The sequence below is a fragment of the Endozoicomonas numazuensis genome (assembly GCF_000722635.1).
Lineage (GTDB): Bacteria > Pseudomonadota > Gammaproteobacteria > Pseudomonadales > Endozoicomonadaceae > Endozoicomonas_A > Endozoicomonas_A numazuensis.
On the sequence record NZ_JOKH01000005.1, the window covers coordinates 56,976 to 114,146 of the forward strand.

The 57,171-nt window shown below is 47.0% G+C and carries 55 protein-coding genes and 1 pseudogene (2 of these 56 running past the window's edge); 26 read left to right on the forward strand and 30 right to left on the reverse strand.

Annotated elements, in window-relative coordinates:
• The 8 genes from flgG to flgN form a co-directional block, all read left to right on the forward strand.
• Positions 1–640: the 3' portion of a flagellar basal-body rod protein FlgG gene (flgG, locus tag GZ78_RS19205; protein WP_034839794.1), read on the forward strand. 146 nt of this gene lie to the left of the window's left edge; only the last 640 of its 786 coding nucleotides appear in the window; the start codon falls outside the window, past its left edge; the stop codon is at positions 638–640.
• 2 nt (positions 641–642) lie between these two features.
• The gene (locus tag GZ78_RS19210) at positions 643–1,401 is read left to right on the forward strand and encodes a flagellar basal body L-ring protein FlgH (RefSeq protein WP_034839797.1); all 759 of its coding nucleotides are present in this window, start codon (positions 643–645) and stop codon (positions 1,399–1,401) included.
• Positions 1,402–1,409: 8 nt separating this feature from the next.
• Positions 1,410–2,492: a flagellar basal body P-ring protein FlgI gene (locus tag GZ78_RS19215; protein ID WP_034840443.1), complete on the forward strand. Its 1,083-nt coding sequence runs from the start codon at positions 1,410–1,412 to the stop codon at positions 2,490–2,492.
• An 18-nt stretch (positions 2,493–2,510) separates the two neighbouring features.
• Positions 2,511–2,828, forward strand: coding sequence for a rod-binding protein (locus GZ78_RS19220; protein ID WP_051786355.1), 318 nt, complete (start codon positions 2,511–2,513; stop codon positions 2,826–2,828).
• 118 nt (positions 2,829–2,946) lie between these two features.
• A complete protein-coding gene (gene flgK / locus GZ78_RS19225; RefSeq protein ID WP_034839799.1) occupies positions 2,947–4,896 on the forward strand; it encodes a flagellar hook-associated protein FlgK in 1,950 nt (649 codons plus the stop codon).
• 65 nt (positions 4,897–4,961) lie between these two features.
• Positions 4,962–6,113, forward strand: a complete 1,152-nt coding sequence (gene flgL, locus GZ78_RS19230; protein ID WP_034839802.1) for a flagellar hook-associated protein FlgL — start codon at positions 4,962–4,964, stop codon at positions 6,111–6,113.
• Between the two features lie 137 nt (positions 6,114–6,250).
• Complete coding sequence (flgM, locus tag GZ78_RS19235) at positions 6,251–6,604, forward strand: flagellar biosynthesis anti-sigma factor FlgM (protein WP_034839803.1); 354 nt, start codon at positions 6,251–6,253, stop codon at positions 6,602–6,604.
• Positions 6,605–6,680: 76 nt separating this feature from the next.
• A complete protein-coding gene (flgN, locus tag GZ78_RS19240) occupies positions 6,681–7,157 on the forward strand; it encodes a flagellar protein FlgN (RefSeq protein WP_034839805.1) in 477 nt (158 codons plus the stop codon).
• Positions 7,158–7,204: 47 nt separating this feature from the next.
• On the opposite strand, the gene GZ78_RS19245 is transcribed toward flgN, so the two are convergent.
• The 10 genes from GZ78_RS19245 to GZ78_RS19290 all read right to left on the reverse strand — a co-directional run bounded on the left by GZ78_RS19245 (position 7,205) and on the right by GZ78_RS19290 (position 19,719).
• Entirely contained in the window at positions 7,205–11,032 is a 3,828-nt protein-coding gene (locus GZ78_RS19245; RefSeq protein ID WP_034839807.1) for a hypothetical protein, read from the reverse strand.
• Positions 11,033–11,035: 3 nt separating this feature from the next.
• A complete protein-coding gene (locus tag GZ78_RS19250; protein ID WP_034839809.1) occupies positions 11,036–11,467 on the reverse strand; it encodes a flagellar FliJ family protein in 432 nt (143 codons plus the stop codon).
• Positions 11,464–12,861 carry a flagellar protein export ATPase FliI gene (gene fliI / locus GZ78_RS19255; protein ID WP_330217625.1) on the reverse strand — a complete coding sequence of 466 codons (1,398 nt, stop codon included), beginning with the start codon at positions 12,859–12,861 and terminating at the stop codon, positions 11,464–11,466. Before fliI ends, GZ78_RS19250 begins: the two co-directional genes overlap by 4 nt.
• Positions 12,858–13,634, reverse strand: coding sequence for a FliH/SctL family protein (locus GZ78_RS19260; protein ID WP_034839812.1), 777 nt, complete (start codon positions 13,632–13,634; stop codon positions 12,858–12,860). The genes fliI and GZ78_RS19260 overlap by 4 nt, the downstream gene beginning before the upstream one ends.
• A gap of 21 nt (positions 13,635–13,655) precedes the next feature.
• On the reverse strand, positions 13,656–14,663 hold the full coding sequence (fliG, locus tag GZ78_RS19265) for a flagellar motor switch protein FliG (protein ID WP_034839815.1): 1,008 nt from the start codon (positions 14,661–14,663) through the stop codon (positions 13,656–13,658).
• A 1-nt stretch (position 14,664) separates the two neighbouring features.
• On the reverse strand, positions 14,665–16,326 hold the full coding sequence (fliF, locus tag GZ78_RS19270) for a flagellar basal-body MS-ring/collar protein FliF (RefSeq protein ID WP_051786356.1): 1,662 nt from the start codon (positions 16,324–16,326) through the stop codon (positions 14,665–14,667).
• A gap of 47 nt (positions 16,327–16,373) precedes the next feature.
• A complete protein-coding gene (fliE, locus tag GZ78_RS19275; protein WP_034840452.1) occupies positions 16,374–16,700 on the reverse strand; it encodes a flagellar hook-basal body complex protein FliE in 327 nt (108 codons plus the stop codon).
• A gap of 104 nt (positions 16,701–16,804) precedes the next feature.
• Positions 16,805–18,181 (reverse strand): sigma-54-dependent transcriptional regulator, encoded by a 1,377-nt coding sequence (locus GZ78_RS19280; RefSeq protein WP_034839817.1) that lies wholly within the window; start codon positions 18,179–18,181, stop codon positions 16,805–16,807.
• 184 nt (positions 18,182–18,365) lie between these two features.
• The gene (locus tag GZ78_RS19285; RefSeq protein WP_034839820.1) at positions 18,366–19,238 is read right to left on the reverse strand and encodes an OmpA family protein; all 873 of its coding nucleotides are present in this window, start codon (positions 19,236–19,238) and stop codon (positions 18,366–18,368) included.
• A gap of 70 nt (positions 19,239–19,308) precedes the next feature.
• A complete protein-coding gene (locus tag GZ78_RS19290; protein WP_034839822.1) occupies positions 19,309–19,719 on the reverse strand; it encodes a PhnA protein in 411 nt (136 codons plus the stop codon).
• Between the two features lie 193 nt (positions 19,720–19,912).
• Between GZ78_RS19290 and GZ78_RS19295 the strand changes: the two genes are divergently transcribed.
• On the forward strand, positions 19,913–20,572 hold the full coding sequence (locus GZ78_RS19295; protein WP_034839824.1) for an N-acetylmuramoyl-L-alanine amidase: 660 nt from the start codon (positions 19,913–19,915) through the stop codon (positions 20,570–20,572).
• Here the strand turns inward: GZ78_RS19295 and GZ78_RS19300 are convergent.
• Both GZ78_RS19300 and GZ78_RS19305 read right to left on the reverse strand, forming a co-directional pair.
• A complete protein-coding gene (locus GZ78_RS19300) occupies positions 20,554–21,375 on the reverse strand; it encodes a phytanoyl-CoA dioxygenase family protein (protein ID WP_034839827.1) in 822 nt (273 codons plus the stop codon). The genes GZ78_RS19295 and GZ78_RS19300 overlap by 19 nt on opposite strands.
• A gap of 167 nt (positions 21,376–21,542) precedes the next feature.
• On the reverse strand, positions 21,543–21,863 hold the full coding sequence (locus GZ78_RS19305) for a hypothetical protein (protein WP_152558838.1): 321 nt from the start codon (positions 21,861–21,863) through the stop codon (positions 21,543–21,545).
• A 305-nt stretch (positions 21,864–22,168) separates the two neighbouring features.
• Between GZ78_RS19305 and GZ78_RS19310 the strand changes: the two genes are divergently transcribed.
• Positions 22,169–22,633, forward strand: a complete 465-nt coding sequence (locus GZ78_RS19310; protein WP_034839832.1) for a GNAT family N-acetyltransferase — start codon at positions 22,169–22,171, stop codon at positions 22,631–22,633.
• Positions 22,634–22,664: 31 nt separating this feature from the next.
• On the opposite strand, the gene GZ78_RS19315 is transcribed toward GZ78_RS19310, so the two are convergent.
• From GZ78_RS19315 to GZ78_RS19325, 3 genes are read right to left on the reverse strand one after another with little or no spacing between them, the layout of a single operon-like run.
• Entirely contained in the window at positions 22,665–23,516 is an 852-nt protein-coding gene (locus tag GZ78_RS19315; RefSeq protein WP_034839835.1) for a hypothetical protein, read from the reverse strand.
• A 2-nt stretch (positions 23,517–23,518) separates the two neighbouring features.
• Positions 23,519–24,418, reverse strand: coding sequence for a hypothetical protein (locus GZ78_RS19320; protein ID WP_034839836.1), 900 nt, complete (start codon positions 24,416–24,418; stop codon positions 23,519–23,521).
• Positions 24,405–24,698, reverse strand: a complete 294-nt coding sequence (locus GZ78_RS19325; protein WP_034839838.1) for a hypothetical protein — start codon at positions 24,696–24,698, stop codon at positions 24,405–24,407. The genes GZ78_RS19320 and GZ78_RS19325 overlap by 14 nt, the downstream gene beginning before the upstream one ends.
• Before the next feature lie 215 nt (positions 24,699–24,913).
• Between GZ78_RS19325 and GZ78_RS19330 the strand changes: the two genes are divergently transcribed.
• The 3 genes from GZ78_RS19330 to GZ78_RS19340 all read left to right on the forward strand — a co-directional run bounded on the left by GZ78_RS19330 (position 24,914) and on the right by GZ78_RS19340 (position 28,169).
• Positions 24,914–26,107, forward strand: a complete 1,194-nt coding sequence (locus GZ78_RS19330; RefSeq protein ID WP_034839839.1) for a class I SAM-dependent rRNA methyltransferase — start codon at positions 24,914–24,916, stop codon at positions 26,105–26,107.
• 247 nt (positions 26,108–26,354) lie between these two features.
• Positions 26,355–27,260: a TauD/TfdA family dioxygenase gene (locus GZ78_RS28470; RefSeq protein WP_081869946.1), complete on the forward strand. Its 906-nt coding sequence runs from the start codon at positions 26,355–26,357 to the stop codon at positions 27,258–27,260.
• Between the two features lie 3 nt (positions 27,261–27,263).
• Entirely contained in the window at positions 27,264–28,169 is a 906-nt protein-coding gene (locus tag GZ78_RS19340; protein WP_034839841.1) for an AEC family transporter, read from the forward strand.
• A gap of 31 nt (positions 28,170–28,200) precedes the next feature.
• On the opposite strand, the gene GZ78_RS19345 is transcribed toward GZ78_RS19340, so the two are convergent.
• The 3 genes from GZ78_RS19345 to GZ78_RS19355 form a co-directional block, all read right to left on the reverse strand.
• A complete protein-coding gene (locus GZ78_RS19345; RefSeq protein WP_051786358.1) occupies positions 28,201–29,334 on the reverse strand; it encodes an aminotransferase class V-fold PLP-dependent enzyme in 1,134 nt (377 codons plus the stop codon).
• A complete protein-coding gene (locus tag GZ78_RS19350) occupies positions 29,318–30,076 on the reverse strand; it encodes a tryptophan 2,3-dioxygenase family protein (protein WP_034839843.1) in 759 nt (252 codons plus the stop codon). Before GZ78_RS19350 ends, GZ78_RS19345 begins: the two co-directional genes overlap by 17 nt.
• Before the next feature lie 143 nt (positions 30,077–30,219).
• Complete coding sequence (locus GZ78_RS19355; protein ID WP_034840458.1) at positions 30,220–30,876, reverse strand: histidinol-phosphatase; 657 nt, start codon at positions 30,874–30,876, stop codon at positions 30,220–30,222.
• Between the two features lie 324 nt (positions 30,877–31,200).
• Between GZ78_RS19355 and rppH the strand changes: the two genes are divergently transcribed.
• Positions 31,201–31,695, forward strand: a complete 495-nt coding sequence (gene rppH, locus GZ78_RS19360; protein WP_034839845.1) for an RNA pyrophosphohydrolase — start codon at positions 31,201–31,203, stop codon at positions 31,693–31,695.
• A 334-nt stretch (positions 31,696–32,029) separates the two neighbouring features.
• The gene (gene ptsP, locus GZ78_RS19370; protein ID WP_034839848.1) at positions 32,030–34,303 is read left to right on the forward strand and encodes a phosphoenolpyruvate--protein phosphotransferase; all 2,274 of its coding nucleotides are present in this window, start codon (positions 32,030–32,032) and stop codon (positions 34,301–34,303) included.
• Between the two features lie 2 nt (positions 34,304–34,305).
• On the opposite strand, the gene GZ78_RS27710 is transcribed toward ptsP, so the two are convergent.
• Positions 34,306–34,917, reverse strand: coding sequence for a TetR/AcrR family transcriptional regulator (locus GZ78_RS27710; RefSeq protein WP_051786359.1), 612 nt, complete (start codon positions 34,915–34,917; stop codon positions 34,306–34,308).
• A gap of 171 nt (positions 34,918–35,088) precedes the next feature.
• Between GZ78_RS27710 and GZ78_RS19380 the strand changes: the two genes are divergently transcribed.
• The 3 genes from GZ78_RS19380 to GZ78_RS19390 all read left to right on the forward strand — a co-directional run bounded on the left by GZ78_RS19380 (position 35,089) and on the right by GZ78_RS19390 (position 38,341).
• A complete protein-coding gene (locus GZ78_RS19380) occupies positions 35,089–36,354 on the forward strand; it encodes a sulfotransferase family protein (protein ID WP_034839851.1) in 1,266 nt (421 codons plus the stop codon).
• Between the two features lie 161 nt (positions 36,355–36,515).
• The gene (locus GZ78_RS19385) at positions 36,516–37,814 is read left to right on the forward strand and encodes an alkyl sulfatase dimerization domain-containing protein (RefSeq protein ID WP_051786360.1); all 1,299 of its coding nucleotides are present in this window, start codon (positions 36,516–36,518) and stop codon (positions 37,812–37,814) included.
• The gene (locus GZ78_RS19390) at positions 37,811–38,341 is read left to right on the forward strand and encodes an alcohol dehydrogenase catalytic domain-containing protein (protein WP_051786361.1); all 531 of its coding nucleotides are present in this window, start codon (positions 37,811–37,813) and stop codon (positions 38,339–38,341) included. The genes GZ78_RS19385 and GZ78_RS19390 overlap by 4 nt, the downstream gene beginning before the upstream one ends.
• A 51-nt stretch (positions 38,342–38,392) precedes the next feature.
• Here the strand turns inward: GZ78_RS19390 and tnpA are convergent, their stop codons facing one another.
• Positions 38,393–38,797 (reverse strand): IS200/IS605 family transposase, encoded by a 405-nt coding sequence (tnpA, locus tag GZ78_RS19395; RefSeq protein WP_034839854.1) that lies wholly within the window; start codon positions 38,795–38,797, stop codon positions 38,393–38,395.
• A gap of 69 nt (positions 38,798–38,866) precedes the next feature.
• Here tnpA and GZ78_RS19400 point away from each other — a divergent pair, with 69 nt between their 5' ends.
• A complete protein-coding gene (locus tag GZ78_RS19400) occupies positions 38,867–40,138 on the forward strand; it encodes an RNA-guided endonuclease InsQ/TnpB family protein (RefSeq protein ID WP_034839856.1) in 1,272 nt (423 codons plus the stop codon).
• A gap of 47 nt (positions 40,139–40,185) precedes the next feature.
• On the opposite strand, the gene GZ78_RS19405 is transcribed toward GZ78_RS19400, so the two are convergent.
• Complete coding sequence (locus tag GZ78_RS19405; protein ID WP_051785764.1) at positions 40,186–41,820, reverse strand: IS1182 family transposase; 1,635 nt, start codon at positions 41,818–41,820, stop codon at positions 40,186–40,188.
• Here GZ78_RS19405 and GZ78_RS19410 point away from each other — a divergent pair.
• Together GZ78_RS19410 and GZ78_RS19415 are read left to right on the forward strand one after the other, a co-directional pair.
• Positions 41,819–42,403 carry a zinc-binding dehydrogenase gene (locus tag GZ78_RS19410; protein WP_034839860.1) on the forward strand — a complete coding sequence of 195 codons (585 nt, stop codon included), beginning with the start codon at positions 41,819–41,821 and terminating at the stop codon, positions 42,401–42,403. The genes GZ78_RS19405 and GZ78_RS19410 overlap by 2 nt on opposite strands.
• A 24-nt stretch (positions 42,404–42,427) precedes the next feature.
• Positions 42,428–43,183 carry an SDR family NAD(P)-dependent oxidoreductase gene (locus tag GZ78_RS19415; RefSeq protein WP_034839863.1) on the forward strand — a complete coding sequence of 252 codons (756 nt, stop codon included), beginning with the start codon at positions 42,428–42,430 and terminating at the stop codon, positions 43,181–43,183.
• Positions 43,184–43,301: 118 nt separating this feature from the next.
• Here the strand turns inward: GZ78_RS19415 and GZ78_RS19420 are convergent, their stop codons facing one another.
• The 4 genes from GZ78_RS19420 to GZ78_RS19435 form a co-directional block, all read right to left on the reverse strand.
• On the reverse strand, positions 43,302–43,961 hold the full coding sequence (locus tag GZ78_RS19420; RefSeq protein WP_201772764.1) for a hypothetical protein: 660 nt from the start codon (positions 43,959–43,961) through the stop codon (positions 43,302–43,304).
• Positions 43,962–44,188: 227 nt separating this feature from the next.
• The gene (locus GZ78_RS19425; RefSeq protein ID WP_034839869.1) at positions 44,189–45,025 is read right to left on the reverse strand and encodes a substrate-binding domain-containing protein; all 837 of its coding nucleotides are present in this window, start codon (positions 45,023–45,025) and stop codon (positions 44,189–44,191) included.
• Positions 45,026–45,065: 40 nt separating this feature from the next.
• The gene (locus tag GZ78_RS19430) at positions 45,066–45,875 is read right to left on the reverse strand and encodes an anti-sigma factor family protein (RefSeq protein WP_034839872.1); all 810 of its coding nucleotides are present in this window, start codon (positions 45,873–45,875) and stop codon (positions 45,066–45,068) included.
• The gene (locus tag GZ78_RS19435) at positions 45,872–46,444 is read right to left on the reverse strand and encodes an RNA polymerase sigma factor (protein ID WP_051786362.1); all 573 of its coding nucleotides are present in this window, start codon (positions 46,442–46,444) and stop codon (positions 45,872–45,874) included. Before GZ78_RS19435 ends, GZ78_RS19430 begins: the two co-directional genes overlap by 4 nt.
• Here GZ78_RS19435 and GZ78_RS29575 point away from each other — a divergent pair.
• Positions 46,443–46,589, forward strand: coding sequence for a hypothetical protein (locus GZ78_RS29575; protein ID WP_161787435.1), 147 nt, complete (start codon positions 46,443–46,445; stop codon positions 46,587–46,589). The genes GZ78_RS19435 and GZ78_RS29575 overlap by 2 nt on opposite strands.
• A gap of 247 nt (positions 46,590–46,836) precedes the next feature.
• Here the strand turns inward: GZ78_RS29575 and GZ78_RS19440 are convergent, their stop codons facing one another.
• Both GZ78_RS19440 and GZ78_RS19445 read right to left on the reverse strand, forming a co-directional pair.
• Entirely contained in the window at positions 46,837–47,274 is a 438-nt protein-coding gene (locus GZ78_RS19440) for a hypothetical protein (RefSeq protein ID WP_034839875.1), read from the reverse strand.
• Positions 47,275–47,542: 268 nt separating this feature from the next.
• Positions 47,543–48,355 carry an NRDE family protein gene (locus GZ78_RS19445; protein WP_051786363.1) on the reverse strand — a complete coding sequence of 271 codons (813 nt, stop codon included), beginning with the start codon at positions 48,353–48,355 and terminating at the stop codon, positions 47,543–47,545.
• Between the two features lie 544 nt (positions 48,356–48,899).
• On the opposite strand from GZ78_RS19445, the gene GZ78_RS19450 reads away from it, so the two are divergent.
• Both GZ78_RS19450 and GZ78_RS19455 read left to right on the forward strand, forming a co-directional pair.
• Positions 48,900–49,700, forward strand: a complete 801-nt coding sequence (locus tag GZ78_RS19450) for a carbon-nitrogen hydrolase family protein (RefSeq protein ID WP_034840473.1) — start codon at positions 48,900–48,902, stop codon at positions 49,698–49,700.
• A gap of 52 nt (positions 49,701–49,752) precedes the next feature.
• Entirely contained in the window at positions 49,753–51,384 is a 1,632-nt protein-coding gene (locus tag GZ78_RS19455) for a hypothetical protein (RefSeq protein WP_034839877.1), read from the forward strand.
• A gap of 236 nt (positions 51,385–51,620) precedes the next feature.
• Here the strand turns inward: GZ78_RS19455 and GZ78_RS27715 are convergent, their stop codons facing one another.
• Complete coding sequence (locus GZ78_RS27715) at positions 51,621–51,926, reverse strand: transposase (protein WP_051786364.1); 306 nt, start codon at positions 51,924–51,926, stop codon at positions 51,621–51,623.
• A 205-nt stretch (positions 51,927–52,131) separates the two neighbouring features.
• Positions 52,132–52,236: pseudogene (locus GZ78_RS31040) on the reverse strand (hypothetical protein); the annotation flags it as partial.
• A gap of 360 nt (positions 52,237–52,596) precedes the next feature.
• On the opposite strand from GZ78_RS31040, the gene GZ78_RS19465 reads away from it, so the two are divergent.
• Positions 52,597–53,955: a hypothetical protein gene (locus tag GZ78_RS19465; RefSeq protein WP_152558840.1), complete on the forward strand. Its 1,359-nt coding sequence runs from the start codon at positions 52,597–52,599 to the stop codon at positions 53,953–53,955.
• Between the two features lie 600 nt (positions 53,956–54,555).
• Here GZ78_RS19465 and ppk1 read toward each other — a convergent pair.
• A complete protein-coding gene (ppk1, locus tag GZ78_RS19470; RefSeq protein ID WP_034839883.1) occupies positions 54,556–56,730 on the reverse strand; it encodes a polyphosphate kinase 1 in 2,175 nt (724 codons plus the stop codon).
• A gap of 230 nt (positions 56,731–56,960) precedes the next feature.
• Here ppk1 and GZ78_RS19475 point away from each other — a divergent pair, with 230 nt between their 5' ends.
• A protein-coding gene (locus tag GZ78_RS19475; RefSeq protein WP_152558841.1) for a hypothetical protein crosses the window boundary here: on the forward strand, positions 56,961–57,171 show its 5' portion. Its footprint extends 380 nt past the window's final position; the window shows 211 of its 591 coding nt (coding positions 1–211); its start codon is at positions 56,961–56,963; the stop codon falls past the right edge of the window.

Below are 57,171 nucleotides of genomic sequence, written 5' to 3' on the forward strand. Positions count from 1 at the left end.
GCGTCAACCAGGCGCGTTGTCTGACCAGCAAAATGAATTGCCTTCAGGCCTTCAGTTGGGCAGTGGTGTAAGAATTACCGGTACCCAAAAAATCTTCACTCCGGGCAGTTATCAGACAACCAATCAATCTCTGGACATGGCAATAGTGGGCAATGGTTTCTTCAGAGTCCTGATGCCAGACGGCTCTCCCGCTTACACCCGCAACGGGCAGTTTCACCTTAATACTCAGGGCACCATGGTCACCGCAGCAGGGTTGCCTCTCGAACCTGAAATTACTGTGCCTAACGGAGCCCAGAATCTCACTATAAGCCGTGATGGCATTGTTATGGTGACCTTACCCGGGGAGGTGGATCCGACTGAAATAGGTCAGGTCAATCTGGTTTCCTTTGTCAACCCGGCAGGCCTGGCCAGTCGAGGTGGCAATCTTTATGTTCAGACGGCTTCAAGTGGTGAAGAAGTAGAAGCGGCTCCCGGGAGTGAAGGATTGGGGGAAGTGAAACAATTTACGCTGGAATCATCCAATGTCAGTGTCGTGGAAGAGCTGGTTAACATGATATCTGTACAGAGAGCCTACGAGATGAACTCCAAGGCTATCTCAGCGGCTGACGAAATGATGTCTTATGCCAATCAGGTACTCTGATCATGATTAGACGGGCGCAAACGATCTCTCTTTCTCTCTGGGCACTGATCACTCTGCTGCTTCTACAAGGCTGTACAGGTCTGCCCAACAAAGACCAGAAGTATGAGCGTATTCCTCCTGTCCAACCTGCTGCGATTAAACCGGTTGCTGTCGTTCCAGCTCCAGTTCCAGTTCCTGATATGGCTCCGGTGGCTGAGAGCATCAATGGCAGTTTGTATCGGGCTAATTACCCAGCGCAGATATTTTCTGACCGAAGGGCATACAGGGTAGGGGATATTCTGACCATCAATATTGCTGGCGATAACTTTGATATCAAGAAGGATTCCAATACCACTCTCGATAAAAACGGCAGCATAGCGTTCAACGACCCGACCATTTTTGGAAAAACCGGCGCCAGTATTCTGGGTTCCGGGCGATCACTGGCTTTCAATGCAGCTCCTACACGACAGTCCTATGGCAACACCAATCTGAAAAGAGCTTCCAAGCTGACTGAAGGTCAGATTGCTGTGCAGGTTGTTCAGGTTTTGCCAAACGGTGCTTTGCGTGTTCAGGGTGAAAAGTGGTTACAGCTGAATAACGAGGCTGAGTTTGTCCGTGTCAGTGGCATGCTCCGTCCAGAAGATATCAGTACCAATAACGAAGTCGCTTCTACCAAGTTAGCTCAGGCTCGAATTACCTACTCTGGCGTGGGCAGTGATGCTGATGTGCATGAACCAGGTTGGGGCACCAAGATTATTAATAGCCCATGGTTCCCATTCTAGGAGGGAGTATGAAAAACATTCTACCGATACTCCTGTTGCTTTCATCCTGGCATGCCAATGCCGAGCGTTTACTGGATCTTGTTGATATTCAGGGCGTTCGCAGTAATCAATTGATTGGTTATGGACTGGTAGTTGGACTGGATGGAACAGGCGACAGTGGAAGCACTGAGTTTACCAATCAATCACTGGTCAATATGTTACGTGAGTTTGGTATCACATTGAGTAAAGAGCCCTCTGTGGACAATGTTGCGGCTGTTTCTGTTCATGCAGAATTACCCGCTTTCGTTCGTCCTGGTCAGAAAATTAATGTGACAGTGTCCTCTATTGGGGATGCGAAGAGTATCAGGGGAGGAGCTTTATTGATGACCTCTCTGAAGGGTATTGATGGTGAAGTTTATGCTATAGCCCAGGGTAACGTTCTGGTTGGAGGTGCTTCAGCCAGTGGTGCCAGTGGCTCCAGAGTCACTATCAACAGCACCAGCGCCGGCATTATTCCCAATGGCGCCATCGTCGAAAGAACCGTTGCTTCAGGCTTCAATCACGGACCGATTGTTCTGAATCTGCGTGAACGCAGTTTTTCAACAGCCCGAACCATAGCCTCCACTATTAACAAGGTGATTGGGCCGAAGGTAGCCAGCGCGGTCAATGGTTCAACTGTTGAAGTTCAGGCCCCCAGCGACAGTGATCAGCGTGTTACTTATATGGCGATGCTGGAAGACATGCAGGTTGAACCGTCAGCTCCCCCCGCAAGAGTTATTTTTAATTCCAGAACCGGAACTGTTGTGATGGGGCAGAATATTCGTGTGCTGCCTGCAGCAGTGAGTCATGGCAGCCTGGTAGTGACTGTCAGGGAGTCGACCGAAGTGAGTCAGCCCAACCCGTTTGGACAGGGCACGACGACGGCAGTGGATAAAAGCGATGTACAGATTGAAGAGCAGAAGGGACGGACCTTCATCATGCCCGATAGCGTTTCCTTGCAGGAAATTGTCACCGCCATTAATAGTGTGGGTGCGACTCCTACCGACCTTATGTCCATCCTGCAGGCATTAAAAGCTGCCGGGGCACTCAGGGCTGAACTGATTGTCATATAACCGCCACAGGAGAAGTGAATGAATATCTCAGGGATGCCATCGGATGCCTTGCTGCAACAGGGCAAGTTGAATCAGATAAAAAGTCAGGGTGATACCCCGGAAGCGATAAGAGAAGCAGCAGAAGCCTTTGAATCTGTTTTCGTGCATATGCTTCTGAAAACTATGAGAGAGGCCAATGAAGCCTTCAGTGATGAAAATCTACTGGGTGGCCAGAATGAAAAACAGTTCCAGTCTATGTTGGATACCCAGTTCGCTTCCGAGCTGGGCAGTAGTGGTGGAATAGGGTTGGCTGATGTCATGATCAGGCAGTTGAGCCGTGGCACTGAGGGCCGATAACCTTTCGAGAACGAATGCCTATAGCGAAAGAAAAACACTTTGTTTCATCCTTAAAGAAAAATAGAGTCAAACAAAATGTTTTTCGAGGGAATAGGATCAGAACACAAGGGATAGTCTTATGAGCCTGCTGGAAATTGGCAAGTCGGGCATAATCGCCTCACAGGCCGCACTGAACGTCACCAGTAATAACGTGGCCAATGCCAATACGGAAGGATACAGCCGGCAGCGGGTACAAATGCTGCCAGTGGCTACTACTCTGCCAGGTTTTATCAGCCGGGGGGCTGGGGTTGTAGCTGGAGATATTACCCGCATTGCCAATGCTTTCCTGACCACCCAGGTGTGGGACAGTACCACTGTCAACAGTCAAAAAAAGATCATGAATGAGTATCTCAGTGAGCTGGACAAGCTGCTGGGGAATGAAAGCACATCGCTGGCTCAGGGTATAAATAGTTTTTTTAATGCGCTGAATGCTGCTTCTTCTGAACCCCTGTCACTGTCGGCCCGTCAACAGGTGATCAGTACAGCCCAGACTCTGGTGACCCGTTTTAATAATCTCGCGACTCAACTGGACAAACAAAATCAGCTGTTGCTGAAACAGATGGACACTTCGTCTCAGCAAGTGAACAGTCTCGCCAGCAGTATTGCAGCATTGAACGACAGCATCCGGACTGCTGCAACCGGTAACGCTCAGCCAAACAGTTTGTTGGATGAGAGGGATCAGGCTGTGACCAAACTGGCAGAGCTGGTGGGAGTGACCGTCCTTGAGCAGCCCGATGGTTCCGTGAATATCTATCTTCAGTCCGGCCAGCCTCTGGTGTTAGGGGATCAGGCGAATAAACTGGAAGTAAGAGCCAATCCGAATGACCCCAGAAAATCAGAAATTTTATTGAATACCTCCAACTCCAGCTTGTCTCTGGGCGATAACATGGGCGGCCTTATGGGAGGGTTGCAGAGTTATCAGAATGATGTACTGGGGAATATCATGAATCAGCTGGGCAGAGTGGCTCTGGCGATGAGTGATCAGATGAACAAAACTCTGGCCCAGGGCACAGATCTTGACGGCCATTCTGGCACGCCGGGTAATGACCTGTTCAACGATATTAACTGGTTATCCCAGAAAGACCGTATTGTGAAAACCACAGGCTCTGGCGATGCACTTATGGGTATGTCTGTGGCAAACAGTAGCCTGTTGCAGGACCAGCAATACCGACTGGATGTTGGGGCGGGTGGTACCTTTACCGTTTATGACGCATCGAATGCAGTAGTGACCACTGCACCCGCTGCAGGGTCAACACTGACACCGGGTGGAACCATTGCCTTCAATGGTTTGGAGATTACGCTTCACAACGGGGCTTTGCAGAATGGCGACAGTTATCGTTTGTCCTTGCCTCTGTCGGGCTCGCCGGCCGCAACACGAGCTGTTGAGCTGAACAGAGTGAGCGGAAGTACAGGGCTGGTCATGGTTGAAATCAGTGACACCAGCCAGATCACTACCAGTGATTATGACTTGAGTATCACCACAGGTACGCCTGATCAATACACGTTGATTCGTAAAAGTGATGGCCAGAGCTGGACTGGAAATGCTACCGATCTAAATACCGGAATTACCGTTGATGGTCTCAAGATTATGGTGAACAACGGTACTCTGGCCGCAGGCGATCGGTTTTTCCTGCAACCCACCCGCGAAGGTTCAGCCCATCTGCAAGTGGTCATGGAAAGTGCCAGAAGTCTGGCGTTTTCGGACAGCGGTAGTCCGGGAGATAACGGTAACCTGCAGAAAGTTCTCGAGCTTCAGAACAAAGATATTCTTCAGGGGGATTTGAGTCTTTCTGAAAGTTATACGCAAGTTGTCGGGTATGTCGGTGTGCTGACCGCTCAAGCTAAAACCGAAGCTTCAGCCAGTCTGGCTTTGCTTCAGCAAGCTGAAGCGGCCAAGGGGGCTGTCAGTGGGGTTAATCTGGACGAAGAAGCCGTGGATCTTATGAGATTTCAACAGGCATACAGTGCTAACGCCAAAGTCATTTCTATAGCCCAGAGTACATTTGATGCTCTTCTAAGAATGTTCTGAAGAAAACAGCCCTGAGCAGGCAAGTTCTGAGCAGGCTAGTCCTGAGTCAGTAAAGGAAATAATTTATGAGAATCAGTTCCCTGCAATTCAGTAATATGATGCTGCAAAACATGCAGCGCAACACCTCTGACCTGGCCATTACCTCGAACCAGCTGGGAACAGGGAAAAGCTTGTCGGTGCCATCGGATGATCCGATCAGTGCCGTTAAACTTCTGCATATTGATCAAGAACTGGCGGGAATCAGCCAATACAAGAGCAATATTAGTTCTCTGAAGCGTGGGCTCGCGGAAGAAGAAACAGCATTAAACAGTATGAATAATATTTTGCAGAGAGTCCGCGAGATCGTAGTGAGTGCGGGTAATTCAACTTATGGTGATGGTGAGCGTACAGCGCTGGCGCTGGAACTGGATGAACAGATCAAAGCGTTGAAAGGGCTGGCGAATTATCAGCAGGCTGACGGTCAGTACATTTTTTCAGGAACCGATGCTTTAACCCAGCCCATACAAAGTTCTGGCCCCGGTTATGTTTATGCAGGCAATGATCAGCAAAGGCTGATTAATATCAACAGTTCCACCACAGTGACCGCTAACGATACAGCCCGGGACCTGTTCTTCAATGTAAGCCTTGCCAGTACCACAAACAGTGGCAGTGTGAACGTCGATCGCTACACGATTTCCAACCTCGAAAACTTCGGCAATTATGCCAGTGTGACGCTGGATTATAATGGCACTGATCTGGATGTGACATACACCGATCATTCAGGCAGCGTCACTGTTGACAGCACCTCACCCTGGACACCGGGCTCCACCATTAACCTGAATGGAGCAACGATAGAGCTGGACACAGTACCTGCAGCTCCTTTCAATATCTCATTGAATCCTGAAGATACCTTCACAGAGCTAGAGCAACTCTCGGCAGCTCTCAAAGCACCCGGAGGGCCTTCAGAACTTTCCAGCTGGTTGCATGCCATCGACAACACCATGGATAAAGTGGGCAAGGTTCAAACCAGTATTGGCGGACGGATGAATGCACTGGATAACAGCAATGAGAGTCTGGAAGATCTTAAGATCATGAATGATATTTTGAAGTCTGAGCTTGAAGATCTGGACTATGTAGAGGCAATTAGCCGTCTTAATCGTCAGCAGGTTGTGCTTCAGGCAGGTCAGCAATCCTACTCCATGATCCAGGGGCTGACGTTGTTCAACTACATTCGCTGATGTTCTTCAGAAACTTATCCAAGAACAGTCATGGTTTTTGGAAAGAAACGGCCCGCTCAATGGCTCATTTGATAAAGGTCAAGAAATCGTCCCTGAAGTCGATTTTTATGTCATGAAGGTTCCATCTGGAAGCATCCATGTCGAATATCAACGGAGTAGGCAGTGGCGCGCGCTCTGGCAGTGTTAAGGGGGCAAAGAAAGCCAAAGGTTCCCAAGCTGCGGCCAAGAGTCGAAATACTCAATCAACCGATCTGGATCAACTGGAGCTGAGCACCGATGCTGTTTTGCTGAACGATCTTCAGCAGGCATTGATGGATTCTCCGGAAGTGGATGTCATCAAAGTAGAAGAGATTCGCCAGGCTATTAAAGAAGGAAGGTTGCCTCTGAACAGGGAAAAGCTGGCGGAAAAAATGTTGGAACTGCACAGCCATGAGCAGGACCCCCCGGACCCTTCTGAATCAGACCCGGACCCTTTTGAATCAGAAAAGTAGCGACAGAATCTGAACGCCCAATAAACAGCGTGCGAAGAAACAGTCATTTCGCATCAAACAGTGAGTTAAAAGACCTATGAGTGCTGCCCTTGTTCTTAATACCATCAGTGAAGCCAGCCATTTCTTTATAGAGCTGGAGCACCTGCTCAGTCAGATACATTATCAGTTGTTGTCCCGGGATATTTCCAGGTTGGAACTCAGTATCAGGGAGCAGTCCAGACTATTAAATAAGATCCGTCAGAACACCGAATTAAGGATCAAGCTGGTAGAAGAATTGGGTTTTTCCAATGATACACAAGGTATGAAACAGTTGTTATCCACTCTGCCTGAAGAAGAGATCAAAACCGGTTTGGACAGTTGGTCAAGACTGGAATCAGGCATTCGTCACTGTCAGGAGTTAAACAAACTGAACGGGCGTGTACAGACTCGTCTGGGAACGGTGACACAGCGGTTGATTGGTATGATTGATGATCATTGCTATCGACTCTCCACATACTCCTCAGAAGGTATTCCAGTGGCTGTAAAAAGCTCTCAGGTAGGGTTGAATGCCTGACCGCTTAAAGCTTGCAGGCATTCTTTCACGGTAAACTCATTTCCACTTCAAAGCAGTTCAGAGTTAAAACATTTCGCTAATAACGTTAAGGTCTCTTGTTCTTTCTCAGGATCACGAGCAGGCGCTCCGGGCGCTCTCTGTGGCAGGAGCTGGCCTCTGAGAACATTGTTGCAGGTTGCCATATCCTGATCTTGCAGGCGATTGGTTAGCGTATTTAGAAGGTCAGGAGTTGTTGTTAACGTATCCAGCGCTTCAATAAATTCCGGACTGTTAGTGATTGCCCAGCTTGCCCCAGGGTCAACTTCTATTGTCTGTTGCATCCTGTCCCAGAAACGCATCATGACGATAGGCACTTCAGGGGCAGTCTTGTCACTGAAGGTGGAGAAGCAGAATTCGAGAAGAGCTCTTCGAGATTTGGGAACATCAGGACCGCATAGCTCTGGGAAGGCCTGTTTGAATTCATACGAAGGTTGTTTGTGCTGGTGAGGTTTTTCTTTTTGCAGTCGGGACTGAAGTTGGGTCATCAGGGAGTGAAACACCTCATAGCTCTTTAAGCCATTGACCTGTGTCCAATAGATGGCATGGCCAATGGATTGCGCAGAACAATCTTTCCCCAGCATTTTGTGAATGAGCAAGGCTTTATCGGCTTCCAGCCTGGGTCCGGGTATCAGTTCCACAGGAACATCGTTTCTTTCGAAGCGGGCTCGTTCGAGCTGCATTCGCTGTTCAAAATATTCATTAACAAAGGCTGTAAGCTGATTGGCTGCGGCAAAGGTTTTGACGCCGTATTTCTGTGAATAAACCTCCATCATATCGGAGACTTCCCCAGGCCTGTATCGGACAAGAGCTCGTGCCAGAGATCTGGGACCCAATGTGGGCATCAGTTCATTCAGTGTCTTGGCCATCAACTCCGGATTGGTATCTTTAAGGTTGGGGAGTTCCTCAATACGACGCTCAAGAATATGTCGGCGAACGTAGCTATTCGAATCTTGTATCGAATGCTGATATGTCCGCAAATCCCATTGCTCAACCAGTCGAATGTTACCCTTCAGATATTTTCTGCAGTCAAATGGAACCTTGTCTCCCTGAAGAAACGCTTCCAGATTTAACCTTCCCGGGAAATGATCCAGGTCCTCCAACATATCAGACACTTTCTCGCGATCATCCTCAGTATCCTTACCGAGCAAACAGGCGTGCAGGGCTTCATTGACTCCAGGAGGGTTACCATCTGCGACTAATCCTTTCAGGCTCTCCCTGACTTCCAATAAATACTCCAGGGTTTCTTTCAGAGCCCGGAAGCGATCAACCAGAGCTGCGATTTCAGTAATATGCAGCTGATGAACCTGAGCCAGGAGAATCAGCTCCTTTGGATCAATTTTGACAATATGCTGGGCTGTTTCCAGATCAACCTGAGCAGGAAATCCAATGGAAGCATGCTGACTGTTGATGTCCTGAATGCTCATTTCCACTGGGTTGGAACTGACCAGTCTGGCAAGAAAACTCAGATCATTATCGATCATTCTGGGTACCCAGACGGTCGAACCATTTTGCCGAATCTCTTTTACATAGAGAAAGTTGCCCGGGTTCCGGTCAACGCTACCCGTAATAAAGTCCAGCAACTGACTGTTGGCCATACACTTTTGTAATTCCGGTGCCGCTGATTCCAGTGGCAGTATATCCACGGTTCTGGACTGTGTTACTTTCAGATGACCCGCTGTATGAAGCTGAAGCAGCTCCTGGTCAGAAAGTGTCTGAATATCATCAGGGATATGCTGAGGGTCAACGACATAGCCATTGATTTTATTCACTCCTCTGACAATATCCGGAACTTGATCTCTATAATCTGCTTGTCGTTCAGTGGGTAGAGGAACGGGCTTTTCGGTCACCAGCTCTTTGGCATCCTGAACAAACTCCTGACAGTAGCCGTTTTCACCCATGTGCTCCGAATACCAGGTGGGAGGTGTCAGATGAATGCCCATCAGACTGTCCAGTTCACAGAATAAGACGGCTCGGTTAGCCAGCTTGGCCTGGGCGGCCGAAAGGGGCTCGAAAGGCTGAGCTTCCATTCTCGGTTTGAGAACATACTCATTCATGTAACTGCCTTTCTCCATGGCAGAGTCGTTGAGAGTGTCCTGATCCCAGTCATCAATAATATAGAGCTTGCCTTTGATGTGTTGACCGCTATCTTCTGGAATCTCCCTCCCATTAACAGTGGCATCTATGATGATTTTCAGGTGTTCAAAGCGCTCTCTCATGAAAGCAGCCTGTTGGTCCGTCAATTGGTGAGTTATTGCTATCTGTGTAATAGCTTCAGCAGGGGTCGCCAGAATACGATCGGCTGTTTCACGGTCGATGCGTTTTGGAATACTGGTTGCAAAGTTTGCTTTGAAGAATTGTTGCTTAGCGTTAGAAGCTTCTGGTCGCCAGTCAGGCAGTCCATCTCCGTCCTCAGCTTCATAAAATTTAAATGTTCTGGGCTGGAGGGTACTGGTGGCCATCAGAAAATCCAGAAGCTGAAGGTTGGACATACTGGCCTGCATGGTTCTGGAAGAAGGTGACATCGGAACGATTCGGGGAACCAGCTTTCTGATGTGAAGCATCCCGTGCAGATGCATTTTCTCCAGCTCTTCCTGAGTGGGAGTGTACCCATCAGGAAAACGGTTACTCCATGCAATCAGAACTTGAGATCCATCTTCTTTCCGTAGTGGGACCAACTCACCCTCAATGTGTAGACGAGCTTGTTCTTCTTTTGAAGGCGCTTGCTCCACTGGAAATTCATGAGATACCTGCAGCTCAAGCTCATGACCCGCTCTTTCATTGTTGTAGATTTCCAGTAATTTGGGTCTGAGGCGAGCCTGAGCATCGTCCGAAACATACTCAGATTCCTGCTCGAACATGTTGTAACTGTCTACGGCGAGCTCCTCGGTAAGAACATCGGTTTCCTCTCCGGGAGTCCATCGGGTTCTGGGAGTGACATTCGTGCCTAAAACACCATCCAGCGCGTGGAAGGCTGCCACCTCTTTGGACGTTTTGAGATCCTGCCACTGTCGTTCTTCAAAACCGGAGTTAGGCTCGGTAATAATGGGTTTAATATCGCCCTGAGTTTCCAGTAATCCGAATCTGTCTGCGGCAGCCGATTCAACTGTATGTTGATGGCTGGTAGGTTTGAATACTGCTTCAAAGCCATTTTTGTATTTGACTTTGGCAACGGTTGCAGACTGGCCGCTGGCATAATTTTCTCTTGAAAAAAACTCATCTTCAGTGGTGTAGATCGTGCCTTTTTCAGGGGCTTCCAAGCCCATGATATACCAGGTTTCATCTTTCAGTTTCTTGAGCTCTTCTCGAAAGGTATCCAGTCGGGTCTGATCCAGATCAGTAAACGTCATCCAGCCACGTTGTTTGCTTTCCAGGGAGAAAACGACGCTTTTACAGTGTCTTGAAAGAGAAGACAGCATACGTAACTTCTCCGAGATAGAAATATTGTCTTTTTTGCAGGCTGCCCTGTAGTCATCCACTTCATTCAGGTAAGTCTTATACTCTCTGGGTTCTGTCAACCAGGAGATGAACGTGCCAAAGAAGTAGTGGGTATACCAGGATCGGTCATCACATTTTTCTGCAATAACGACTCTTTCTGACAGTGACCTTTCAGGAATGGGTCTTCGGTTTTCTATCAGTACTTCATTTTCTATGAAGGGTTGGCTTTTAGTGCCTTCGTGGACCCACACAGAATAACCTTTGAAAGTGCCTTCTTTCCTTGGAGTAAATACGACTTCGTCCCCCAAACTCATAGATTGAAGTGATGTTAAAGGTGATTCTTCGGTGTTCAGCGACGCGAATGGAGAGCCTTCCTGGCTGCCAGGAAATAGTGAGTCCATGTTTTAGTCCGTTTTTTCAGTGTGCCGGTTGGCCTGCCATTCATCCAGCGCTTTGGCTTCGGCCTGATTGGTTTTCCTTTGTTCTTTTTTTACCTGACGATCCAGCAGTTTTTCAAGAGACTTCAGTTTTTTCTTTTCAGCTATGAGCTTCTCGGTCAGGTTTTTCCATTTCTCTTCTACTTGTTTCACCTGAACGTTTTGTTTGTCTGACATATCCTGAACAAGTTGTTGGAAATTTTTACGTCCTGCCAGATTGACGCTCTTCATAGTGGTGCCTTCTGCACAGTTATAGTCCGATTGCACCTGTTGCAGATAGTCCAGTTGTTGTTGCTGTTTTTGAAACTCATTTCTGGCCTGCATCGCTTGGCTCAAGGCCTTGTCGTACCTTAATTGTTGCATCTGCAGCCAACGGGTCAGTAATTTAACCGAAGTCATGGTGCTTGCCCTTCAGTGGCCCCGGGAGGTATTGCAGGCCAGATTTGAAGTAGCTGGTTGATGCAGGTGTCCAAAGGAATCTGCTCATACATTCCTTGTTGCAGATAGCGATGGATGTCTGGATAGGAGTCTATGGCACGATCCAATTCCTGATCGGTTCCCCTTTGATAAGCACCCACCGCCATCAGATCTCTGGACTGGCTATAACGGGAATACAGGGACTTCAATAATCGTGCAGAAGACTGTTGTTGTTCAGAGACCACATTTGGCATGGTTCGACTGATTGAGGCCTCAATATCGACAGCAGGATAGAGACCGCTGTCTGCAAGAGACCTTGAAAGTACAATGTGACCGTCCAGAGTGGCTCTGGATGCATCTGCGATAGGGTCTTGAAGATCATCTGCTTCCATCAGAACGGTGTAAACAGCCGTTATGGAGCCTTGGCTTTTAGATCCATTTCCAGCTCGTTCCAGCAGCTCTGAAATCTGGCTGAACACTGAGGGTGGGTAACCTCGTGTTGCCGGTGGCTCACCCACGGAAAGTGAAATCTCACGCTGAGCCTGGGCAAATCGAGTCAGGGAATCCATGAGCAAAAGAACACTCTTGCCCTGATCACGAAAATGTTCAGCCAGGCGATGGCAAACTTTGGCCGCTCTTAAACGCAAAACGGGTGATTCATCCGCAGGTGCTGCAACCACTACGGCATTCTTCAGGCCTTCTGGCCCCAAAGTTTGTTCAATGAATTCTCTGACTTCACGACCACGTTCACCTATAAGCCCAACCACAGTGACATCGGCCGTAGTATTGCGAGTCATCATGCCCAGCAGAACACTCTTGCCAACGCCGCTGCCTGCGAACAGTCCCACTCTCTGGCCTTTGCCAATAGTCAGCAGTCCATTAATTGAACGAACACCGACATCCAGTGGTTGTGTAACCGGTTCTCGATTCAGAGGGTTGATGGGCTGAGTCGAAAGGCTGACTCGGTGTTTGATATTGAGTGGCTGCCCATCAATGGGTTCTCCCAGACCGTTGATTACTCTTCCCAGTAGTTCATTACCGGCTGGAATCGTGTTGTCCTGATCCATTGGAATGACCCGGTCACCCGGACTGAGACCTTCAGTTCTGCTCAATGGCATTAAGTAGTGAGTACTGTCAGAAAAACCGACGACCTCAGCTTCTACCCGGGTGCCTGAATGAGTATCGATAAAGCAACGTTGTCCTGTTGCAAGTTGGCATCCTCCGGCTTCAAGAATGAGTCCTTTCATTCGGGTAAGACGGCCAAACACTCTGGCGACAGGAATTTTTCTCAGCTTCTGTCGCATAACGTCCACAACCGGTGCTTCCTTGTCGCGGCTGTTGGGTTGAGCTTCTGGCCTTTGTCCCAGATGATTCATGCCAGACTCCTGTCGAGCTCTTCGGGCAGGCTCTCTCTCAAAATTTCCATACAGGCAGATAGCCTTTCTTCGATGCTGGCATTGGCTTCTGCTGTTTCTGTGATGATCCGGCAATCGCCCTGGGTGATTTGATCGTCCTCCAGCAGTGTCCAGGTATTACTGAAATCCGCTCTGGCTTTTCTCAACTGTGCGACATCTTCCGGGTGCATATGGATAGTTAACTGACTGTTTTCATCAGGAAGGTGTGTAAGAGTTTCCCTGACAATATTCATGATCATGTCAGGTTGCAGTTTCAGCTCAGTGCGAATGACCTGACGACTGACTTCTTCGATCAGGGCTGACAGCCAGTAGCTCAACTCATCCTTGCGGGTTTTGTAGTACTGCTGAATGTTTTGAAGGTTGAGGTCCAGATTGCGAAGTACTTTTTGCAGCTCTTCTTCACCGGCATTGAGGCCATCACGGTAACCCTGATCCTGTCCCTGAATATATCCCTCTTCGATACCCTGCTTGAGTCCCTGTTCATGTCCTTCCTTGACTCCCTGGATACGTCCGGCTTCCAGTCCGGTGCGATAACCGTCGTCATAGCCTTCCTGCCTGCTTTGTTGCAGGTCATGCTGGGTCATGGCAGCAGAAACCTGTGGCTCCTGTTGAGGCTCCTGCTCTGCTATTGCTTCCGGAACAGGGAATGACTCCTTCTCATCATGGGCTGAAGGGAGTGAGTAACGATGGAACTCGGTTGTGCCTGCCTTGAAAATGGTGGCGTTTCTTTTCATGTCGAATTCATCCCTGAATCGTTATTCGATCATCTCGTCCTCGTCACTGAGGTTGAGTTCAATTTGGCCATTCTGGGACAGCGTTCTGGCCGTATTGAGAATTTCCTGACGAGCTTGTTGAACCTGACTTGAGCGAACGGAGCCTAAGCTGTCCATATCGTCCTGAAGGTATTTGGCCTCACGACGGGTCATGGTGTTAATAAACTTGCCACTAATAGGATCTGAAGCCCCTTTCAATGCCAGTGACAATGTGTTTTGTGGAATTTCTTCAACAATTTTACGGATCGTATCTTCATCCAGACGGCTGAAGTGCTCAAAGACAAACATCTGTTGTTCAATGCGATCTGCCAGCTCGCTGTCCTGTTCCTTGAAATGCTCCAGCATGTGCGAGACTGATGATTCATTCATTCGGTTCATAATGTCAGCCACTTGCTTGAGGCCACTGACCGAAGTGTTCTGGCTGGTGGATATCAAACCAACGCTGTCGTCAAATATGACATTGAGTTCCTGCACAATAGAAGGGTGGAGCTCTTTCAGTTTGGCGATTCTTGTTAACAGGTCTTCATGACAACGTTCAGGGAGTCGTTGAAGGACCAGAGCTGCCTGGCCTGGCTCAAGATAGGTGAGTACAACGGCTTGCAACTGGGGGTGTTCATCAACAATCAGTTCTGCAACCGCTGAGGGCTCCATCCATTTCATCATTTCCAGGCTGCTGGTGTTTTCCTCTCCATAGATAGAGTCCATCAGGTTTTTGGCGTCTTTGTCGCCCATGGCGATCTTTAAAGATTTTTCCAGATAACTCCGGGTGCCGCCGGCAATGCCTACTTCATAACGGTATTCATGGAAGAAATGATTCATGACATTTTGCACTTCATCCCGCTTCATGGGAGGCATGTTGGCCATGGATTGGCTGATCTGCCGGACTTCTCTGGGTGACAGATGTTTAAAAACCTGAGCCGCTCCTTTTTCTCCAAGGCTTAATAATAAAACTGCGACTTCATGAGGGCTTGAAGCCAGTTCTTCAGACATGTCAATTTCCTCCTGACTTCATCCAGAGTTTGATGACCTGAGCAACCCTTTCGGGCTCCTTGGTCGAAAGTTTCCTCAGGTAGCCAAGCTGTGTGTCAAAGTCAGCCAGCTCCGGCGGTAAAAGCGCGGTGTTTTCATCCATGACCGCAGGGTGATCCAGTGCAGCTTTCTGTTGATTCTGTTGATTCTGTTGTTCAATCATTGCCGCTTCATGTTTAAGGGCGGCCTGTTTGGGCAGGGTTTGCTGCACCAGAGGTCTTAACAGGAAAATAATGGCAGCCAGACCCAGTAAGGTGCCTGCTCCATAACGTGCGTAAGCCATGATTTCTGGTTGTTGCCACCATACAGGGGAAATGAATTCTGCTTCGGGAACTTCAATAAAGGACGCTGTATGCAAGCTAACCTGATCGGCGACCTCGGCAGGAAGCCCCACAGAATCCATGATCAGTTCTTTAAGGTTATCGAGTTTCTCTTGCGACCACTCTCCAGCAATAGCGACGGCTGTTGGGCTGTTATTGAGCACCACGGCAACGCTGATGCGTTGAACCCTGCCCTGCTGAAAAGAGGTGTGCCGTACTGTTTTGTTCAGCTCGTAGTTGCGTGTGTATTCATTCTGCGTAGGAGACGCAGCTGTTTCTTCATTCTGAGCCGTTGTGGTATCAGGGGGCTGATTACTCAGCGAGCCTGGTACACCCAGTGCTTGCGGTGTGGCTGGTGTTCTCTCCCGGCCTTTTTCACTGCGTACCGTTTTCTGATCTGGATCATACTGTTCAGCGGTTTGTTCGACCCGGCTGAAATCAACGTCGGCAGACACCTGCACCCGAAAATTGCGGGCACCAATGATAGGATCAAGAAGGCTGTTGACCCGTTCAATGTAATGTTGCTCCACTCCTTTAATGTATTTCAGCTGGGCATTGGCCATAGCCATACTGCCGTTGGACATGGCGATATCTCTTGAAAGCAGGTTACCTTGCTGATCCACCACTGAAATATCTTTCTTTTCCAGTCCGGGAACACTGCCAGCGACCAGATTGACTATGGCTTCGACCTGCTTGTTATCCAGCTGCCCACCGGCAAAAAGGTCAATAAAGACCGAGGCTGAAGACTTGGCCTGCTTGCGAACAAAGGCCGTGCGTTTGGGTAAAGCCAGATGCACCCGGGCATTTCGTACGGGCTTGAGGCTGATAATGGTTTTTGCGAGCTCACCTTCCAGTCCATGGCGGTAACGGGCATTTTCAATAAACTGGCTGGTGCCCAGGCTCTGCTCTTTTTCCAGAACTTTGAGGCCTTCCGGAAGACCGGTTTTGATACCTGCGGCAGACAGTTGCATCCTGGCTGTGCTGACTTCACTGGCATCGACCATAACCTGGCCTGTATCCGGATGAATGCGGTAGCTTATTTGGCGGGCTTCAAGTACCTGGCTGATACTGCTTGCGTCGTACATCTCCTGATTGCCATATAATGGCTGCCAATTACTGGTCTGACCCCATATGAACAGAACCATTGTCAGAGCGATAGTGCCTGACAAGGCAATAAGAAGCATGCCCTGATTGCGGGCATTACCCTTGAAGAAACTTGGAACCTGCTCAAGCATGCGCTGCCATTGCGGCGCTTCTTCGTGCTCGATAACAGTTTCCTCTTGCTGCTTTTTCTTCTCAGCCATGATTCCTGTTCCTGGTCAGGCTTCTTTTTGTTTCCATCAAGGATGAATTACACCTGCATCCTCATGATTTCTTCATAGGCGGCAACCGCCTTGTTTCTGATCTGTACCAGAGCCTGAAAGGACAGACTGGCTTTCTGGCTGGCCAGCATCGCGCCCAACAGATCTTTGCTCTTGCCGGTTTCAATGTCTGTCATCATTCCTGCAGCTGTTTTTTGCTGCTGGTTGACGGCATCTAGGGCAGACTTCATCAATTCGCCAAAGCCCGGTGTCTCTTCATTGGTTATGGCGCCGGAAGGTGCAACGGCTCCCGGTTTGCCAATGTTAATCAGTTCTTGCACATCCTGAGCAATTTGGCTGGTGCTCAAGTTTTCCATGGTCAGTGCTTCTCCTGTGCCATTGGCAGTTTTTATTGGCTCAAGGCTGTTTAGGCTCAAGGCTGTTTAGGCTCAAGGCTGTTAAGGCTCAAGGCTGTTTAGGCTCAAGGCTGTTTAATCAGAACTTCCACATCCATGCCTTCTTTACGCATGTCTGCCAGTTTGTTTCTGAGGGTTCGGGTTGTAACGCCTAAAGCCTCTGCAGTTTTACTCCGGTGACCATCATGAAGCCGCAGTGTTCTTATAATGTGCTTGAATTCTTCTTGCTTTCGCTTGGATTCAAGGCTGACCTCACCCGATGGAGAGGTTATGTCCCGAGACGGCTCCTCAACCATGAGTTGAGAGTCTGTGGAGTGGATGACTTGAACTTCGAGCATGAGATCGCCAGCAGAAATCATGTTGTTTTGACACATCACCAGGGCTCTCTGAATCACGTTTTCCAGCTCACGAACATTGCCCGGCCACTGATAACTATTGAGTCGTTCTCTGGCTTCCTGAGAAAGCAAAATATCCCGTTCGCTGGCCAGGTTTTCCAGAAAGTATTCGGCAAGAGGAATGATGTCTTCTTTTCGTTCTCTTAGTGGCGCCCAGGTGAGAGGGAATACATTAATGCGATAAAACAGGTCGGCCCGGAACTGACCATTTTGCACCGCTTCCTGCAGGTTCTGGTTGGTAGCAGCAAGTACTCTGACGTCCAGTTTGATGCTGGTGCGTCCACCGACTCTTTCCACTTCTTTTTCCTGAAGTACTCTGAGCAGCTTTGCCTGAAGGTTGGATGGCAGCTCACCAATTTCATCCAGCAATAAAGTCCCTGAGTTAGCCTGTTCAAAGCGACCAGCCTGGTCAGAAAGGGCGCCTGTGAACGATCCCCTGGTGTGGCCAAACAGTTCGGATTCGAGCAGGTTGTCAGGTATGGCGGCGCAGTTAATGGCGATGAACGGCCCGGACTTTCTGGGAGATTGGAGATGTATATAACGAGCTAGAACTTCTTTTCCGGTGCCTGATTCGCCGGTAATTAATACGGTGGCATCTGACTGGGCGACCTGCTGTGCCATCTGCAGGGTTTTCTGACTGGCTGAGGCCACAGCAATAGGAGCGGCGCTCGGAGTATTAGAAGACTTGAGGCATTTTTCCATCAGCACCAATAGCTGGTCACTGTTGTCTGAATCTGCGAAGTAATCGGAAGCACCTGCTTTCATAGCGGCTACTGCTTGCTCAATGTCTGGCTGGTCAGCAGTAATAATGACCGGAGGTTTGTTATTCAGGGCTCTCATCTTATTGAGAAAACCCAAACTGTCTTGAGGAGAGCGTTGAAAGTCGGCAATGATCAGATCAACCATACCTTTGTGCAGAACTTTTAATGCACGTTCTGCCGACACGATCTGTTCGACCCGATAATGAGCATCTTTGAGCTTTTCCCGAAGGTCAGAATTCCCTTCCGGTTTGTCTCCCACAATCAGAATATTGCCTTTATTGCTCATTCCATTCCCGGTCTGATCAATCAGAAAAATATTGGGTGAAGAAAACGGAAAAGGTTTTCCGCAAAGAACCTGATCTGGATGTTAGGTCAAACTTTCTATTCCAGATCAGGCTCCTAGCTTCTATCGACTCTGGGAGGGGTTTCTTTATTGAATGAGAAGAGATTTTCCGGAAATCACCTTCCGGTTAGCTTTCAGGATTTATAAGGCGTACCAGGCGGAGCTCAACCCGTCTGTTTTTTGCGCGGAGTTCTTTGGTATTGCCTTTATTTAATGGGTAGCGAGAGCCATGAAAGCGTATAACGATGCGGGATTTTGCAATACCTTCCTCATGCATATAGTCCTGAATTCTTTCGGCTCTGAGTCGGGATATTTTTCGGTTGCCCAGAGCCGTACCCAGACGGTCACTGTGACCATCGACTTCTATCCGTGCAACTCTCGAGTCTGTTTTCATATAGCGGATGATTTTGTCCAGCTCTTTTCTTTGCGCTTTCGTTAAAATGGATTTACCACTTCGATATAAGACGGTTGTGAAGCGCAACTGATCAAAGTTGGCAGGCAGAAGTTGAGTGCGACAACGGTTAAAAGACAGATAAGGTTCTCTGAATCCTACCCCTGACAGTTTGATTTTCCATAGTGGATGATCGGGCCTTTGCAGATTTAATTCAGCCCAATGGCCGCTCTGAATTTTCTCCAGTAACCTCAGCACTCCAAGAGTAATGGGGGCATTGAGTTCAGAGAAATTTTTCATGCCGATAATTTCTGGTCTTTGGCCATGCTGCCAGGGTGCCGGTGACGTGCCAAAGGTAAGTGAGCCAGAAAAATCCATCATCCAGGGGGATTCAATGGCCATTTTAAGGGGTTCACCGGCTTCAGCCAGAAAGTGAATGTGTCCGAATCTCGGGACAGGGTGGGTCAGTTCGCACAGGAAGGGAGAGCTTTTAAAACGCCATTCGCTTTCATCCAGTTCCGCTTTGAACAGCTCTGCATGAGCAGCCTGTGCCCCCAGAATGGAAGTAATTAGCAGGATCAATATGCTGGATAGAAGTCTGCCTGACATAAGATACAAAAGCTCTTGAAAACAATGTTATCGAGCTCTGTATCGGCCATCAGGCAGGGAGAAACAGGGTTTAGTCTGTTTCCTGAACCCAGCTTTCTATTTCAGGGTCAAGAAATACGTGTTCGAGGGTTTCTGCGGCCCAGGGGTGAGGCTCGGACATCTGGCGCAGAATCCTTACGGACATCACTTGAGCGGCGGGCACCTGACTCCAGACTGTTTTACCCAGGCAGCGCCAGTGATCTGCATTCATTTTGGTGGGTTTGTTTTCAAAAAGACTGAGTTGATCCTTACAGGTTTCGCAGGTCATCAGACAGTGCTCAAAATCGGGCTCGTCAGGAACAGGAGCAACTTCATAGGTTTTAAGAGGAACGCCGGATGCTTCACAAAGCTCACACTTTGAACTGGCCCTGCGGGCAAGGTTTTTGCCCAGCAGGTTCAGAGCAGCCTGCCGTTCCTGATGTTTCAGTAAGCCTTTGGCCATCTTTAATCTCCCAAGTATCACGGAGTGCATGATACATGGGTTTTTGGAATTCCCTATTGTCGGACTTTACTAAGAGCAACCTGATACGTATCACTCGAAGATTGTCTGGGCTTTAAATTCGTCCTTGATCTTAAGTTAGAGGGATGGTTAGGCTAAAAGCTCAACGGGTTTCAGACTTTTTACAGGCGTATCAATGGCTCTACGTTCAGTTTTACATCCCAGCCCCAACTTTGATGCCCGGGTGATTCCTGTGGAGTTTTTGATCCTGCATTACACTGCGGTGGACCTTCAGGGCACGCTGGATATATTTTCCAGCGAGGAATGTGGAGTTTCCGCCCATCTGGTGATTGATCTGGACGGAACCGTCTATGAGCTGGTCAGCTGTCTAAATGGCACAGCTCACAGGGCCTGGCATGCAGGTGTTAGCCATTGGCAAGAAAAGGAAGCGTTTAATGATTTTGCCCTTGGCATAGAACTGGTTAACTACAACGGTAATGTCCTTCCGTTCACCGATGCACAATATTCGGCACTAAAAGCTGTGATTCAACAGCTGCGAAAGCATTATCCCAGTTTGAATGATCCGGAGCGGATACTGGGTCATGAACAGATAGCCGGTTTCAGAGGAAAGGCAGATCCGGGCTGCTACTTTGACTGGAACAGACTTTTCGCAGAAAGCTTTCCTGACCAGCTTCACCCTGTCCGTGAGCCTGCTTGCCCAAAGGAGCTTCAGGCTTCCCTTGAAAAGCTAAAACCACTTGAGCCTGCTGATAGAGAACAGCGAGTACTCTTCTGGCAAAGGGTCAGTGAGTTGACGGAAACTTCGGTCAGGTTGATTCAGCAATCTTCCGGGTAATATTCAATGCCCAGCAATTTTTTGCCGAGTTCACTCAACTCTGCGGATTTTCCTGGTTCCGGATCTTGTTGATAAGGTAAACCGCGCCACTTTTCTGGAGCTCGCTTTTCCTGCCAGAGTGGCACACGCTCTTCGCTAGATTCTTCTGTACCTGCCGGAAACATTGAGAGATAGAACGCCAATCTGGGTCTGTCAGAAACATTAAGCATGCCAGAGTGAGGGAGCCCTGAGTCCCAGATGATCAGTGAGCCTGCGTTGCCTTCTATGGACTCGACCGGGTAATCAGTCAGTTCGTCTTCTGAGAACCACAGGCTTTTTCGATTTCTAAGAACGTCGTCGTTTTTGAAAAGGCTGGGAACACAACAGAAGGCGCCTTGGTCTTTTTCAGTATCGGTTAGATAGAGAATACCCTGCAAACGCAACGAAGTGAGTTGCTCAACTGGAAAGTCGAGATGAATATGACGTTTTGGCCGTTCAGCTTCGGGATCACGGGAAGGGGGTTTGAAAGACAGTCGATCCATTCGAACCCAGAGTTTTTCAGTACCCAGGAGTTGCGAGAAAAGGGCGTGAATATTGGGGTGCTGTCTTATATTCCAGAGGCTCTGGTGTTGATGAACTGGAACAATGCCATTGTAACCCAGATCTTTTTGATACCAGCTTTCGGCGTGGTCGAGGTCAATATCAAGAAACTGTGTAATCAAATTGACTGCATCATCACACAGTGACGGGGGAACGGCATCAGGGATAACCAGATAGCCGTTCTCGCTGAGCTGATGCCTGTTTTCCTTTGACAGAGTCAACATGCTTACGCCTCACCGAATTCAGTTCAGAGATGTTTTTAGCATAAACAGCCATGAGCGGGAAATGCGGCTCACCCCGAAACATTTAAATGGCTACAGGGTCTGATAGAGCTGTATTTTCATAATAAACAGCCCTGATCGGAATAAAAAGCCTTTGATAAAGGCTATTCTCAGTGCAGTGTTTCGTTAGCTTCTCTTTCTTCCAGGCCTTCTAGCAAGGATTCAAGAACGACCTTCAGAGTATCTGTCTCTTTATTCAGCTCGTAGTGACGTACCATGGCGACCATAGCCTGTGCCATCGGATACATGCGAAGGAAGTTTTTAAGGTCATGTGGCTGAACAGCCTGACCGGCATTTTCGACAAAGTGGTTGGCACCAGAAGCGGATCCCTTGTTAGCAGATTCCACCAGAGATTTGATCTGCTCAAGATCTTCCAGATCATTAAATCCAAGAAGCATTTCAGCCAGGTTTTCCTGAAGACGTGTTGTCATAGTCATCACTCCTATGGGAGCCTGCCGAAAACATAAGTCCGGCGGGCTCAAGGCAACCAGTTAGAAGGTTGCAGAGTAAAGACTGATTAACTTGTAACCAATTCGTATATCTGTCGAGTTTTTGCGACTTACCAGAACGATTGTTCGTTATTTTGAGGTTTCTCGGGTGAAAGACCCTTATTGATGCCTAACTTTCCTTAGGCATTGAAAAGCAGGTCGTTAGCCCTTACATACCAACCACTTTATAAAAGCGCAGGGTTTTGCGCTTTTGACGTAATAGATGAAAGGAATACCCAGTGAGCAGTATGGTTATTCGCGAAGCGCGCGAAGTTGATATGGGAGCAATCGCTGAACTTTGTCAAAACTCCCTGATGAAAATTTATGAAGCCTTGATGGCGCCCGGCAAGAGCATGCCCTGGACAGAAGGGGAAGATATCAAAAAGTACATCCGGGGCAACTGGCCTACCATGAGAGTGGCCTGGGCAGAAGATCAGCTGGTCGGTTTGATCGCTACCCATCGTAACCATATTGATATTTTGTGGGTGTCTGAAGAGACTAGGCAGCAAGGTATTGGTCAAAAACTACTGGCTGAAACCGAACAGAGTCTGGAGAGTCGATACGCAGACATAACTGCAGAATGTCTTACTGAAGCATCCATACATTTCTTCCAGAGTCGAGGATACGACATTCAGCGCCAGTTTACAGATGGTATGAGCGGTGTTGAAAAGGTTGTAATGAGCAAAGTTCTGGAAGCTTCTGACAGAGAATAACACTCTGTCAGGGCGGATTTTTATTCGTCATTCAAAAAAGGTGTGGATTGGCCTTATAACGGGCATTCAGTTCATCATCTTCCGGTGTTGTCCATTTCAGAGGCTGCCGCTGTTCGCTTAACGTCTCATTTGGGTATTTGGATTGAGCCTCAGCCAGTTGTTGCTGGGCTTCTTCTGACAGCACCACCTGAAGGCTGTTGATAATATCCCAGCTGAGTTGTTCCATGGTGCTGCGATCGATGATGGCGTTGACTTCTTCCATGCTGCCAGGCCAGGGTCTGCGATGAGAAAAATGAAGAGTCACTATGCAATTGTTAAGAATGGGAAAGTCGACCCTTTTCTGAACATCACCGCCTCCTCCGGTATTTGTTTTGGCAATATCATATGAGACTGAAGGTACTGGTAAATTACTATGGACTTGCCAGTTCAGAGGTGCCTGCCAATCGCTGGCACCCCTGAACTTCTCATCTGCATATCGCTCGGTGATTAGGTAATCCACCTCACGTTCGAACACATTGGGTTGAAATAGTGTTTCAGACTTATTTTGAAGCTGGCATTTATTAACGGTTAATGCAAAATGCATTCTAGCTATTGCCCCGGTAAACCAGGGACCACAGAAACGCCAGTCGCGAACCAGAGCATGACAATGCTGCCAGTGACCGGTGGGGTTGGCATTTAAATAGGTGTTTTTGCTATTGAGTTGAATCTCACTTTTCAGATGAGTCTCTTCCAAATCTGAATGAGGAGGCCTGTGTTTGGGTAGTCGGAGCCTGACAATGGTCCCTCCAAAATTAACAGAGGCCCAGCGTGCTTTTGAAAAATCAGGCCCTCTGGGGACGACCAGCTCTGTAGGCTCTCGTAACTGGATGGGTAGATAGAACATCGTCAAAACTTCGCCATGATTCGATCGGTGGTGTTTGGCATATGGGCAGCAACGACTGGGATAGTTGCACTGGCTTTGGCCGCTAATCCCAAGGCTCCAATAACGGTAGCAGATGCCGGGAATAGGGCCGCAGCCGTTGCCGCTGAGGCTAATGCAGCTCCAGCTTTCCAGACACCTTTACCTCCCGTAATCCCCTTGCCTATATCCATTCCCATTTGCAAAAGGGTATAGCTGTCTTCTTTTTGTTTGCGAAGAAAAGGAAGTGTCAGGCTACCAGAGCCAATCAGTTCGTTGGTGTTCAGAGGGTTGCTGGTGACGAACGTTCTATCCACCGTCATTCCAAGAGACTGACTTAACTTGTAGATGCTGTCTTTACGTGCGGTAGGCCGGTGCAGGTAGAGTTTGTGACCAGTCAGTTTCAGGTTATGACGGTTAAGAATGTTCATGGCTTGTGTCAGTATGGCAACACCGCCAAAGTCAGCAAACCAGGTAATATTTTCCTCTTTGCGAGCATCTTTCATTATATTAGCCAGTAAGACCGAAGCTTCATTCAAGCTTTTATCGGTGTCTGCTTTCATAGCTTGGCGAAGATTGCTCAAGCCTGCGATTCGTCCTTTACCCGGTGTAAAAAACAAATCGAAACCTGTTGTGTCAACACTGCTATTAACTGTCTTTTTGATTCTAGGACCTACTCTTACAGCAGCATCTGAAGATTTACTAAATCCAGTATCAGAAACGGCAACAACACTAATTACAGATCGGCTTTTTACCTTATTGTTTTCTGCAATTTCAGTTTCCCATACACGGTCTTCTCGATAGGCTCTATGCAAATCAGGAGCTTGATAAGATTCTTGTAATTGACTGTAATCATCTGCATGCACAATCGAGCTAATAACTGTCATGGCGCTGCGCAAAGACTTTGCAGCCAGGTAATGCTATTTGAAAATCTTGTAGCCCCCGATGCATTGCAGAAGTACGGACAAACACATCTTTGCTGTTCACTGCGCCACTTTTGAGACCTTTAACGGCTCTTACGATAAGCGTCGCCCAGTAGTTTGCATTGTGTGATTTACTGACGAGCTCCTGATAGACAGGGTAAGCACCAGGGCTGCAAAAGATTTTGACACCACCATGTTTTCCAGCAATAAGATGGTTTTGTTGTGGGGATTGATACGAGGACACAGCTACAAACTCCTTTTGTTTTTTATTCTTCTTTTTGCAGTCAGAATGTGACGACTGGCTGCATCAGAAAGGTTTCATTTAAACCTTTCAACTCCCTATCAGACCCTGCTGAGCTTAATGGCTTTTAAATATTGCTTCAAGAGTCGCTTTGGAGAATGAGGGGCAAGTAATTATAATGGGGCACTTATCCCTCTTTCCGCTCTGGTTGTAACCCTATGACGTTAAAAACTCTACGCCTGAAGAGCCGGGCTGATCGTCGCTTGAAAGCCGGTCATCTCTGGATCTACAGCAATGAAGTCGATACTCAGACCTCTCCCCTGAAAAACTTCGAACTGGGAGAACTGATCAATATTGAAAGCGCTGAAGGCAAGCCTCTGGGAACGGGTTATATCAATCCCAATAGCCTGATTTGTGCCCGTCTGGTCAGCAGAGATAATAAATATGTTCTGGATCGCTCACTGCTGGTGCACCGAATTCAGGTTGCGCTGAGCCTGAGGGAGAGAGTCTTTGATAAGCCATATTACCGTCTGGTATTTGGTGACAGTGATGGGTTGCCAGGTCTGGTGGTGGATCGTTTTGGTGGTATCGTCGTGGCACAAATGTCCACAGCGGGTATGGAAACGGTTAAGGATGAAATCGTTGAAGCCCTGGTTAAAGTTCTGAAGCCATCAGGCATCCTGTTGAAAAACGATGGAACCGGTCGCCAGCTGGAAAAGTTGCCTGAGTATGTTGAGGTTGCTTATGGTGAAGTGCCGGAAAAAGTGGATCTGGAAGAGAACGGTGTAAAGTTCAAGGCGCCGGTCATGAAAGGCCAGAAAACGGGCTGGTTCTATGACCATCGTCTTAATCGGGAGCGTCTGCGTCATTATGTAAGCGGTAAAAGAGTACTGGATGTTTTCAGTTATGTTGGTGGTTGGGGAGTTCAGTGCGCGGCTTTTGGTGCGAATCAGGTAGTTTGTGTCGATGCTTCTGAACAGGCTGTAGACCTGGTTCATGAGAATGCTGAACTCAATGGCCTTGCTGATCGTGTTGAATCGATTCAGGGAGATGCTTTTACCGCGCTGAAAGCTCTGCGAGATGAAGGTGAGAAGTTTGATGTGGTGATTGTTGATCCACCGGCTTTCATCAAGAAGCGTAAAGATACCAAAGCGGGTGAGCAGGCTTACCGCCGTATTAATGAACTGGCCATGAGATTGCTGGAAAAGGATGGCATTCTGGTGTCCTGTTCCTGCTCCATGCATCTTCAGAAAGATTCATTGTTTGATGCCCTGAGAGCAGGCAGTCGCCATATCGACCGCAATCTTCAAATTATCGAGCAGGGTCACCAGGGACCAGATCACCCTATTCTCCCTGCTATTCCAGAGACAGAATACATCAAGGCGATCATCGCTCGGGTGACTCGAGTTTAAATTTTTGAATATATCTCAGGCTCATTGAATATAGAGCCTGAGATAATCAAAGTGACATGAACTCATTTGCTATTCCTGAAATAGATAAGTTATTTTGAGATTAATGCATAGTCTCTTTATGTATTTGTTAACCTTAATCATGAAATAATATTTTTAAAATTAAAAAGCAGGCTGCTAAGTAGATACACTTATTTAATGTGTAGGTGTCAAAGCTTATATTGTTAGTAATTAAACAAGAAACAAGAATATGATCGAATACATAATAGATTCGAATAAGCATGAAAGCCTGAAAAAAGAGCTAAATAGAATAGTTAATTTAGAGATAAATAAAGAAACTATATATCTTGCATCAGATATAATAAAAAGAATCGTGCCAGATGTTAGAAATATTGAAGAAGAACTTTTTTATGGGTACGGAGCCGTAAAAATAAAATCACTGCCTTTAGGGGATTATATTCCCACTCCCCCACAAAATGGAAAAAAGCATCCAGATAAATCAAACTTTACAGAATTTCTTTCTTTAGGCCTAACAAAAGCTATTGGGCTGAACCCTTTCTCTTATAAACAGGAAAAGGAGGGAGCATTAATACACGAAATAACGCCTGCTACAGGACAGGGTGCCAGTGTTTCCAGTAATGGAGAAATTCCTTTTGACTTCCATAGTGATGGTGCGTACTTACGCAGACCTGTTCGGCCACATAGCTTAACCTTGCTTTGTTTAGTCAATGATTCTGTGACTTCAACGGAAATTGTCAGTCTGGATCGGGCTCTTGGCCGGTTAACAAAAAAAGAAGTTGATTTGCTCTCAAAAAACTTATTTATTCATAGATCGCCTGAAACCTTTTACGTGAAAAATCATAACAAATCGTATAGCTCGATTATTGATAAGGTTGATGGATTCTATGAGGTAAAAGCTGCTCTTCATAATACCACTGCAACTACTGAAAAGTCTGAGCAGGCTTTAAATAACTTTAAGCAAGCAGTTAAAGAGCAAAGTGTTTCGAGTAACTGGGTTCCTGGAGATCTTCTTATTTTTAATAATTTAAGAACGATGCACGGAAGAGGTTCAATTTCAGGTAGTCGCTGGCTGCAATGTTGTTATGGCTCAACTGTGCATGAGTCTGCTGCAATCATAGACTTAATGAAGGGGTGATAAGTGGGAAGTACGCTCTATATCAAAGTAGGACTCTTAATCTCTCTTGCGGTACTGGGTTGGCTTGTGGGTCGTCGATTTAAGGTAGACCCGAAGGATATTTCCAGTCTACTGGTTTATGTTATCTCTCCCTTTGTTATTTTTATCTCGATCATTGACTCTCCGGCCGATATCAGCTTTTTCCGATACTCTCTGGCCGCTTTTCTACTCTCTTCTGGTTTTGCAGGGCTGGCTTATCTACTGGGTAAATTGCTTTGGAATGACAGTAAGGCCAATCTTTTCTCTTTTGCCGGAGGGACTGGCAATACCGGTTATTTTGCCTTGCCAGTCGTGCTCTCGCTGTTTTCATCAGAGTATGTGGCCGTTGCCATTTTTATCATCATCGGGGTCAATCTTTATGAGTTCACGGTGGGTTACTACATCACGGCCAAAGGAAAATTCAGTAACGCTCAGTGCTGCAAGAAAGTGCTGTCACTCCCTATTATCTATGCGGCTCTTTCTGCCTTGACCTTAAAGGTCATGTCAGTTTCCTTAGGCAGTTCTGTTTCAGACTTTATGAATAATTTTAAGGGGGCTTACAGTGTTCTGGGCATGATGGTGATTGGCATGACTCTGTCTAAGTTCACACAGCTGCGGGTTGACTGGAAATTCTCGTTTGCCTCCATAGGCTGGAAGCACCTGTGCATTCCTATTCTGGGTGCCCTGATTCTGCATCAGTTTACGCTAGATTCACAGGCTCTGATGGTGATGATGTTAATGCTGGCAACGCCTATGGCTGGAAATGTGGTGGTTATTGCCAATCAGTTGGATGTGCACCCGGAAGTGGCCGCTTCTACGGTTATGATGAGTACTCTGGTCGCTCTATTTTCCGTGCCAGTCAGTATCCAGCTCATCAATGCACTATCGTAAGAGACGCACGGAGTTGAGCGAGAGCGTGTGACTATCCCTCAAGGACGTTGATCACCTCTACCAGGTGATCAACGTCTTCTTCTGTATTGTAGATATGAGGCGAAAAGCGCAGGCCCTCAGATCTGAGGTCACAGGCAATTCCCGAGCTGCTCATAGCCTCCAGAACCTTCTGGTTATCTTGAAAAGAGATAGCCAGAGTCCCCCCTCGCATCTCTTGCTCTAAAGGCGATTGAATCTTTCCTGGTTTAATCAGATTAATCATTTGGTTAATCAGCTTCTGATTATGTTTGAAAATCGTGTCGATACCGATGCTATTCAGGTATCGAATACTCTTTGAAGATAAGGAAAATGGCATGACCGAAGGCGTTCCACCGGTAAAGCGCCTTGCTCCCTCTGCGTATTCGAAGTGGTGAATATCGAACTCCATGGGATCTTGATGAGAGAACCAGCCCACATCTATGGGCTTGCATTGCTCAATGATGTCATCACTGGCCCAGAGATAACCACTGCCAGGACCGCCACACAGCCATTTCACACTGGAGCCGATGACAAAGTCGGCCTGCCAGGCGTTGAGATCAATGGGCACAATTCCGGCTGACTGAGCGATATCCACTACAGAGATGACCTGCTTCTTTCTCGTCAGTTCTGTAATTTCAGCCACGGGCAGCCGCAAGCTGTTATTGGACTGAACATGAGTGATAAAAGCCAGCCAGGTATCATCAGAGAGCATTTCATCCCAGCGGTTCAGGTCTGTCAGGTCTGCTTCAGAAGGAATGAAGCGAGGTTTCAGGCCAAAACTTTCACAAAGGGTCTGGATTACAAACCCCATGGATGGAAAGTCTCGCTCCGACAGCAGAATGTGGCTGCCAGCGGGAGCAGAAGGCAGTGAGCCCAGAATCTTTGTCAGCGCGCTGGACAGGTTGGTCTGTGGACAAAACTGTTGAGTTTCACCGTTCAGTAGACTGGCCAAAGCAGCATTGAACTGGGTCAGGTTGTTGAGCCAATGCTCCCAGGCATGGCTACCTTGCTGCTTCCAGGGTTCCAGAAAATCATTTTGAAAGGATTGACTGGCCGTATTGGGTAGGCAGCCAACCGAATGGTTCAGGAGGTAGACGCCCATTTCCGGCAGATGGAACTGCTCTTTGATATCAGTGGTCATGAGCATTTTTATTCTTCTTGCCCAGATTGTCTCTTTTTACACCGTATTCGCCACCCCAGGCGTCGGTCATGTCACCACGAATATCCCAGAGTTCAGGAAAGAAGCGGTGCTGAATGCCTTTTTGAAGCAATTCTACTGAACGGCCTTTTAAGGATTTAGCCCTCATGCCAATGGTGCGGTAAATCAGTTTTAGGTGGTGAATGCGAAAAGACTGGAACAGTTCATCAAACTCGGTGAGGGCTTCTGCTACCACATAGGCGTCGCAGTGACTGTATTCTGAGTGGTATATTTTTTCTACGCTCAGCCCTTTCTGATCAAGGTAGTGGGTTTTATAGCTTTGCCAGAGAAAGGGAGGCATTTTCAGTAATGTTCGGAACCCCGGAGATTCCTGACCACTGCCATTCCCCAGTTGCAAACGAATTTCCTGATACTCTTTGGGCGACATGGTTTCAAGCAGATGCAACTGGCTGATCATCAGGTTCAGTGTTTGGTGGACTCTCTGAAAAAGGGTGATGATCCTGTGAGTATTGGTTTCCTGAAGGTAGTCATCAATGTCCAGAAGGGTATATCCGATCAGCTTCATCCAGAGTTCTTCTACCTGGTGTACGATCTGGAACATGAGCTCATCTTTATTACAAAGATCAGCCATGGGTTTCTGGGCTTTTAGAATCTGTGGGGTGTTGAGGTAAACTTCGTAGTCCAGCTTACCTTCACCTTCCATCAGAGCGTAGAACTGGGATCTGTCCATACTTTCTCCGCTTTTTTAATGATTATGAACAGAGGTCCGGATAGGGTCCATCTGTCAGGAGACATCTGCAATGCCAGGGACAAATTGCGGATGCCTCATAAATAAAGCACAGAAACGGGCAGTTCTAAAAGAAGAAATTGGGTTTATCTAAGACTAATGATGGACCACCCTTTTTCTGTGGCCACAGCCGTTAATTCAGGGTCGGAATCGACAGCAAACGGATGTTCTACCTGGTTCAGCAGCGGCAGGTCATTTTTAGAGTCACTGTAAAAGTAGCTGCCTTCCAGAGAATACTCAGGATTTTCCTGAAGCCACTGTTTGAGGCGAATAACCTTTCCTTCCTGATAGGTTGGCGTACCTACGACCTTGCCGGTGTAGCGGTTGTCTTCAATATCAAGCTCTATGGCCAACAGAGTGTCCACATCCAGTGCTCTGGCAATGGGTTCGGTTACAAATCGGCTGGTAGCAGTAATGATCATCAGGTAATCACCTTGATCACGGTGCTTTTTTAACAGACTTGCCGCTTTTTCCAGCATGATGGGTCGAATCGTTTGTTCCATGAATTTGTCGTGCCAAACTTTGAGCTCATCTAATGTGAACTGAGTCAGGGGTTCGAGACAAAAATCCAGGTATTCACTAAGAACCATCGTCCCTGCTTCATACTGACGGTAGAAGTGGTCATTGCCTTCATGAAAGCGAACAGCATCTACCATCCCTTCATTGGCCATGAACTGCCCCCAGAGATAGTCACTGTCACCTGCTATCAGGGTGTTATCAAGATCAAAGATTGCCAGTGCCACAAAACCTCCTGCCAGAATGTACTGCTGAATAGTGAGGGGGGAGTGTACTATGAAAACGTTCCGGGCAATGACCCCCAACCGGAGCGTTTCCTCTTGAAACAGATATTTTAGTTGTTGCCGTTATCAGAACGGCCTGTCAGTTGTTCTTGAATGAGTCTGATTTCACAGTTTTTTGAGACCTTTGTCATAGTTTTGAAGGGCGTGGTGTTGAAACAATAGACTGTGTACCAAAAGTGGCATCCTGATTGCACAGATCTTGATTGCTGTTTTGCAGCGGTTTATGAAACAATGCAAAGTAAGAGATAATTTAAGGTAGCCGCTTGCGTGATTGATACAGATGGATTCAGGCCCAATGTGGGCATAATCCTCGCTAATCATCACGGACAGGTCCTGTGGGCCAGGCGTATCAGACAGGAAGCATGGCAGTTTCCCCAGGGGGGCATAAATGATGATGAAGCCCCCGAAGAAGCCATGTATCGCGAGCTGTATGAAGAAATTGGGCTTCAGCCGGAAGACGTAAGAGTTCTGGCTTGCACTCGTGGCTGGCTGCGTTATCGCCTGCCCAGAAGACTGGTTCGTAGAGACCAGCATCCGCTTTGCATAGGACAGAAACAAAAATGGTTTCTGCTGGAACTGTTGAGCAGTGATGACCGGGTTAGTGTGGATCATACAGGATCACCAGAGTTTGATGGCTGGCGCTGGGTCAGTTACTGGTATCCGCTGGGGCAGGTTGTTTCCTTCAAAAGGGAGGTCTACCGTCGTGCTTTGCGCGAGCTGGCTCCCCGAATAGGACACCTGCAAGCTAATCAAGACTCATGACTTTTGTTAATACTGGGGCTATTTTCAATGCGGACATCAGCTTGAATAGCCCAGGTAATTTTCAGTGAAATCGATCATTGTTGTTACACTTGCCAGATGAAAAATATTTCACAATTAAGAAGGTATAAATGTGAATTTCATTTGGCCGTTGATCGGCTTGATCAAAGGTCAGGTGATGGCAATCAGACATTTATTGTCCTGATTGACAGACGAAAGTCTGTTTTTGCTGGTCACCCTACTGAAAGCTATTTCATGGTAAACAACAGAATCGGGCGTCTGTTATTCCAGTGATAACAGACACAGGAGACAGATAAACAGACTGGATTAAGTCACCATGTTGAATACCCTGCGTACGATTGTACAGGAAGTCAGTGCCGCTCCGGATTTGCAGGCTGCGCTGAATATTATCGTGCAGCGGGTTCGTGAAGCTATGGAAACTGAAGTCTGTTCTGTCTATCTCTATGATGCTGAGCAGACTCGTTACACTTTAATGGCGACAGAAGGTCTTAATAAAAAGGCTGTGGGTGTCGCTCGATTATCCCAGTCCGAAGGGCTTATTGGTCAGGTGGGTCTCAGAGAAGAACCTATTAACCTTAAAGAAGCGTCTTCACATCCTAAATACCGCTACATCAAGGAAACCGGTGAAGAAAAGTTTCATGCTTTTCTGGGGGTTCCTATCATTCATCACCGGATGATTTTAGGTGTTCTGGTGGTCCAGCAAAAAGATCAGCGTCGTTTTGATGAACATGAAGAAGCGTTCCTGGTCACTATGTCGGCACAATTGGCCGGTGTTATTGCTCATGCTGAAGCAACCGGCTCCCTGCATGTTACCGTAAATACCCAGAAAACCGCTCGATTCCAGGGTACTCCCGGTGCCACTGGTGTATCTATTGGTGAAGCCGTTGTGGTTGCGCCGGTTGCAGATTTAGGGGCGGTTCCTGACCGTACCTGTCATGATGTCAAGAAAGAGCTGGAATCTCTGGATTTGGCACTGGAGGCTGTGCGTTCAGAAATGAAGGCGACAGCCGACAAGCTTTCCGGCCATCTTCCCGCAGAAGAGCAAGCTTTGTTCGACGTTTATCTGCGAATGCTGGACGACAATGCTCTGGGGCTGGAAATCAAAAACCGGGTTAAGCAGGGTAACTGGGCTCCAGGCGCACTCAGACAGGTTATAGACGAGCATGTTCGTAATTTTGAGATGATGGACGATGCTTACATGCGGGAGCGTGCCGTTGATGTAAAAGATCTCGGTCGTAGAGTTCTGGCCAGTATTCAGCAACACGATCAGGAATCTATAACTTATCCTGACCAGACCGTGCTTATTAGTGAAGAACTAACAGCCAGCATGTTGGCTGATGTGCCTCGGGAAAAACTGGCAGGTCTGGTCTCTATCCAGGGCTCCAGTAATTCTCACGCGGCCATTCTGGCCAGAGCGTTAGGCATTCCTACCGTAATGGGGGCTGTTGATCTTCCCTATCACAAGATGTCGAGCAAGCAGCTTATTGTTGATGGCAACCTTGGGTTGGTATATGCATCACCGTCCAGGGAGCTGCTGGAACATTATCAGGCCGTTGTCGAAGAAGAAAAAGAGTTTACCGAAGGGCTTGAAGCGATCAGCGATTTGCCCTGTGTCACACTGGACGAACACCGGCTGCCGTTGTGGGTCAATACCGGTCTCATGACGGATACTGTTCGTTCTCTGGATCGAGGCGCGGAAGGTGTAGGTCTGTATCGTACAGAAGTGCCCTTTATGCTTCGGGAAAGGTTCCCCAGTGAGGCGGAACAGGAAAAAATCTATCGTCAGCAGCTCGAAGCCTTTTCTCCCAGACCCGTTACCATGCGTACGCTTGATGTGGGTGGGGACAAAGCGCTTTCTTACTTTCCCATTGAAGAAGATAACCCTTTCCTGGGGTGGCGGGGGATCAGGGTAACTCTGGATCATCCTGAAATTTTTCTGGTTCAGGTCAGAGCCATGCTCAAGGCCAGCGTTGGGCTGGATAACCTCCGCATCATGCTGCCTATGGTGACTAGTGTTTTTGAGGTAGAAGAAGCCCTGCACCTTATTCACAGAGCTCACGGTGAGGTGCTGTCAGAAGGTTTACCGGTGATGATGCCCCCGGTGGGTGTCATGATTGAGGTGCCTGCTGCCGTCTATCAAGTTCGTGAGTTAGCCCAGAGAGTGGATTTTCTATCGATTGGCTCCAATGATCTCACGCAATATCTTTTAGCAGTGGACCGTAATAATCCCAGAGTGGCTGACTTATACCATTCTTTCCATCCTGCTGTTTTGCAGGCACTGCGCAAGATCGTTGAAGATGGCCATAAAGAAGGTCGAACGGTAGGTATTTGTGGTGAAATGGCAGGTGATCCGGTAGCTTCTGTTCTACTTCTGGCCATGGGGTTTGACATGCTCTCTATGAGCGCCACAAACTTGTTAAAGGTGAAATGGGCGCTAAGAAAAATCACCATGGAAAGAGCCAAAGAAATTCTTGATGACGTAATGACACTGGACAATTCTCAGGTGATCCGAAGCTCGCTGGAATTGGCACTTTGCCGTGAAGGGCTCGGCAAAGTGATGGGTATTAAGAGCAAACGATTCTCCTGTTAGATTCACCTTTCTATAACGGCTGTAATACTGTCTATTAAGTTCTCGATAAATGTGTTCCATGCAATTCCCACAGCTCTTGAGCTATAAGCAGATAAGCTATGAAACAGCATGCAATCCACAATCAGCATGCGGGCACTGAATTCGTCAGGGCTCTCTACCTTGATTTTCTTTTTGAATATGGACGACAACCTCTGAGTATCAGGCAGAAAGGGTACTCGCTGGACGCGTAAGTCAGCATACTGGCTTGAAGACATCATCTGACTGTTGATACTGAGAAAAGCTTTCCCTCCCTGATCCTGTTCTACTCTTCTGGCCAATGGTTTAACCAGTATGCAAACAGCATCACGAAGAGAGTATTCTGCTCTCTGATTCAATACAGCAAGCATTTCGCCCCGGGCATGATCGATCTCTTGACTGTGTTTATCTAAAACAGCGTTAATCAGACCTACTTTATCGCCAAAGTGATATTGAAGAGCGCAACGATTTTTCTGTCCTGCTGCGCGGCTTATATCTACAAGGCTGACGTTGTCTATGCCTTTTTCGGCAAATAGTTTCTCGGCAGCATCGGTCAGATGTTTCCGGGTAGTCAGTGTGTCTTTTCGGGCAGTTTTCATGATTAGGACTATTTATATGCTTTACCAACATATTAAAACATGTGTCTTGATTTTTTAATACCTGCGTATTAAGTTCTTATTTAATACGTGCATATTAACTCAGAAGCCTGTTCTTTTTCATTGCTTCGAGTGATGGAAAACATTTCACAATAAAAAAATTGCGAGTGCTTTATGGGCAAAGAAATCCGCATCAATGATCTGGGAAATCCAGTGTATACCGATCTTCAGAAAAGTATTCTGGAGTTTGATGAAGCCCTGAACGTCGAGTTAAGTTGTGAGTCCATTTTGGCGGAAGCAATGGAAAAAACGGGTCTGGATGATTTTGGTTCTGAAGATTTTCTTGAGCGGCTGGACCTTCTTGTTGATGAGTGGAATAACGATTCCGGTCTCAGACAGATTGGACGGATGAGCTTGCGCAACAAGCTGGTTCAACATGCCAGTAGTCGTTTATTGATTCATGACGTATTGAAGAAACACCCTGAAATTCATGACATCAAAATTGAAAAGCCCATTATTGTGGCTGGGTTACCTCGTTCTGGCACGACGCACCTGCTAAACCTGATGGCCTCTGATCAACGGTTTCGAGCCTTGCCCTTGTGGGAGTCTTATGAACCGATTCCCTTGCCTGGTGAGTCACCGTTACCTGATGGTACCGATCCTCGCTATCAGCGTTGCAGTGATACCTGGGAAATGATGAAACAGGTTACACCTCATCTGGCAGCCATGCATCCCATGAATCCGGAACATATCCATGAAGAGCTGGAGTTAATGGGACCGGACTTTGCTTCCTATAACTATGAATGGCTGAATCAGTCACCCCGCTGGCGGGAGCATTATTATGAAACCGACCAGACACCTCATTATGAATACATGAAAACAGTGCTGAAAATCCTGATCTGGCAACAACGGGATACAGACACTCCCACTCGCTGGGTATTGAAGTGTCCGCAGCATCTTGAACAGTTGCCGGTGCTACTCAAGGTTTTTCCTGATGCCACTATAGCGGTGACTCATCGTGATCCAGTGTCTGTTATTCAATCCACAGTCACCATGTTGGCCTATGGCCAGAGAATGAGTCGCAAGTCTGTTAATACAGGGGGGCTGATAGATTACTGGCCAGATCGCATAGAACATTTGTTGAGAGCCTGTGCGAAAGATCGGGTTCAGCTGCCTGATGATCAAAGCATTGATGTCCCTTTTCACGAGTTTATGGCAGACGACCTGGGCATGGTAGAGAAAATCTACAGCAAGGCGGGCCTGGAAATGACGACAGAAGCCAGGCAGCAATTGCAGGATTATATTGATACTCACCCAAGAGGGAGGGAAGGTCAGGTTGTCTACGACCTTGAGGGTGACTTTGGTATTTCAAGGCAGGTGTTGAGCCAGCGTTTTAACTTCTATTTTGATCAGTTTCCTGTGAAGCAGGAATCCAGGTAGATAACAGCCATGAGCGGGAAATTAACAGCCATGAGCGGGAAATTAACAGCCATGAGCGGGAAATGCAGTTCACCCCGAATCATAAAAATGGCTAAAGGGTCTGATAGAGCTGCATTTTCATAGTAAAGAAACAAGAAAGGATTCAGTGGGGAAGAATAATAATGAGAGACCCAATCTATAAGTCCCGCCCGTTAGCACCTGAGCCTGCACGTCTGGGCGGCGAGCGTATCAATGACTTCATCATCATGTCAGAAGGCTTTTCCAACTGCTATTTGATAGAGACTCCGGCAGGCAGTATTCAGGTTAACGCGGGCATGGGCTTTGAAGCTCCGATTCATAAGAAGAACTTTGAGTCTTATTCAACGGATCCAGTGAAGTACCTGGTGCTTACTCAGGGACATGTTGATCACGTAGGGGGAGTCGGTTTTTTCAGAAAGGAATATGACGACTTAAAAGTCCTTGCCCAGGCAGGTAATACTGAGCATCAGGCCTATGACCAGAGACTTTCTCTGTTTCGTGGTAACCGTTCTGCTTTTGCTTTTACCAAAAAGTTTACGGATGCTTTTCAGTACTACGCCGATCAGGGGCTCAGTGATTTTCCTGCACAAGATGCACCAATACCGGACCTTCTTTTTGAAGATAAATATTGCTTCACTCTGGGAGGGTTAGATGTAGAACTGATAGCGGTTCCTGGTGCTGAAACCAACGATTCTCTGATCGTCTGGCTGCCACAGCATGATATTTGCTTTACCGGAAATCTCTTTGGCTGCCCTTTTGGCCACTTTCCTAATCTGGTGACCATTCGTGGTGACCGTTATCGTGACGCTCTCACCGTTGCAGCTGCTGTTCAGACTGTTCTGGATCTTGAACCCAAGATGATTGTCTATGGACATCACTCTCCTGTAGTGGGTAAAGCGGTGATTAGAGAAGAACTGACCTGTCTTCGTGATGCTATTCATCATGTTCATGATGAGACCGTCAAAGGTATGAATGAGGGTAAGGATGTTCATACCCTGATGCAGGAAATAACTATTCCACCTGAGATTGAGGTAGGAGAAGGGTACGGCAAAGTGTCCTGGAGCGTGAGAGCCATCTGGGAGCATTATGCTGGCTGGTTCCACCATCAGTCGACGACCGAGCTTTATACGACACCTCCTTCGTCTGTTTACGGTGACCTGATAGAGCTTTCTGGCGGAGCTGAAGCGTTGGTGGCTCGTGCGCAACATAAAGTTGAGCAGGAGCGTTATGAAGAAGCACTCCATCTACTTGATATCGTTTTCTCAAAAGACGATACCGGAGCCGCACTGGATACTGCCATTAATATTCATCAAAAGCTTCTGACTGGCAGTGAGAACTTCTGGCTGACCTCCTGGTTGCAGAATCAGATCGATCAGCTTGCCCTGCGTAAGGCAGGGCTACATCACACTAAAGCTTTGGCTGAAGAGGTTCAGGAATCATGAAACAGGTGCCGCAGATCAGGATACACGGCCCGGATCGCGTTCAGCTGGATCTTGTTGAACGGCCTGTTGCAGGCCTGGATGATGTCATTGTCCAGGTGGAGCAGTGTGGGATCTGTGGGTCGGATCTTGGGTACATTGCCTCTGGTGGTCTTGGGCCTGATACACCTATGCTTCTGGGTCATGAATTAGCGGGTACTGTGTTGGAAACAGGCGACAATGTCAGCCATGTCAGGGTGGGGGACAGGGTAACGGTGAATCCGGAGGCTGATGGCAACGGGATTGGTAATTACGGTTCTGAAGGTGGCTTTGCGCCTTGGCTTCATGTCAAAGGGGCTTCCAGAGATGAACAGGCTGTGATCAAGCTACCTGAAGGTATGAGTTTCGAAACAGGTGCTTTGATAGAGCCTTTGTCCGTAGCCATGCATGCCGTCCATCAGGGACAAGCCAAGCCTGAAGATCGTGCGGTTATTTTTGGTGCCGGGCCTATTGGATTAGGTATTCTTCAGGTTCTGAATTACTACCTGTAATCGAAAGAGTGCTCCCTGCGACCTAGCAGGGAGGTGAATTTCGTCAGCCCGTCAGGGCTGATCTTGGTTCTCGATATACTCCTTAATTACATCCAATGGTGCGCCCCCGCAGCTTCCGGCAAAATATGATCTCGACCATAAGACAGGCTTTCGATAAGCACCCGCAATATCACAAAACTCTTGCCTTAGTCTTCTGGACGAAACAGCTTTTAAACTGTTTATCAGTTTGGAAATAGACGGGGTTTTGGGCGTAAACTCAACCAGCAAATGCACATGGTCTGCTTCACCGTTAAATTCAACCAGCTCAGAATCAAAGCTCCCGCAAATTTCAGAAAAAATATCTTTCAGTCTTGTTAAGTGCAAAGCTCCCAGAACTTTCTTTCTGTATTTTGTGACAAAAACAATGTGGCAATGCAGGCTGTAAGCACTGTGCCGACCTTTCTTTACTTCCTGCATACTGATATTTTATAATCCGTATTATGGGCTATTATATATAGCATATAAGATATCACACTGATTGCATAAATGAAGATTATCAAGGCATATAAGTACAGACTGGACGTAACGCCAGAGCAGCATGAAAGGATTATGCAGCTCTGCGGTACATGTCGTTTTGTCTGGAATAAAGCCCTGAGCATCTGCAATGAAAAATGGAAGTCTGGCGAAAAAATTCCATCCTCTTACACCATGCACAAATGGCTTCCTACATGGAAAAAAGAAGAGGAAACCAGTTTTTTAGCCCAAGGTAACGCTGTAGCTTTGCAGCAAAAATTAAATGACCTTGGAGCTGCTTGGGGGAAGCATTTTGATGATCTTGCAAAGCTCAAAGCAGGAAAAATGAAAGAGGTTAAGTTTGAGAAGCCTTGCTTCAAACAGCGCAACAAAGACTCCCATAATTCCATTCGTATCATGCAGTTTTCAAAATACTGTAGAATAGAAAACCGCAGGGTGAAGCTCCCCAGTAAGTTAGGCTGGGTAAGATTCCGCAAATCCCAAGAAATTTGTGGGGAAATCAAAAACTGTACAATCACCCGTAAATCAGGACACTGGTTTATCAGTTTCCAGACTGAGCAAGAGCGGCTTGATCCGGTACACCCCTCTGAAAAGATTGTGGGTCTTGATATGGGGGTTAAGAAATTCGTAACCCTTTCGACTGGCGAGAAATATAAACCCTTAAACTCGTACAGGAAGCATGAGAAAAAGCTTGCCAGTGAGCAAAGGAAGCTTTCTCGAAAGGTGAAATTTTCTGAAAACTGGAAAAAGCAGAAACGTCGTATTAACAGGATTCACAGCAAGATAGCTAATTGCCGATCCGATTACCTCCATAGAGCCTCATACGAAATCAGCAAAAACCACGCAATAATCGTCATTGAGGATTTAAAGGTGTCGAATATGTCAAAATCAGCAAAAGGCAATGCTGAGAATCAGGGTAAAAACGTAAAGGCAAAATCGGGTCTTAATAAGTCTATTCTTGATCAAGGATGGTATGAGTTCAGACGACAGCTCGAATATAAGCAGGCTTGGCGAGGTGGTGAGGTTATCGCTGTAAACCCGGCATACACAAGTCGAACCTGCCCTGAAGAGTCCTGTCGTTACGAGTCAAAAGAAAACAGACCGAATCAAGAAACATTCAGGTGCGTTAAGTGTGGGTATGAAAATAACGCCGACATTGTTGGCGCACTGAATGTATTAAGTATTTGGGAGCTGGGTCACAGCTTGTCAGCCTGTGGAGAGGGTTCGTTGGAGTCCTCTGAGAAACAGGAACCACGGCGAAATCGTAAGAGAGTAGCCGCCTAGTAATAGGAATCCCCCAGCGACCTAGAGGGTGTCTTAAAAGCCAAAATTCAAACCCAGTGAGGCGCTTTGCTCGGTGTAGAATGACACTTCATTGGGACTCTTTCCCAGCTGTCCATTTTTTCTATAAATGGGTGACACTTCTCAAACAACGCCCAGAGAAGCCAGTTGTACCATAAAATAGCGTAAATATTGGCCTTTACAGCCCTACTCAGGTTGTAAGCCAGCAAGTGCAAACCAAATTCCAGTTTAACCTTTTCCAGCCCCTTGCGACGGAAGCGGTTTAATCCCTGTACATCCCGTAAATAGGCAAACACAGGTTCAACCATCGCCTTCCTTTTGCTGAAAGACTTTTTGGCTTTCGGATGCTGCATAACCTGCCTCAGTGCATCTTTAGCATCATCCATTGCATAGCGCTTTATGCGCCGCCCCTTCTTATTGCTCGTGCATTTATCTTTGAGAAGGCAGCCTTCGCAAGGCCCATTGCCATATATCTTCTGCTCCTTTGTGCGAGCGCTCCCTTTTATCTTACCAATGGGAGTCAACTCTTTTCCTGCAGGGCAACGATAAACGTCATTGGTTTCATCGTAATAAAAATGTCCCTTCTGGAACTTTTTGGATTCTTTGGGTTTGCCTGGTTCTTTACCCTCAGGGCATAGCAGGCTGATATCGTGCTCCAGACTGGTTGCAATGACTTCATCATTAAAATAACCAGCATCCAATAGCATTTCATCGACTGGTTTACCCGTGATCTGCATTGACTGATCAAGCATTGGATTTACGACAGTAGTTTCATTGGTAGGGTCTACAGCCTGAGCCAGTACCACCCGCTTGTTATTAGCTAATACGGATGGCTTGTAACTCGTTGTGTACCCTCGCCCCCGTTTCATCTTTTGGACAACAGCTTCAGGCTCTGTAGGGCTTACGACAGCACTTTCTGACTTACCGTTCTTCTTTCGCTTCGCGTTGCGTTCAACGACTGCTTCGAGAGCACTGCTGGCCATCTCCAGATTCTTTTGGCTTTCAGGGCAATCTGGATGGTTGTCAGCTTGCGTTTGTGCTGCTTCATGCACCTGTTGCGCAGCTTCCTGCTTCATCAGGTTGTAATTTGAGCAAGCGGCTTCTATAACGGTCCCATCACCAGCCAGACAACTTCCATCGGAGTCTGTTTTTTTGAGAACGGCTCGTGTCAGGCTTTCAAAGAAAGCACCGGTCATGGACTCGCTGTGCATATTGATGAAGCGACCAATAATGGCATGGTCTGGAAAAATCCCTCCGGTAACCCACATACAGCCAAGATCGACACGGGCTAATCGTTCCAGAGTTCTCAACGAGGTAATGCCTTGCATAATGCCATAGAGAATCAAACCCATCATATTACGGGGTGAATAAGGAGGACGTCCTTCTAATGCATACCTTTGCTCAAAATCAGACCAGTCCTGTTCATCAAGAAGGGATGCAACGGTAAAAGGTGTTTTTTGACCGGTTAGTTCAAGGTGCTCTTTCAGGTTAGTGTTGCCAAGAGTGATTGCGTTGGGGTCAGGAGCAACAAAACGTCGTTTGCCTGTTTTGTTGGCTGATCTTTTGGATTCATCCTGTTTTTTGTGATCAGAACTACTGGCTGTACCTGAAAAAATATCGAGCTGTGGAGCAGTATTAATTTTTATTTGAGTTCTTGTCGTCATGCTGAAGCCGGTAAAGCTACTTGAATATACAGATTACCGGCTTGTAGTAGGTTTTGCGACACCCTCCCTAGCTGGGGGAGGATGTCAAGGTTTAAAAGAGATTGTCATCGTCGATCGTTCTGAATACCGCCTCGGTGTTGCCAAAGCTCTTGGGGCTATCCCATTCAGAGCGGAGAGTGGTGAGCTGGGAGACTTCCTTCAGGAACGACATGGCTCTACTCAACTGATGGGTATGCCTGTTCCAGACTCTGATCTCTATTTCGAAGCAACAGGCGTTGGTCCTGTTTTCCAGCAGGCAGTGAACCTGTCTAAAAGGGGTGGGCGACTGGTTGTTGTCGGTGTTCATAAACAGCCCGTTCAGCTGGATCTGGTCAATGTTCTGATTCGGGAGCTGACAATTACCGCTTCCATGGCCTATCCCACCGAGTTTCCAAAAGTGATTGAAATGCTGGAAAGCGGGCAGGTTGATACTCGGTCAATGATCAGCCAGCGGTACTCTCTGCAAGATTTTGAAGAGGCATTGAACACTGCCAAGAACCCGGAAAGTGCTATTAAAGTATTGGTGAACTGCCAGCAATATTGATCTCAATAAGAACAAGGAAAAACTATGATCAACGCAAGAGCAGAATATAATTTCAGCGGAGCCAGAGTTTTAGTGACCGGGGGGAGCAATGGTATTGGATACGGTATTGCTTCAGCCTTTGCTGCCGCCGGTGCTCAGGTGACAATAACCGGCACCAGAGAAGCGTCTCAAGAGTACGACAACGACTTGTCTGCCTTCACCTATCAGTCACTGAAAGTAGAAGACAGGAGTGCTATTCAGTCTTTGGCGGATAATCTGGAAGGTTTGGATATTCTTATCAATAATGCCGGAGCCAGTTTGCCCGGAGGTCAAGATGAGTGGAATCCTGAGGTGTTTGATCAGGCATTGAGAATTAATCTAACGTCGACATTTGATCTGGCCAGTGCCTGTAAGCCCCATTTAACAAGGAGTGAGCTGCCTGGTGGAGCCTCCATTATTGGTATAGCTTCCATGACATCCTTTTTTGGTCATGAAATGGTACCAGGCTATGGAGCGGCAAAAGCAGGGTTGGTGCAATTGAGTAAAACGCTGGGGATCAGCTGGGCTCAGCATGGTATTCGTGCCAATGCCATTGCAGCTGGAATGATTGATACCCGTATGACATCTGTTATGAAAGACATTCCTGAAATGAATGATCCCATCATGAATCGCACCCCTATGAAGCGATGGGGAACGCCAGAAGACATCGCCAGTGCAGCGCTGTTTCTGTCCAGCCAGCATGCCAGTTACATTACCGGTCAAACATTGATTGTGGACGGAGGCTACTCAGTATTTGGCTGAGCGAACTCAGCCAAATAGACAAACTGTGTCGGGTGATATGTTGTTATTTACTATGAAAATGCAGCTTATCCGGGCTCTGTAGAGATCTTCATGTTTCGGGGTGAGCTGCATTTTCCGCTCATGGCTGTTTGGAAACAATATGCCAGACATTCTTGACGCCGTCGCCAGTGGTGTCACCGGGAGTCTTGTCTTTGAACCAGCGGTAGAGAGGTTGTCCCTGGTACGCCCACTGGTAAGTATCATCATTACGTTTAACGATACTAAAGCCACCAGAAACCTTGATGTTGCTGATTCCGTCTTTTGTCAGATCAGCATTGACGTATGCCGGCGGCCACTTAACCGCACAGTCACCGTAGCAATTGGATTGGTTCTGCTGATCTTTGTCGAAGGTGTACAAAGTTCTGTTCTGGGAATCGACCAGAAAACGCTGCTGGCCGTTATTATACAGCTTGACTGTAACATCATCTGCTCGTGCTAAAGGCCATACACCCTTAACGCCAGCACCTGTGATGTCACCCTGCTTCTTGTCTTTGAACCAGGTGTACAGTGGCATGCCATTTTTAGCCCACTGCTCGGAGCCATCACTTCTTTTTATCTTGCTGAATCCAGGAGTACTGGCAAAGTACTCGCTGCTTTTACCTTCCGCTATAAACGGTGGCCATTTGACAGCGCAATCGCCTTCACAGACGGATTTGCCATCGCTGTCTTTTGCAAAGGTATAAAGTGTCATACCACTGTTATCTACATAGACGTCACCCATAGAGGTGTTTGTAGACATATCAGACGCCCATACTGATGCGCTGCTCAGTACAGTGGCCATAACCATCGTTATGAATCGAGGTTTCATTGTTTAAAGTATCCCTGGGGTATTGGGTTCACGAGAAGTAGCCATGAGTGGAAACAATTCACTACCCACAGCGACGATTTTTTTTTCAAAAACAAAAAAAGGGCTGAAGGCAGGGGACCTTCAGCCAATACACACAGACGTTGAGCTCGGGGCAGGTGTTAGCGAGTCCAGCCCAGAGTTGCTACCAGTTTTTCCCCCTCATTACTGTTCAGGAATTTAACGAAATCGGCGGTTGCCGGGTCAGCTTTTGGAGACACTGCAATATTCATGTCCCGGTAAATCGTTCTGTCTTTATCCAGTTCTACGTAGTCCGCCTTTCCTGGGTTAGTCAGAGGCCAGTCGATCCAGGTTATCCAGGCATCGCCCTGGTTATTGAATTCCTTAAAGCCAGCACCGCTGCCTTTTTCGAAAGCAATAATGTTATTTCTCAATTGTTGAATATCTTTGAGGGAGCCTTCGCGGCCCGCGATATCTTCCCAGACACCAGTACCGGACGTGTTGTAAACACCCTTGCCTTCGGTAACAACAACCTTGGTACCTGGCTTCAGCAGATCATCAAAGCCTTGAATGTTCTTGGGGTTGCCCTTTTTAACCGCAATGATGGCTCGGCGGATGTAAACAGGCTGAACATCTTTCTGGGTAATGAAGTGGTAGTTTTCCAGGTAAGCAGTAATGGACTGCTCAGATGAACCAAAGATGATGTCGGCCTTAGCCTGAGCATCACGGGTCCATTTCTTTTCAGGTCCAAAAATGACTTCTACCTTTTGGCCTGTTTTCTTTTCATAGGCTTCAGCGACTTTAATCAGAGCGGAGTGAGGGCCACCCGGACCGTAGAGTCTGATTACACCATCAGCAGGATGATGCTGAATAGAAGCGTCGTAGAACATACCCTCACGGTCATCCATGTTGTCCATAACCGTAGTGGCAGAAGCTATGGAGGAGGCTGTTAGAGTAGCCAGGGCAATAGAGGTCGCCAGTGCTTTAATTTTTTTCATACCTAAGGTCTCACTTGAGGGTACTGGTTATTCGGTTTGTTCAAATCGTTTTGATTTTTAAATCGTTGACAGCTGGCATAGCTCGGCGTGGGCCAACCATCAGCAGGCCAGAAGATTTCATGGGCAGTGCCCGGATCTCTGTACCGTTTTTTTCACTGGAGTAACTACCCTGCTGGGCAATAGCTTGTCGAACTTCCGGGTTTCTGAAGAGTACTGACTCATTTATGCGATATTGGAAGACGATGTCTTTGCCGCTGCGCATGGCATATACCTGAGCGGGAGCTCCCCCTATAGAAGTTTCCCAACTGGACAGAAGGGTTCCTCCAGGCCAGCTGGCAGGTGCTTCCGTTAATTGCTGTGACACAGGCAGTATGTCTTGCTGAGCTGTCTGATATTCAGACAAAGCGTCTGCCACCATAGGAATATTGCTATGAGGGACATTGGGTATCTGTTGCATATACAGAGTCACAACCAGAGCAAAAGCAGTTGCCCAGCCTCCGGTTGAAAATGCCAGTTTCAACCATTGACGTTCCAGCCATCGTGCTGGCGTAGAAACTTTGGGCGTTTGCCGCTGAGTTTCTACTGTGTTTTGAGGCTGCTCGGTGATTCGGTCCAGCTTTTCATGCAGGCTGGCAGACATTCTTTCCAGGGGCAGTGAACTCAAGTGATGACTCAGTGAAAACTGTCTGGCAAGGTCATCCCGGCAGAGCCTACAACCTGCCAGATGTGCCTCTACAATCATTACTTCGTCGTCTTCCAGTTCGTTATCGGCATAGCCTGCCAACAAGTCCTGTAAAGCTGTGTGCAGTTCCTGCCATTTAGTATCTTCAGTGTTGTAGGAAGCGTTCATGACATACCTCCTGTTGATTTTGCACGAACATGGTTTGAGCTGTTATTGCTCGATTTGATTATTATGCTGGATAGCATTCTTCTTGCTCTGGAGAGGCGGCTCATAACCGTGCCTTTTGGAATACCAAGGATTTCACTGATTTCCAGATAACTGAGCCCTTCTACATCTCTGAACAGGAGAACTTCGCGAAACTCGGAAGGCAGGGTTGAAATAGCAGTTTTCACCTGCTCCTGGTTCTGTTTCTGCAGCAGTTCTTCAAAGGGGCCAGCAGCGGAGGAGGAATGTTTTTGCAGCTCCTCATCCTCAACACTGACAACCGGTGCGAGCTGTGCTCTTCTTGATTCCCGTCGTACGTCATCAACAATGACGCTATGAAGTATTTTCAGTAGCCAGGCATAGACCGTTTCTGTCTCTTTGAGATCAGAGAAGTGTTTCCAGGCTTTCAGCATACTCTCCTGCACCCAGTCTTCAGCTCGCTGTCGCGAGTCTGTCTGGCGCACAGCTACAGAGAACAAACGATCACGCCAAGGTGTCGTTAGTTGTTGAAACTGTTGTGCAGTGTGAGACATGGATACACCAAAAAGATTACTCACCCTTAAAGACGGAGCGAGTTCCTTATTTATTCCTGAGTTTTTAAAAAATAGTCAGATTTTTTTAGATCAGCATTATTTTAAGGCTGAAAAATACGGGGTTAAGCAGGATATCTTCCTTTAAAGAAAGGGGGAGAGCTGCAGGGGTAGCAGGCTCGGGACGTATTTAAACGAGTGCGAAAATTTTATGAAGTATCCGGTTCTTGCTAACTCTTTTTTTGGCTGACACATTTTGTCGTTCATTGTATGGGTAAGACGACAAAATGCTGTTATTGAGGGAAAGGAGTCAGGAACCTGACGGGCAACGTTCTTTAATGTTTGGAAGCGTCCGAAAGAGCGCGTACCCGTGTTTCTGCAGTTTTACCCAGCTCCTAGCCTTCTTTACCGGAAGTATCGGCTTTTTTACCGTACACAATGACATTGGATGAATGATCAATGGGTGCCTGGATATTAAGCACAATCTTCTTGATAGAGCGGTAGTGATCAGGGATCGGAAATTCTCTCGTTTCCAGTCCTGCCAGGATCAGCTTTTGAACACTCAGCTTGATAACATGTCCATCACTCATATGAACCTTGGCAGAGCGGATCTTCAAATTCCCCCGGGTAACATGGAATTTCAGTGTTTTGTAGGGAATGGTTTTAGCTTCAGCAGCAATACGGATGGTCGTGGTGTCATCCGTCGGGATGATTTGCTTCTCACCTATTCTTTGCCAGTCTCCGTCTGAGGCTGCCTGCAGTGTCATGGAAAACACAAGCACAAGAGTGGCCAGGAGGGACTGATAAAGTCGGGTTGGGGTTTGTAATCTCATCTTATACTCCTTACTTCTCATAACGCATTGACTGCGAAAAAATGCACTTTACGGAAGGCAAGGAAAGAACGTTTTCTCAAGCCTTCTGAAAGGAATAGAGACTATTAAATAGTGATAGAGCCTAGAGCCTAGCTGGTTTTGGTTGCTTTGTTGTCATTTTTTAAACTGACCACCGTTCAAATTTATGGAGGCAGAGCTTTCCGCTCAGGGCTGGAAACAGTTGCAGTAAACCGTTCCATTGCTTGTGGCGTGAAAGCCTTTATGAAACTCATGGCTGTTTAGATTGGGTTACCGATTTTTCTGAAGACGTCCATTGCATCGGGAACTTCATTGAGAACTGGAATTTTTTTCCGGTTTCTCCATGAGGTTGATACATCTGTTCAGTCCAACTGAGTGAACCCTGTTTGTCGAGAATCAAAACACTGGTGTTACGGGTTCCGTAATGTTCGCTGGCTATAAAGCAACTGGATAAAAACTTTTCCCGCTCTTGTCCCACTCCGGTTTCCGGCAGCTGGTCATCAGGCGCTTTTGAGCCGTTATGCATCATGGCAATCAGCGCTTCAGGTTCGGGCTTTGGCCGCTCTTCGACATGCTGGGTCAGCCCTTGTCGAACGTTCTCCAGCTTGGGCCAAGGCGTATTAAGGAGGTGGTTGCTGAGGGCATGGTATCCCGGCTTAAGAGAGATAATACTGCCCATACGGTTGGAGTAGTAATACAAACCACTGGAATCGCCCACCAACAGGTTAAATCCGGAGTATTGCTCAGCAGAACTGTGAATCACGCTAAGGTATTCTTTGGATGAAAGGTCACTGCTCAGAAAGTTACTGACCAGATGGCCCCGGGAAAGTGTTCCAGGTTGAATAGGCAGTTCCCGATAGTTGGTGACAGCAGCAATGCGGCCTCTACGACTCAGAGCCAGCCAGCTGCCCCCGGCCTCGATATCACGACCCCCAAGAATTTCAGGGTTATCTTCCCAGAAGTGCACTGTTTTTGCGGGTCGCTCATAAAACTCATCGCGGTTGGCGACCAGAATCAGTGGATATTGGGCATCCGGTTGCCAGGACAGGGAAATCAGACACATAGCTAGAAATCATCTCTTGTTTTTATCAACGCTGCTGATGTCACACAAGCAGCCATGAGCGGGAAATGAGGCTCACCCCGTAACATGAAAATGGCTACATGGCTATGATAGAGCTGCATTTTCATAGTAAACAGCTGTGAGCTGGAAATGTCATTGGGTGCTACTGATGAAAAGATATAACGACATTCTCTTAACAAAAAGATATACGTTGTTTTTGCTTACTCTGATTCAAAGGGTATCACATTCATTTAGTGCTTTTCTGGCCACTAACAGAATCGGCTCCTGAACTGTTTTTATTTCGGCTTTGTTATTTTGCTGTTCGAGCAAACGTGCCAGCCACTTTCTGTCTCGCAGTGTGTCGAAGCTTCGAATGATTGGGGCTTGTTCCAGAAAATATGCGAGAGCTTCCTGGGTATATCAGGGGCTGGGAGCCTGTCTGCCACAGATCAGTTGGGATTCATAATGGGTAAATGCTATTTAATGCCACTTAATGTCATTTCTTATTAAACTGGAGAAGATAATCTATAGCAGAGGGGGAAAGATTATGAGTAAAACGCTAACCGCTGCTGTGATCCAAATGTGCTCTGGACCTGATGTTCAGGCCAATCTCAAACAAGCTGATGATCTTTTATCAGGTATGGCATCGACTGCAGATATTATTGTACTACCCGAATGTTTTGCCCAAATGGGAGGTGATATTCCTGCTTTGGGCAACAATACCTGTGTGGTCAGAAACTGGATGTCTCATGTGGCCCGCCAATCCAAAGCCTGGCTGGTAGGTGGTTCTATTCCGTGTGTGGTGAATGAGGGAGAGAACAGCAGGGCTTCCTGTTTTGTTTATGATCCTGAGGGTAATGAGGCCACTCGGTATGACAAGATTCATTTGTTTAATGCGGACGTATCGGACGGTACACGTCGCTATCGGGAGTCTGACGATTATTCTGCAGGAACGGGTCTGAGTGTGGTGGATATGGAGTTCGCCAAAACCGGCTTAACTATCTGTTATGACGTGCGTTTTCCTGAGCTGTATCGACAGCTGAGAGTAAAGGGGGCAGACATTATTACGGTACCTTCTGCATTTACCCGAGTGACGGGGCAGGCTCACTGGGAGCCTTTGTTACGGGCTCGTGCTATCGAAAACCAATGTTTTGTACTGGCAGCTAATCAGGGTGGAACCCATCCGAGCCAGAGAGAAACCTGGGGGCACAGTATGATAATTTCACCCTGGGGTGAAGTTTTGGCTGAAGCAGAAGAAGCTCCCTGTGTGCTGATGGCTGAGCTGGATATAAAAGCACTAAAGGAGGTCAGGCAGCAAATGCCCTGTTTTGATCATCGAGTGTTATGAAAGAGCTGTTTCTATACTTGCAGTAATCTACAGCGAATGACAGGGCGTCATAATGCCAAGCAAGGGAATCAATATTTTTGGCAGTATGGGGAGCATTTCATCCTCTACGAGCTCTACCAATTCGGATTGGGAAATTGATCCTGATGATGAGTTGAATCTAGCGACCGGAAAGCCGCTGGAGCTTAACAAGAAAATAGGTGCTTTCAGGGCCAGAACGGCTAAAGAAATCGAGAGCAAGCAGAAGTATCTTGGGCCTCCAGAAGCGTTCAAAGAAAACGGACCCGTCAGAAATCAGCGTTTAAAATATATCTGGCTGCGAGGCGTGGGTAAGTTGATAGGGCTGTTCGGCAGGGAGACACCGGTCTATCACAAGCCTATAAAAGATATCGTCTACCCACAGCCCAAGCCGGAAAACCTGACAAAACCGGATGACGCTCAGGTGGACATTTTTACTTCGGATAGAAACCTTGCGAGTTATCTGACCGGCTCTGAGCCGGTATTTGTTCGCACTGAAAGTGATCGTCCTCTCTTTAATGCCAGTGAACCCATACCTGAAGATGTCAGGCAGTCCGATAGCAGAGCCACCTGCTATTTATTAAGTGCTCTGGCTTCTTATGCTGCGTCTCCTGTGGGTAAACAGCTGCTGTTGAACAATATCCATCCTTTGAAGCCCGGTTATGCTCTGGTTAAATTCCATGATCCCAGTTTGGAGCAGGCTATTCAGGTTATGGTGAAAACCGATCGCCTGATTGATCAGAAAGGAGCCGATCTTTATTCCTTTGACAATGATAGTCGTTCAAGTTGGGTTGGTACGGTAGAAAAAGCGTTTCATTCCTTTAGAACGTCTATGAAGGAAAGAATTGAAAGCTTTAACCGGGTTGCAAAGAGTGAGAAAGATGGAGAGGCAGAAATCCATTACCAGGCACTTTTGCAGGATTTGATTGATAAAGGTGAAGACCATACGACTCTGGATCATTCCCATATTTTTAAAGCCATCCGTTTTTTGCCACCTATGCCGGAGTGTGCAGACCCTCCTGAAGGTTTGGTTCAGGATCTTCACTCACCAGTCCTGTTTAACCAGGATGATCTTTCAGACAAGCGAAGTCTGGAGTTGTTAAAAGCCAATGTGGATAACGGTGTCCCGATGATTCTTGGAACACGCAGTGATGCTGCGGGGATAGTGAATGCCATCTACTCGGGTACTCCCACTGATCATGCCGTAGCGGTTTTAGGGCCGGCTACAACCTTGGTGGATGGGAAACCTGTTGAAGGATTGCTGATCTATGACACTTATGGTGATTCTCTGGATGGAAATAGCGAGGTCGATCATTACTCGCCAACGTTGAAAAGCAAAAGACAGGACAGTGGTATTGACTCAATGGTCTCGAAAAGCCCCGTATCAGAGTTTGAAGCGGCCTTTGAATGGGTTGATATTACCGATGCGCCCTCGCCCGAAACAGACCCTGATCTGGATGGGTTTGATGTTGTAGGCCTTGATGATCTGCTGGATGAAAGTGAGGTAGATAGTGACTTTGGTTTTGAGAAAGTGGAAGGATTTGAAGAAAAGCAGTTATTGACCAAAGCTTCTGGTAGAGCGGTTCGGTTTTTCCCATACAGTGATTTGCACAAGTACTTTTCCCGGGGTGCCACTGCAGTTGGAGGATTAAGGCCAAAGTCGTCTTAAACCTGAGTTCCATTACTGCTGCAGTGGCTATTGACTATAAAAATGCGAACCTGCAGCCGTTTTCATGTTTCGAGCTAAGCCGCATTTCCCGCTCATGGTTGTCTNTAAAATCCAGAAAGAGCGGCCATCTTTTCCACTGAATTTGCTTAAATAGGTCAACTATTCGCAAAAATTCAGTGAAAAAGCTGACTCGTTCTACTGAATTTTATGCTCGGACGCTATTCTCGGTCAGCCTCCTAGTGCGCATAATTAGCCAGTGTTTCCAGTAATCTTCTCTGGGTATTTCTACGACGCTGACCTCTTGAGGGCTTGTTTTGTAGATAATGACCATCGCTTTGTAACTGCCAGCTGCAGGTATTGTCTGACAGGTATAGCTCCAGCTCCTTCTTACGAAAGCGGGTGACCAGGCTGAGTCGCATGTATTGTGGATGCCCGTCATCGTTTGTTTGTACTGCTGCCACAAAGGGATGCTTGTTTTCTGAGCCTCGACCGCGTTTGCCGCCATGCTTTTCACCTCCCCAATAGGCATCATCGATTTGCACACCGCCTGTGAGTGGATGACGGTTGTCACGCTCTTCATCACTTGCATGAGCTTATGTTTCAAGCGCCATGAAGCGTTGTAAGAAATGCTCAGCTGGCCTGACAACGCCGAGGTAGAGATTCCATTTTTGGTCTGTGTCATGAGAAACATGGCCAGAAACCAGGTTCTGAAAGGCAGCTTGGTCGATACCATAATGGTGCCAGTGGTCAGAGAAGTCTGGTGATGACAGTGATTGCACTGGTACAGTTCACGGTCTTGAGAACACAATGTTCTTTTGACTTACACATTGGGCACTCAAACCCGGCAGGCCAGCGCTACCGAAAGAATTAATCCCGGCATTTCGATTCTTCATCATAAAGTTCGAAAAACCGAATCAGACTCAACCCTTGCTGAAACTGAATCTTATTCTTGGCCATGACAGACCTTATACAGGCCGGAAACCATTGTCGTCAGTTTAGACGGTTATAGGGCTTTTAGTGGGCTTAGGTAAGGTGGTAATCAGGTAATGATTTTCATCCATTAATCATGGACAAAAGACTTAAAGACCTAAAGACGTGAGGTTCATTCTATATTGGAGAAGACTAATAATTGACCTACGCTTATCGGGTTATGTCAGCTCTTATTTTTGGGATTATGAAAATATTTGAACCACATATTATGAGTTTTGTGAAATGCATCAGGGTAAAATGAGGGTGTTTTTTTTATTCGTGTTTGGATGGTGTTTGGCTACGGAGTCTGTTGTATGTCATTCAACAGAACACGATAGCACTATTTCTGCTTTTTTATTGTTTTTCAGTATTATCAAGTTAATGCCTTATACCGAAGTTAGTTTAAAAAGTGATGAGAATGGATTAGATCCCTTATATTCAGGTGTGTCAGGCTTCTCAATGAAAAAAAATATTGACGATCATTCTTTGTTTAATTCTGTCATCTTGTTGCCTTATGTTGAAAAAACTAAAAATGGAAATTCTAAGGGGCATTCCAGCCAAAGTAAAACAGGAGTAGCACTTGGTGCTACAGGAATAACACCCGGTGCTACAGGAATAACATCTGGTGCTACAGGAATAACACCTGGTGCTACAGGAGTAACGTCTTGTGCTTCAGAAGGCGGTGGCGGAGACCCGGACGATGGCAGCAGTACTTGTGTTGCAGAAGAATTAAAACTACCAGTGTGTTTTATTTGTCTGGAAGTTCTCCATGTCAATGATGTTTGGTATACCAGAGACTGTAATCAACCCTTGTGTGTTAATTGTGGTGAAAAATTTTGTCAAGCTGCTTCCAGATGCCTTTGTGGAAAAAATGCAGATATAATAATAGCCTGTTCTGAGTGTAGGGAAGTTGAAGATTTTAGAACCTCTTTTGATTTTTATTATCATGCTATGAAGCATCAGAAATCGAGGACAGGAATCACTCTTGAGTTACGATACAAAAATAATGGGCAGAATAAAGTAGTTGTATTATGTGGAGTGAGGGATAAAGTTACGAAAATGATCGATAAAGAGTTTATTACCATCTTTTGTCCCTTTCCTGAGTGTTGTAATGCTCCTTTTGTTGGAGGAGAAAAATTTAGTATACATTATAAGGCTGTGCATTCTTGGGAACCTGATGTTTGTCAACTGAGTGAGGGCTGTGATAAAAAGCAGGGAGAATATCACTCTCTTTTATACCATGCTATTGCTGAACTTGAGATCAAGGTAGGCGATTGTTTTGAGCTTTATGTGAATGAATGGTGCGACTTTCTTAAAAATATTCCGGGTAGATTTATCAAAAAATGGCTTTGCACTGAATGTGAGTCAGCAGGGTATAATCGAGAGAGTTTTAATCCCAAGAGGCTTATTTTTAAGTACGATTCTTATGATGAATTTTGTGAGCATATAAGAGAGTACCATACTTGCCACTTTGAACAAGCTGACACTTGTCATCGTGTTTACAGTTGTGATGGTATTACTGATTCTAAAAGGGAAATTTCTTATCCTAAAATGTATCGTCTGATCAAAAAGGAAGAATGTTCTGCTGGAATAAGACAATAAGTGCAATCGACTGAAATTTTAGAAATGAGTCAGCTACTGGTACATTTCGTAGCTCTCACACTCAGAAATGGAAGTCAGAATGAGTTTACCATTCGGACAATACAAGCAGCTGACTCTCGGTCAATGATACCAGATACAGGCACTGCTTGGAATGAGTTGCTTACAAGGCTTGTGATTACAATGACTTGGAATATCTGTATCTGAAAATTAGGCAGGAAGCTCTGAAATGATCAGCGAACCTGCGAAAGAGCCGTTTTTCCCATACAGTGATTTGCACAAGTACTTTTCCCGGGGTGCCACTGCAGTTGGAGGATTAAGGCCAAAGTCGTCTTAAACCTGAGTTCTTCTACTGCTGCAGTGGCTATTGACTATAAAAATGCGAACCTGCAGCCGTTTTCATGTTTCGAGCTAAGCCGCATTTCCCGCTCATGGTTGTCTAGGAGGCTGACCGAGAATAAACAGCCCGGCCTAAAATCGAGAAAGAGCGGCCATCTTTTCCACTGAATTTGCTTAAATAGGTCAACTATTCGCACAAATTCAGTGAAAAAGCTGACTCGTTCTACTGAATTTTATGCTCGGACGCTATTCTCGGTCAGCCTCCTAGTGTGCATAATTAGCCAGTGTTTCCAGTAATCTTCTCTGGGCATTTCTACGACGCTGACCTCTTGAGGGCTTGTTTTGTAGATAATGACCATCGCTTTGTAACTGCCAGCTGCAGGTATTGTCTGACAGGTATAGCTCCAGCTCTTTCTTTACCCGGGCGGCAAGCTTGGGTTCTTCAATAGGGAAGCAGGTTTCAACACGCATATCCAGATTTCGCACCATGCCGTCAGCACTGGAGCAATAAACTCTGAAACGGTCATCATTCTCAAAGTAGAAAACGCGGGTGTGTTCAAGAAAACGTCCAACAATCGAACGTACCTGGATGTTTTCAGAAAGCCCCGGAATACCTGGGCGCAGACAACAGATACCACGAATGATCAAGCGAACTTCAACGCCCGCTTGAGACGCTCGGTAGAGTGCCTTGATCAAGTGGCTTTCAGTCAAAGAGTTAACCTTGATAATCACTCGGGCGGGTTTGCCTTCTTTGGCATTCACAGCTTCCTGATTGATCAGCTCGATCAGGCTTTTCTTCAAAGTGAAAGGGGCATGGAAAAGTTTACGCACCCGAACAGCTTTGCCCATACCTGTCAGCTGTTGAAAAATCTTCCGGACATCATTGGTTATGTCTTTATCACAGGTTAGTAAGCTGTAGTCGGTATAGAGCCTGGCGTTACCAGCATGATAATTACCTGTGCCGAGGTGTGCGTACCGCTGTATCTTTTTGCCTTCCCTGCGAACAATGAGAATCAATTTGGCGTGGGTTTTATAGGCAACCACTCCATATACGACAACGGCTCCGGCTTCCTGAAGTCTTCTTGCCAGTGCCAGATTTTCTTCTTCGTCAAAGCGAGCCCTGATTTCTACGATGACGGTTACTTCTTTACCCTTTCTTGCTGCTTCTACCAGAGCATCAACCATTTCTGATCGTGCACCGGTCCGGTACAGTGTCTGACGAATAGCCAGAACGTTAGAGTCGGTAGCAGCCTGACGCAGCATATCCACAACAGGAGTGAATGATTCGAAAGGGTGATGCAGCAGAATATCTGATTTGCGGATGGCATCCAGCACATTGACCGAACGGGTGCTTCGGGTTTGCAGTGCTTTGGGATAGCCGGGTGTAAAGCTCGGGAATGTCAGGTGTTCGAATTCCGGCGAGACTTCGTTGCACACAGACATCATTCGGGTCAGGTTGACTGGACCATCAACACGGTAAAGCTCATTGTCAGTCAGACCAAATTCTTTCAAAAGGAAGTCGACCAGAGGCTTAGGACAGTTATCCACAACCTCCAGGCGAACAGTCTCACCATAACGGCGGGAAAGCAGTTCACCTTGCAGGGCTTTAGCAAGGTCTTCTACTTCGTCTTCAAGGTCGAGATCACTGTTTCGGGTCAGTCGAAACTGGTAACAACCTTTTATGGTCATGCCCGGAAAAAGATCCTGCATATGCAGGTGAATGATGGACGACAAAAATACATAGTTCTTGCCGCCCTTATCACAGACTTCATCAGGCAGTTCAACAACTCTGGGCAATGATCTTGGTGCCGGAATGATCGCCATACCGGTTTCACGGCCAAAAGCGTCTTTTCCTTCCATGGCCACAATAAAGCAGAGCAGTTTGTTGGCCAGTCTTGGGAAAGGGTGGGCCGGGTCCAGACCAATGGGACTGATGATAGGCATCACTTCGTTATAAAAGAAGCGCTTGATCCAGGCTTTCTGTTTGTCATTCAACTGATGACGACGAACAAATCGTATGCCTTGCTTGGCCAGTCTGGGCAGCAGTTTGTCGTTCAGTATTTCATACTGCAGTTGAACACTTTCCTTGGCCTGATTACTGATTTCTTTCAGAACTGCCTGAGGGCCCAGGCCATCCAGACCTACCTGTTCACGGGCAAACTCTACCTGTTGCATCAGTCCTGCAACACGGATTTCAAAAAATTCATCCATGTTAGAGCTGTATATCAGCAGGAAGCGGAGGCGCTCAATAAGAGGGTGATCGTCGTTCAATGCCTGTTCAAGAACACGGCGGTTGAATTGCAGGTGGCTTAGCTCCCTGTTGATGTAGTATTCCGGGTTACTGAGGTCTGTAATACGTGGAGTCGGAACTGCAGGCTCCAGATTCTCTTTGGTGCTGGCTTGGGGTTCGGGGAGTTCCCGGTCTTGTGAGTTATCCATGGGACCTCTTGCTGAAAATATTTTTATCCTGTGACGATAAATGCAGGTTTATGCGTGTATTTTACCAGATTTAAATGAAGTTCTAATGAATTGCAGGCAGATGTGTCAATTAGCTTTAAGTGGATTGTCTTAATTTGCAACTGTTATTACGTATTGTTTAGAAATGAATAAAAATCCAAAATCACCTAACTCCTTGTTTTTATTGCGTGTTATACGACATGAAGATCAATATGTTCTCAGTTTTTAGAGCGTCAGCTTTCGCTGTTGCAATGTCTTCTACTATGGTAGTGGCCAGCTCAGAGGTTAGTCAGTCACAGACTGATTTTGAGCAGTTTCAGGATGATCGTCCAAGCACTACAGCCGTAGAACTAGGAAATAGAGAGGCTGATCTGACTTTCAGCGCTATTGCAGGCACTTATGAGAAAACTGTGGTTATCACCG

Coding starts and splice junctions, on each gene's coding strand:
- flgM (WP_034839803.1), top strand. CDS start 6,251: ATGTCGAATATCAACGGAGTAGGCAGTGGCGCGCGCTCTGGCAGTGTT.
- GZ78_RS19295 (WP_034839824.1), top strand. CDS start 19,913: ATGGCTCTACGTTCAGTTTTACATCCCAGCCCCAACTTTGATGCCCGG.
- GZ78_RS19300 (WP_034839827.1), bottom strand. CDS start 21,375: ATGTTGACTCTGTCAAAGGAAAACAGGCATCAGCTCAGCGAGAACGGC.
- GZ78_RS19410 (WP_034839860.1), top strand. CDS start 41,819: ATGCTGAAGCCGGTAAAGCTACTTGAATATACAGATTACCGGCTTGTA.
- GZ78_RS19405 (WP_051785764.1), bottom strand. CDS start 41,820: ATGACGACAAGAACTCAAATAAAAATTAATACTGCTCCACAGCTCGAT.
- GZ78_RS19465 (WP_152558840.1), top strand. CDS start 52,597: ATGCATCAGGGTAAAATGAGGGTGTTTTTTTTATTCGTGTTTGGATGG.
- ppk1 (WP_034839883.1), bottom strand. CDS start 56,730: ATGGATAACTCACAAGACCGGGAACTCCCCGAACCCCAAGCCAGCACC.
- GZ78_RS27710 (WP_051786359.1), bottom strand. CDS start 34,917: ATGAAAACTGCCCGAAAAGACACACTGACTACCCGGAAACATCTGACC.
- GZ78_RS29575 (WP_161787435.1), top strand. CDS start 46,443: ATGGATACACCAAAAAGATTACTCACCCTTAAAGACGGAGCGAGTTCC.
- fliI (WP_330217625.1), bottom strand. CDS start 12,861: ATGAATCATCTGGGACAAAGGCCAGAAGCTCAACCCAACAGCCGCGAC.
- flgK (WP_034839799.1), top strand. CDS start 2,947: ATGAGCCTGCTGGAAATTGGCAAGTCGGGCATAATCGCCTCACAGGCC.
- GZ78_RS19260 (WP_034839812.1), bottom strand. CDS start 13,634: ATGAAAAGAAACGCCACCATTTTCAAGGCAGGCACAACCGAGTTCCAT.
- GZ78_RS19400 (WP_034839856.1), top strand. CDS start 38,867: ATGAAGATTATCAAGGCATATAAGTACAGACTGGACGTAACGCCAGAG.
- GZ78_RS19285 (WP_034839820.1), bottom strand. CDS start 19,238: ATGTCAGGCAGACTTCTATCCAGCATATTGATCCTGCTAATTACTTCC.
- GZ78_RS19420 (WP_201772764.1), bottom strand. CDS start 43,961: ATGTCTACAAACACCTCTATGGGTGACGTCTATGTAGATAACAGTGGT.
- GZ78_RS19345 (WP_051786358.1), bottom strand. CDS start 29,334: ATGCTCATGACCACTGATATCAAAGAGCAGTTCCATCTGCCGGAAATG.
- GZ78_RS19330 (WP_034839839.1), top strand. CDS start 24,914: ATGACGTTAAAAACTCTACGCCTGAAGAGCCGGGCTGATCGTCGCTTG.
- GZ78_RS19430 (WP_034839872.1), bottom strand. CDS start 45,875: ATGAACGCTTCCTACAACACTGAAGATACTAAATGGCAGGAACTGCAC.
- GZ78_RS19215 (WP_034840443.1), top strand. CDS start 1,410: ATGAAAAACATTCTACCGATACTCCTGTTGCTTTCATCCTGGCATGCC.
- GZ78_RS19290 (WP_034839822.1), bottom strand. CDS start 19,719: ATGGCCAAAGGCTTACTGAAACATCAGGAACGGCAGGCTGCTCTGAAC.
- GZ78_RS19385 (WP_051786360.1), top strand. CDS start 36,516: ATGAGAGACCCAATCTATAAGTCCCGCCCGTTAGCACCTGAGCCTGCA.
- GZ78_RS19450 (WP_034840473.1), top strand. CDS start 48,900: ATGAGTAAAACGCTAACCGCTGCTGTGATCCAAATGTGCTCTGGACCT.
- ptsP (WP_034839848.1), top strand. CDS start 32,030: ATGTTGAATACCCTGCGTACGATTGTACAGGAAGTCAGTGCCGCTCCG.
- GZ78_RS19320 (WP_034839836.1), bottom strand. CDS start 24,418: ATGACAGTTATTAGCTCGATTGTGCATGCAGATGATTACAGTCAATTA.
- GZ78_RS19220 (WP_051786355.1), top strand. CDS start 2,511: ATGAATATCTCAGGGATGCCATCGGATGCCTTGCTGCAACAGGGCAAG.
- GZ78_RS19305 (WP_152558838.1), bottom strand. CDS start 21,863: ATGACAACACGTCTTCAGGAAAACCTGGCTGAAATGCTTCTTGGATTT.
- tnpA (WP_034839854.1), bottom strand. CDS start 38,797: ATGCAGGAAGTAAAGAAAGGTCGGCACAGTGCTTACAGCCTGCATTGC.
- GZ78_RS19380 (WP_034839851.1), top strand. CDS start 35,089: ATGGGCAAAGAAATCCGCATCAATGATCTGGGAAATCCAGTGTATACC.
- GZ78_RS19245 (WP_034839807.1), bottom strand. CDS start 11,032: ATGGACTCACTATTTCCTGGCAGCCAGGAAGGCTCTCCATTCGCGTCG.
- GZ78_RS28470 (WP_081869946.1), top strand. CDS start 26,355: ATGATCGAATACATAATAGATTCGAATAAGCATGAAAGCCTGAAAAAA.
- GZ78_RS19435 (WP_051786362.1), bottom strand. CDS start 46,444: ATGTCTCACACTGCACAACAGTTTCAACAACTAACGACACCTTGGCGT.
- GZ78_RS19390 (WP_051786361.1), top strand. CDS start 37,811: ATGAAACAGGTGCCGCAGATCAGGATACACGGCCCGGATCGCGTTCAG.
- GZ78_RS19445 (WP_051786363.1), bottom strand. CDS start 48,355: ATGTGTCTGATTTCCCTGTCCTGGCAACCGGATGCCCAATATCCACTG.
- GZ78_RS19440 (WP_034839875.1), bottom strand. CDS start 47,274: ATGAGATTACAAACCCCAACCCGACTTTATCAGTCCCTCCTGGCCACT.
- GZ78_RS19350 (WP_034839843.1), bottom strand. CDS start 30,076: ATGGACAGATCCCAGTTCTACGCTCTGATGGAAGGTGAAGGTAAGCTG.
- GZ78_RS19280 (WP_034839817.1), bottom strand. CDS start 18,181: ATGAGCAATAAAGGCAATATTCTGATTGTGGGAGACAAACCGGAAGGG.
- GZ78_RS19455 (WP_034839877.1), top strand. CDS start 49,753: ATGCCAAGCAAGGGAATCAATATTTTTGGCAGTATGGGGAGCATTTCA.
- GZ78_RS19210 (WP_034839797.1), top strand. CDS start 643: ATGATTAGACGGGCGCAAACGATCTCTCTTTCTCTCTGGGCACTGATC.
- fliE (WP_034840452.1), bottom strand. CDS start 16,700: ATGGAAAACTTGAGCACCAGCCAAATTGCTCAGGATGTGCAAGAACTG.
- GZ78_RS19310 (WP_034839832.1), top strand. CDS start 22,169: ATGGTTATTCGCGAAGCGCGCGAAGTTGATATGGGAGCAATCGCTGAA.
- flgL (WP_034839802.1), top strand. CDS start 4,962: ATGAGAATCAGTTCCCTGCAATTCAGTAATATGATGCTGCAAAACATG.
- fliF (WP_051786356.1), bottom strand. CDS start 16,326: ATGGCTGAGAAGAAAAAGCAGCAAGAGGAAACTGTTATCGAGCACGAA.
- GZ78_RS19425 (WP_034839869.1), bottom strand. CDS start 45,025: ATGAAAAAAATTAAAGCACTGGCGACCTCTATTGCCCTGGCTACTCTA.
- fliG (WP_034839815.1), bottom strand. CDS start 14,663: ATGTCTGAAGAACTGGCTTCAAGCCCTCATGAAGTCGCAGTTTTATTA.
- GZ78_RS19315 (WP_034839835.1), bottom strand. CDS start 23,516: ATGTTCTATCTACCCATCCAGTTACGAGAGCCTACAGAGCTGGTCGTC.
- GZ78_RS19415 (WP_034839863.1), top strand. CDS start 42,428: ATGATCAACGCAAGAGCAGAATATAATTTCAGCGGAGCCAGAGTTTTA.
- GZ78_RS19250 (WP_034839809.1), bottom strand. CDS start 11,467: ATGACTTCGGTTAAATTACTGACCCGTTGGCTGCAGATGCAACAATTA.
- flgN (WP_034839805.1), top strand. CDS start 6,681: ATGAGTGCTGCCCTTGTTCTTAATACCATCAGTGAAGCCAGCCATTTC.